This window comes from Campylobacter sp. CFSAN093226, from assembly GCF_012897595.1.
Lineage (GTDB): Bacteria > Campylobacterota > Campylobacteria > Campylobacterales > Campylobacteraceae > Campylobacter_D > Campylobacter_D jejuni.
Genome location: NZ_CP040608.1, coordinates 1,609,674 through 1,662,599, shown reverse-complemented (window position 1 = coordinate 1,662,599; position 52,926 = coordinate 1,609,674). Strand labels below are relative to the sequence as shown.

Sequence of the window (52,926 nt, the reverse complement as noted above, 5' to 3'; positions counted from 1 at the left end):
CAATTTCCTATCTACGCTACACCTTTGGCTTTAGGAATGATTTCAAACAAATTTGAAGAACATGGCTTAAAAGCAGAACGCAAATGGTTTCGCCCTGTAGAAAAACGCCGTGTTTATGAGATAGGCGAATTTGATATAGAGTGGATCCACATCACGCATTCTATCATTGATGCTTCAGCGCTTGCGATCAAAACAAAAGCAGGAACGATTATCCACACAGGTGATTTTAAAATTGATCAAACTCCAATCGATGGCTATCCAACAGACTTAGGACGTTTGGCACATTATGGAGAAGAAGGGGTTTTATGTCTTTTAAGCGATAGTACAAATTCGTACAAAGAAGGTTATACAAAAAGTGAAAGCTCCGTAGGGCCAACTTTTGATCAAATCTTTGCACGTACCAAAGGCAGGGTGATCATGAGTACTTTTAGTTCTAATATCCACCGCGTTTATCAAGCTATCACTTATGGTTTAAAATACGGTAGAAAAGTTTGTGTGATCGGTCGTTCTATGGAAAGAAATCTTTATACCACTATGGAATTAGGCTACATCAAACTTGATAGAAAAATTTTCATCGATGCTGATGAAGTAAGCAAATATAAAGACAATGAAGTGCTTATCGTAACTACAGGAAGTCAAGGCGAAACCATGAGTGCGCTTTATAGAATGGCAACTGATGAGCATAAATTTATAAAAATCAAACCTACAGATCAAGTGATTATTTCAGCTAAAGCCATACCAGGAAATGAAGCAAGTGTTTCTGCGGTGCTTGACTATCTTTTAAAAGCAGGAGCTAAAGTAGCGTATCAAGAATTTAGTGAAATTCATGTAAGCGGACACGCTAGTATAGAAGAGCAAAAGCTTATGCTAACCCTTACTAAGCCTAAATTTTTCCTACCAGTTCATGGAGAATACAATCACATCACCAAACACAAAGAAACAGCGATGAAGTGCGGTATCCCTGAAAGAAATATTTATCTTATGAGTGATGGCGATCAAGTAGAACTTTGCCAAAAATATGTCAAACGCATAAAAACCGTAAAAACAGGTAAAGTTTTTGTAGATAATCAAATCAACAAACAAATCGCCGATGATGTAGTTATAGATCGCCAAAAACTTGCAGATAGTGGTATAGTAGTTATTATCGCACAAATTGACAAAGCTACAAAAACACTGATCAACAAACCAAGAGTATTTAGCTATGGGCTAGTAGCTGACAAACACGATCATGCTTTTAGCAAAGATATGGCTGAAGTTTTAGGACAATTTTTCATCAATGTTAAAGATGAAGTACTCAATGATCCAAGATTTTTAGAAAATCAAATCCGCCAAGTTTTAAGAAAACACATCTTTAGAAAGATTAAAAAATACCCAACCATAGTTCCAACTATTTTTGTAATGTAAAAAAGGGCAAAAACGCCCTTTTTAAGGAAGATCAAATGAGAATTAATAAATTTATATCCCATAACACCCGCTATTCACGCCGTGAAGCCGATGAACTTATCAAACAAGGCTTAGTAAAAATAAACAACAAAATTGCCCTTTTAAGCGATGAAGTTAAATTTGATGATAAAGTTTTTGTTAAAGGTAAAAGAGTACAAAAAAGAACGCAATTTAGCGTGATAATCTACCATAAACAAAAAGGTGAAATTGTCAGTAAAAAAGACGATCGTGGAAGAAAAACTATATATGATACCTTGCCAAGACAATTTAGTACTTGGCTTAGCGTAGGTAGGCTGGATTATGCAAGTGAAGGCTTACTTTTGCTTACAGATTCTCCTGTGATTGCCGATGCTTTAATGCATAGCGATTTAGAAAGAGAATACTACCTTAAAGTTAAAGGCACGGTGAGCAAACAAGTCATCGAAGCCATGCAAAATGGACTTGAGATTAAAAATGAAAAAAAAGGCGCACATGCAAAAACTAAAATTACCTCTATGAGTTTTGCTCCTTTTATAGACTTTGAAATTTTTGGATCAAGTGGAGGCTATACTAAGCTTAGAGTGGTTATAAATGAAGGTAAAAATAGAGAGCTTAGACGCTTTTTTGGACATTTTGATCTTGAAGTCATGGATCTTAAGCGTGTTGCTTTTGGGGCTTTAGATCTTGGTATGTTGAAGGCGGGAAAACATCGTTATTTAGAAAATGGCGAATATGAAAAATTAAGAGATTTTTTAAAATTTAATGAAATAAGATATTGACCATTATATACAAAAATTTAAAAAATAATGATAATTTTTAAATTCTAAAAATTCTATTTTTATCCTTTTTAAAAGGAAAATAATAGAAAAATTTCATCAAATTCCTTGACTTTGAAAACAAGATTTTATATACTCTCATTTCAATTTTTATAAATTTGGTTAGTTTTTAACTAACGAGTTCTTTTTAAAGGAAATATTATGGAAAGAATTAGGCTTAAGCTAAAAGCTTATGACCATCGAGTACTAGACAGAACAGTTGCAGCAATCGTAGAAGCTGTTAAAAGAACAGGTGCGGATATTAGAGGTCCGATACCAATGCCTACTAAAATCAAACGCTATACAGTTTTAAAATCTCCACACATTAACAAAGATTCTCGTGAGCAGTTTGAAATAAGAATTCACGCGCGTATGCTAGATATAGTAGCAGCGACTCCAGATACAGTTGATTCTTTAACGAAGCTTGATTTAGCGCCAGAAGTAAGCGTTGAAGTAAGAGCTATGGGTAAGTAAGGATAAGATATGGAATATATTGTAGAAAAAATTGGAATGAGCAGAACAATTACTAATCCAAGTATCGCTGTAACTTTACTAAGAGTTGTAAATGCAAAAGTATGTGAAGTTGAAGGCGGAAAGGCTTTAGTAGCATATCCAAAAGGTAAAGCAAGTAATAAATGTGTCGCAGGACAACAAAAAAAATACAATCTTTCTGCAGAATACAATAGATTTGCGACTTTAGAAGTAGCAAATACTGAAGCAGGAGATTTAGATGAAACTCCATTAAATGAAGCAAAAATTTTAAAAGTAAGCTTTAACACTAAAGGTAGAGGTTATAGCGGTGTTATGAAAAGACATAACTTCGCAGGGGGTCCAGCAAGTCACGGTTCGAGATTTCATAGACGCCATGGATCTATTGGTAATAGAGAATGGCCAGGTCGTGTTCAACCAGGTATGAAAATGGCAGGACACTATGGAAATACTAAAGTGACCATTAAAAACGAAGTTGTATCTTATGATGCTGAAAATAAAATTTTAGTAGTTAAAGGTGCAGTACCAGGTTATAATGGTGCCATGGGTAAAATAAGGATTGCAAAATGAGTAAAGTAGTTGTTTTAAATGATAAATTAGAAAAAGCAGGTGAACTTGATTTACCTTCAAAATATGCGGAAGTAAATCCACACAATCTTTACTTGTATGTAAAATCTTACCTTGCAAGTTTAAGAGCAAATACAGCTCATACTAAAGGTAGAAGTGATGTAAGTGGTGGTGGTAAAAAACCTTGGAGACAAAAAGGTCGTGGCGGTGCTAGAGCGGGTTCAACAAGAACTAACGTTTGGGTAGGCGGTGCGGTTGCTTTTGGTCCAACAAATGAAAGAAACTACTTCCAAAAAGTAAATAAAAAACAAAAAAGATTGGCGCTTGAAAGAGCTTTAGCAGATAAAGCAGCTAAAGGTGTGTTATTTACTGCTGATTCTTTGGCTATTGAAAGTGGTAAAACAAAAGATGCAAACGCTGTGATTAAAAAACTTGGCGTCAAAGATGCTTTAATCGTTAAAGATTTACTAGATGAAAAAACACTTTTAGCTTACAGAAATTTAGCAAATTGCTATGTAGTTGATGTAACTGAAGTAAATGCTTATTTAGTATCTGTATTTAATGCTGTTATTATGGAAAAATCAGTGTTAGAATCTATTACAAAAGAGGGATAATTATGGCAGATATTACTGATATAAAGACTATACTTTACACAGAAAAAAGTTTGAATTTGCAAGAGCAAGGTGTCGTAGTTATTCAAACTTCGCCAAAAATGACTAAAACAGGCTTAAAAGCGGTTTTAAAAGAGTATTTTGGTGTAACTCCAAAAAGCATCAATTCCTTAAGAATGGATGGAAAAATTAAGCGTTTTAGAGGTCGTTTAGGTCAAAGAAACAATTACAAAAAATTCTATGTTAAGCTACCTGAAGGTGTTAGCTTAGAAAATACGGAGGCTTAAGATGGCAATTAAAACTTATAAACCATATACTCCAAGTAGAAGATATATCACAGGTTTAAGTTCTGAAGATATTACAGCTAAACCAAGTGTACGCTCACTACTTGTTAAACTTCCAGCACACGCGGGTCGTAACAGCTATGGAAGAATTACAAGTCGTCATAAAGAAGCGGGTGCTAAAAAACTTTACAGAATTATTGATTTTAAACGTCGTAAATTCGGTATAGAAGGCAAAGTAGAAGCAATCGAGTATGATCCATACAGAAATTGTAGAATTGCTTTGATTGCTTATAAAGATGGGGAAAAAAGATATATTCTTCAACCACGTGGATTAAGCGTTGGTGATATCGTTGCAGCTGCTGAAAGCGGACTTGATATTAAACCAGGTAATGCAATGAAACTTAAAAACATTCCTGTGGGTACTATTGTTCATAATGTTGAGTTAAAACCAGGTAAAGGCGGTCAAATGATTCGTTCTGCGGGTGCTTATGCACAACTTATGGGTAAAGAAGAAAAATATGTTATTTTAAGACTTGCAAGTGGCGAAATGAGACAAGTTTTAGCTGAATGTATGGCAAGTATCGGCGAAGTTGGAAATGAAGAATGGGCTAATGTAACTATCGGTAAAGCAGGTAGAAATCGCCATAGAGGTATCCGCCCGCAAACTCGTGGTTCTGCAATGAACCCAGTAGATCACCCGCACGGTGGGGGTGAAGGTAAGAAAAATTCAGGCCGTCATCCAGTAACTCCGTGGGGTAAACCAACCAAAGGTGCGAAAACTCGTCGTAAAAAGGCTAGCGATAAGCTAATAATTTCAAGAAGAAAAGGAAAGTAAGATGGCTAGATCACTAAAAAAAGGTCCTTTTGTTGATGATCATGTAATGAAAAAAGTCATCGCTGCTAAAAAGGCTAATGATAATAAACCAATTAAAACTTGGTCAAGAAGAAGCACAATTACTCCTGATATGATAGGACTTACATTTAATGTTCATAATGGCAAAAGCTTCATTCCGGTTTATATTACTGAAAATCACATCGGTTATAAACTTGGTGAATTTGCTCCAACACGCACATTTAAAGGGCATAAAGGCTCTGTGCAAAAGAAAATTGGTAAGTAAGGGATAAGATATGAGTAAAGCATTAATTAAATTCATAAGATTATCTCCAACTAAAGCAAGATTGATTGCTAGAGAAGTTCAGGGGATGAATGCAGAATTAGCTATGGCTAGTTTAAAATTTATGCCAAATAAAGGTGCAAAATACATTGCAAACGCAATTTCAAGCGCAGTAGCAAATGGTGGCTTTGAAGCAAACGAAGTGATTGTAAAAAGTTGTCGTGTTGACGCAGCTGCGGTATTAAAAAGATTTAGACCAAGAGCTAGAGGAAGTGCAAGTCGTATTAGAAAACCAACTTCACATATTTTAGTAGAAGTGGCAAAAGCGGAAGTGAAATCTGAAGAGAAAAAAACAGTAGCTAAAAAAACTACTACAACAAAAGCTCCAGCTAAAAAAACAACAAGCACTAAAAAAGCAACAGTGAAAAAGGAAAGCTAATGGGACAAAAAGTTAATCCAATTGGTCTAAGACTAGGAATCAATAGAAACTGGGAATCAAGATGGTTTCCAACTAAAGCAAATTTAGTAGAAAATATCGGTGAAGATTACAAAATCAGAGCTTTCTTAAAAAGAAAACTTTATTACGCAGGAATTAGCCAAATTTTAGTAGAAAGAACTGCTAAAAAACTTCGCGTTACTGTAGTTGCTGCAAGACCAGGTATCATCATCGGTAAAAAAGGTAGTGATGTTGATAATTTAAGAAAAGAATTGCAAGATTTAATCGGTAAAGATGTAAATATCAATATCAAAGAAGAAAGAAAAGCAGGAGCTTCAGCTCAACTTGCTGCTGAAAGTGTTGCAACTCAACTTGAAAAAAGAATTGCTTTTAGAAGAGCAATGAAAAAAGTAATCCAAGGTGCGCAAAAAGCAGGTGCTAAAGGAATTAAAGTTTCAGTTTCCGGTCGTTTAGGCGGTGCTGAAATGGCAAGAACAGAATGGTATCTTGAAGGACGCGTTCCACTTCATACTTTAAGAGCAAAAATCGATTATGGTTTTGCAGAAGCTAGAACTACTTATGGAAACATAGGAGTTAAAGTATGGATCTTTAAAGGTGAAGTATTGCACAAAGGTATGCAACCTGAAAAAACTGAAGAAAGTGCTCCAGCTAAAAAGCCAAGACGCACAAGAAGGGGTAAATAATCATGTTAATGCCAAAAAGAACTAAATATCGCAAAATGATGAAAGGGCGTAACAGAGGTTATGCTAATCGTGGAACAGAATTTACTTTTGGTGAATTTGCATTAAAAGCAACTGAAGCAGGACGCATTAACTCACGCCAAATCGAAGCAGCGCGTATCGCTTTAACTCGTTTTGTTAAAAGACAAGGAAAAACTTGGATTAGAGTTTTTCCAGATAAGCCTTTGACAAAAAAACCTTTAGAAACTCGTATGGGTAAAGGTAAAGGTGCTGTTGAGGAATGGGTAATGAATATCAAGCCAGGTCGTATCATTTATGAAATGGCAGGAGTAAGCGAAGAAATGGCAAGAGAAGCATTGACTTTAGCTATGCATAAACTTCCATTTAAAACTAAGTTTGTTACAAGAGAGAGCCAAAATGAAATATACTGAGATTAAAGATAAAACAGCAGCTGAGCTTGCAACAATGCTAAAAGAAAAAAAGGTGCTTTTATTCACTTTAAAACAAAAGCTAAAAACAATGCAACTTACTAATCCAAAAGAGATTAGCCAAGTAAAAAAAGACATTGCTAGAATAAATACAGCAATTAACGCTTTAAGATAAGGATAGAAAATGGCATTTAAAAGAGAAATTCAAGGCGTTGTTGTTAAAATCGCTGGTGAAAAAACCGCAAGTGTTTTGGTTGAAAGAAAAGTGGTTCATCCAAGATATAGAAAAATTGTTAAACGCTTTAAAAAATATCTAATTCATGATGAGAGAAATGAAGTTAAAGTGGGTGATACTGTTGTTGCAGTAGAATGCAGACCACTTTCAAAAAGAAAATCATTTCGCTTAAAATCTGTATTAGCTACAGGAGTTGAGTAATGATTCAAAGTTTTACAAGACTTGCAGTTGCTGATAATAGCGGTGCAAAAGAATTAATGTGTATCAAGGTTTTAGGGGGTAGCAAAAGAAGATACGCTACCGTAGGTGATGTAATCGTTGCATCTGTTAAAAAAGCTTTACCAAATGGAAAAGTTAAAAAAGGTCAAGTGGTAAAAGCGGTTATCGTTAGAACTAAAAAAGAAATTCATAGAGATAATGGTTCTTTGATTCGTTTTGATGAAAATGCTGCGGTTATTCTTGACAACAAAAGAGAGCCTATCGGAACTCGTATCTTTGGGCCAGTGGGCAGAGAAGTTAGATATGGTGGCTTTATGAAAATCGTTTCACTAGCACCGGAGGTATTATAATGGCGGTTAAATTAAAAATCAAAAAAGGTGATAGCGTTAAGGTTATCACAGGCGATGATAAAGGTAAAACAGGTAAAGTTTTAGCGGTATATCCAAAAACACTTAAAGTGGTAGTTGAAGGATGTAAAATCGCTAAAAAAGCTATTAAGCCGAGTGAGAAAAACCCAAATGGTGGTTTTATCAATAAAGAAATGCCAATGGATATTTCCAATGTGGCAAAAGTTCAGGAGTAAGCGATGATGAGATTAAAAGAAAAATATAATCAAAGCATTAAACCTGCATTGGTTAAAGAATTTGATATTAAAAATCCTATGCTTATCCCTGTGATCGAAAAAGTAGTTATCAGCGTAGGTGCTGGTGAGTTGGCTAAAGATCAAAAAGTATTGCAAAATGTTGCAGATACTATTTCTTTAATTGCAGGACAAAAGGCTGTGATTACTAAAGCTAAAAAATCAGTTGCAGGATTTAAAGTTCGCGAAGGTTTTCCTGTAGGTGTAATGGTAACTTTAAGAAAAGAAAATATGTATGCTTTTCTTGATAAATTAATTTCTATTGCTTTGCCAAGGGTGAAAGACTTTAGAGGTTTAAGTAGAGATGGTTTTGATGGACGCGGAAACTATAACTTCGGTCTTGATGAGCAGTTGATGTTCCCAGAAGTGGAGTATGATAAAATTTTAAGAACTCATGGTATGAACATTTCTATAGTTACAACAGCACAAAATGACAAACAGGCACAAAAGTTATTAGAACTTATCGGTGTGCCATTTACAAAAGGAAAGTAAGATGGCTAAAAAATCAATGATTGCAAAAGCGGCACGCAAGCCTAAATTTAAGGTTAGAGCTTATACAAGATGCCAAATTTGTGGGCGTCCGCATTCGGTTTATAGAGATTTTGGAATTTGCAGAGTTTGCTTAAGAAAAATGGGCAATGAAGGTTTGATTCCAGGTCTTAAGAAAGCAAGTTGGTAAGGATAAAATATGATAAATGATATTATTTCAGATTCACTCACTCGTATCAGAAATGCAGGAATGAGAAAGCTTGAAACAACCAAGCTTTTACATTCTAAAGTTGTAGAAGCTTTAGTTGGAATTTTTCAAGCTAAAGGCTATATTGAGAGTTTTAATGTTATTGAAGAAGATAAAAAGAAATTTATCAATGTAGTTTTAAAATACGATGAAAAAGGTAAGAGTGTTATCAATGAGCTTAAAAGAATTTCTAAGCCTGGTCGTCGTGTTTATAAAGGTAAAGATGAAATCAAGCGTTTTAAAAATGGTTATGGTACTATCGTAGTTAGCACAAGTCATGGTGTTTTAGCTAATGATGAAGCTTATAAAGCAGGTGTTGGCGGCGAAATTTTATGTACCATTTGGTAAAAAATCTGCTTTTTATGGCATTGGGTATCCATTCTTTTAAAAAAGTAGAAATATCCTAGACAAATAAAAAGGAAAAATATGTCTCGTATAGGTAAACAACCGATTGCTATTCCAGCAGGAGTAGAAGTAAAATTAGAAGGAAATTTGCTTAAATTTAAAAAAGGAAATTTGGCAAAAGAACTTGATACTAAAGCAAATGTAAATGTTGAGATTAAAGATAATAATATTCTTTTTTCTCCAAAAGGTGAAGACAGACAAAGTAGAGCTTATTGGGGAACTTACAGAGCTTTAGCTTACAATATCGTTGTAGGTTTAACTCAAGGTTTTTCAAAAACTCTTGAAATCAATGGAGTTGGTTATAAGGCAGCTTTAAAAGGTAAAGTTTTAGAACTAAGCCTTGGTTTTTCTCATCCTATTAATTATGATATTCCAGAAGGAATTGAAATTGTAGTGGATAAAAATACTATTGCAGTTAAAGGAAGTGATAAACAAGTTGTAGGTCAAGTTGCTGCTCAAATTCGTGAATTTAGACCGCCAGAGCCATATAAAGGAAAAGGCGTTAAGTATTCTGATGAACGCATTATCCGCAAAGCTGGTAAGACATCTAAGAAGTAAGGGTAGAATATGAGAGCAAATGTATTAAAAAGAAAACTAACTTTAAGAATCAAAAGAAAAAAAAGAATTAGAGCGAAAATTTCAGGTTGTGAAAATTTTCCAAGAATTTCTGTATTTAAATCAAACAGAACTCTATATATCCAAGCGATTGATGATGTAAAAGCTGTAACTTTAGCAGCAGTTGATGGACGCAAACTTGGCGTTAAAGCAAATAAAGAAGGTGCTAAAAAAATCGCTGCTGAATTTGCTAAAACTTTAAAAGTTAAAAAGATAGAACAAGCTGTTTTTGATAGAAATGGTTATGTATATCATGGTGTTATCGCAGCATTGGCTGAATCTTTAAGAGAAAATGGCATTAGGCTATAAGGGGTAAATCGATGGAAAAATATAATAGAGAAGAATTTGAAGAAGTAATCGTCGATATCGGCAGAGTTACTAAGGTTGTTAAAGGTGGTAGAAGATTTAGATTTACTGCTTTAGTTATCGTTGGAAACCGCAAAGGTTTAGTAGGTGTTGGTTATGGTAAGGCTAAGGAAGTTCCAGATGCCATCCGTAAAGCTGTTGACGATGCGTTTAAAAATATCGTTGAAGTTAAAACTAAAGGCTCAACTATCGCTCACGATGTAGAGGTGAAATACAACGCAAGTAGAATTTTACTTAAACCAGCTAGCGAAGGTACAGGAGTTATCGCAGGTGGTTCTACACGCCCTATCGTGGAACTTGCAGGTATTAAAGACATCTTAACCAAGTCTTTGGGTTCAAATAATTCAGCTAATGTGGTTCGTGCTACAATCAAAGCTTTAACAATGTTAAAAGGATAAGAAGATGAATTTAACAAAAGCAGCGGGTTCAACGCATAAAACTAAAAGAATTGGCCGTGGTCAAGGTTCTGGCATGGGTAAGACTGCTACTAAAGGGGGTAAAGGTCAAACTGCTAGAAAAGGTTATAATGAAAAAAGAGGTTTTGAAGGGGGTCAACAACCACTTCAAAGAAGACTACCAAAAGTAGGTTTTACTTCTAAAATTCAAAAACCTTATGTGATCAATGTTGAAAAAATCACAGCTGTAAAAGAGCTTAGTGAAATTACATTTGAGAGCATTAAAAGTGTTCACAAAATTTCAAAATCTGTGAATAAAATCAAATTAATTGGTGCAAGTGCAAAAGACTTAGTATCAAAAATCAAAGACGAGAATATTAGTGTCACCGGATCAAAATAATGAATAGAGCATTGACGAATAAGATTTTAATCACCTTAGCATTTTTATTTGCTTATAGGGTTCTGGCTTATGTGCCAGTTCCTGGCGTCAATGCTGATGTGATTGCGGAATTTTTTAATAACAATCAAAACAATGCTTTGGGTTTATTTAATGTTTTTAGTGGTGGAGCGGCTGAACGCTTTTCTATCATTTCTTTAGGTATTATGCCTTATATTACTGCTTCTATTATTATGGAGCTTCTTGCAGCAACTTTTCCAAATATTGGTAAGATGAAAAAAGAGCGTGATAGTATGCAAAAATATATGCAAATTATCCGTTATGCGACTATTGTGATTACTTTGGTTCAAAGTATAGGCGTTGCTATAGGTTTGCAAAGCTTGCACGGTCGTGGTGGTGCAGGGGCTATAATGGTGGAAGATTTAAATATGTTTATCGCACTTTGTGCTATTTCTATGCTTGCTGGAACTATGCTTTTAATGTGGCTTGGCGAACAAATCACACAAAGAGGTATAGGAAATGGTATTTCTTTAATCATTTTTGCAGGTATTGTTTCAGGTATTCCAAGAGCGATTTCAGGAACTGTAGGACAAATCAATTCAGGCGAGATGAATTTCTTAACCGCTTTTGCAATTTTTGCTTTGATTTTAATCACCATAGGGGTGATTATTTATATAGAACTTGGAGAAAGAAGAATTCCTATTTCTTATTCTCGTAAAGTTGTAATGCAAAATCAAAACAAACGCATTATGAATTATATTCCTATTAAACTCAATCTTAGTGGGGTTATTCCACCGATTTTTGCTAGTGCGATTTTGATGTTTCCAACAACAATTTTACAAACTAGTACAAATCCTTATCTACAAGCCATTAATGACTTTTTAAATCCAAATGGTTATTTGTTTCATGTTCTAACTTTCTTGTTTGTAATTTTCTTTGCTTATTTTTATGCTTCTATCGTATTTAACGCTAAAGACATAGCAGAAAATTTGAAAAAACAAGGCGGTTTTATCCCTGGAATTCGTCCAGGTGAAGGAACTTCAAGTTATCTTAACGAAGTGGCTTCTCGTTTAACTTTATCAGGTTCTATTTATTTAGGGCTTGTTGCAACCTTACCTTGGGTTTTGGTGAAATTTATGGGTGTGCCTTTTCATTTTGGCGGCACTTCTGTACTTATTGTAGTTCAAGTAGCACTTGATACGATGAGAAAAATTGAAGCTCAAATTTATATGAGTAAATACCAAACTTTAAGTGCGGTAGGTTTGTAATAAATAAAATTAGCAAGATTTTTCTTGCTAATTTATTCTAGGTTTTTGCTTTAAAAATAAAAACACAATGCACACTATAAAAATTACTATTGACCATATTAAAAAAGCATCTACAAGACCCATTTGTCTAACGATAGGTTGAGAGATAATAGGACTTAAAAATTGTCCTAAAAATATACAACTTGCTAAAATTCCATAAGCCCTAGAGCGAGCATTTTCAGGACAGATTGAAAAAAGATAAGCCGTATTATTTACAAGCATAATACCTCCACCCATTCCAAGCAAAGCTAAGGCGATTAAAACTGTGAAAAAGCTATCTACTAAAAAAAGCAGCAAAAAAGAACAAGATACGATAAAAAGAGTTAAAACATAAATAGTTTTAATACTTAAGAATTTTATAATATATCTATAGCTTAGAGAGAAAAAACCATAACATAGTGCAGATACAGACATCGAAATACCTATATATTTAGGATCCAATCCCAAATGTTCTTCTATATAGTAAGGAAGTTGAGTTGGCGAAATATAATAAACTACCATGATAAAAAAACCTATAAAATAGATAGGGAAAAATTGCCAATAATTTGTTTTTGTTTCTATTTTTGTATGATTATAGAATTTAAATTTTCTAGGTTCAAAAAGATAAATGATAGCCATTAAGGTAATTAAAATTCCAAGTCCATATACCAAAAAAGGATAACGCCAAGAATAACTTGAAACAAATCCCGCAATAGAAATAAAAACAGCACCCCCTATACTGCACAAAAAAATCCTTGAAGACTTAAAGCATTTTCTCTGCGATTAAAGCCACCACGACTATAATAATCCCCAAGCAAAGCCGAAGCGCCTGTCATTATAAAAGCAGTTGCCATACCAAAAATAGCTCTTGAAGTCAGTATAGCATAAATATCATTTAAGAAAAAGCCACTTATCCCAGAAAGAGTCCAAACCACCATAGCTGGAAGAATGAATTTTAATTTGCCAAATTTATCCATTAAAATACCAGCAAATGGAGATAAAATGACAACAAAAATAGCAGGGATGGTTAAAACTAAGCGAACAAGTATATCAAGATGAGCTAATGTGAAACTTGAAGCAAGAGTAGCGCCACTTTGGGTTAAAAGTTCTTCAAAATGTCTGTTGATAGCAGGCAGAGCAGATGAAATGACCACACTTCCTAGCATAGTCATAGCAGCCATAGAAAACACAGCTGCTTTAAATCCGGACTTTTCAGTAATTTGAATTATTTTTTTATCCATTTTTGTGTCATTTGGATGAAATTTATAAGTTTTGTCATTCATAATTTTTACCTTTTTTATTTTATTATACTCCAAAAATTATGGTTTGTATTTAAAATTACTTAAAATTATATTTTATTTATTTTGTTATGATAGTTTTGTTTTTAAAATATTTTAGCTTGATTAAAATATATTTTATAAGTAGAATTTTAAATATTTTTAGCTAAATTCAGCTTTTTATTTAACAAGGGTGCAAAATGAAGAAAAATTTAATCATAGTAGAATCTCCTGCAAAAGCTAAAACCATAGGAAATTTTTTGGGAAAAGATTATGAAGTTATCGCTTCTAAAGGACATATTAGAGATTTGCCTAAATCAAGCTTTGGGATTAAAATAGAAGATGATGAATTTATCCCTGAGTATAGAATCACAAGTGATCATAGCGCCTTAGTTAAAGAACTTAAAAGCAAAGCCAAAGATGCCAAAGAAGTCTATCTTGCAACGGATGAAGATAGAGAAGGAGAGGCTATAGCCTATCATATTGCAAAAGCTATAGGAAAAGATGAAAACACCTTACCACGCATTGTTTTTCATGAAATCACTAAAAGCGCTATAGAAAATGCTTTAAAAAATCCAAGAAAATTAAACATGCACTCTGTAAATGCTCAGCAAACCAGACGTCTTTTAGATCGCATTGTAGGGTATAAGCTCAGCCCTTTATTAGGACAAAAAATTCAAAGAGGACTTAGTGCTGGGCGTGTTCAAAGTGCGGCTTTAAAGATCATAGTCGATCGTGAAAAAGAAATTCGTGCCTTTGTACCCCTAGAATACTTTAGTATTGATATGATTTTTCAAAAAGATTTAGATGCAGAACTAGTTGAGTTTGATAAAGCCAAGATAGAAAAACTTACCATTACCAACAAAGATCGTGCTAAACTTATACTAGAAGCTTGTAAAAATGAAGTTTATAGTATAAGTGACATTGAAAGCAAAGAAAGAAAAATCGCTCCGCCGCCTCCTTTTATGACTTCAACTTTACAACAAAGTGCCAGCAATCGCCTTGGTTTTAACCCTAAAAAAACCATGATGATAGCTCAAAAGCTCTATGAAGGAGTAAATACCCATGAAGGCGTGATGGGGGTTATTACTTATATGAGAACCGATAGTTTAAATTTAGCCAAAGAAGCAGTAGAAAATGCAAGAAAATTCATACAAGCAAATTTTGGCAAGGACTATCTTCCAAGCAAAGCAAATGTATATACTACAAAGACTAAAGGCGCTCAAGAAGCTCATGAAGCTATACGCCCTACAAATTTAAGTTTTACTCCAGAAATTGCGGCTAAATTTTTAGACAAAGATGAGTTAAAACTTTACACACTTATTTACAATCGCTTTTTAGCCTGTCAGATGAGTCCTGCTATCTCTCAAACTCAAAATGTATTTGTAAAAAATGATAGAGTAGTTTTTAAAATAAGCGGTAGAAAAATCCTTTTTGATGGATATTATAAAGTTTATGGTGATATGGATAAGGATAAAATTTTGCCAAATTTTAAAATAGGCCAAAATTTAAAAGTGCAAAATTTAGAAATGAACTCACATTTTACCGAACCACCTTCAAGGTATTCAGAAGCAGGACTTGTAAAAAAACTTGAAAGTTTAGGCATAGGTCGCCCTTCTACTTATGCACCAACCATTTCTATACTTACAAGCCGTGATTATGTAACAATAGATAAAAAACAACTCATTCCTAGCGATGTTGCTTTTAATGTAACCGAAGTGCTTGAGAAAAATTTTAGCGATATAGTAGATAGTAAATTTACTTCAAACCTTGAAAATACCCTAGATGAAATCGCAGAAGATAAGGCAGATTGGCAAGAAACTTTAAAAGAATTTTACTATCCTTTTATGAGAAAAATCGAAGAAGGAAAAACAAAAATAGCTAGTCAAAAAACTGTCACAAAACTAGGCGAAAGTTGTCCTGATTGTGGCGGAGAGCTTGCTATTAGAAAAGGGCGTTTTGGAGAATTTGTAGCGTGTTTAAATTTCCCAAAATGCAAGTATTCAAGAAATTTAAAAAGTGAAAGCAAAAACGAAAGCGAAAATACAGCCGCAAAAGCTAAAGCTAATGGTACAGGCATTACTTGTCCAAGTTGTCAAAAAGGTGAAATCGTAGAACGCTTTTCAAAACGTGGTAAATTTTATGGCTGTAGTGCTTATCCAAAATGCAATTTTATAAGCAAATACAAACCAAGTGAAGAAAAATGCGAAGAGTGTGGCGAAACTTTAGTGATAAAAGAGCTTAAAAAAGGTACATTCTTAGAATGTTTAAAATGTAAAATCAAAAAAGAAATGAAGGATTAGAATGCAAATCATGCTTTGTGCTATTTCAAATATAGCGAGTGGAAATTGTTCAGAAGACTGTAAATACTGCACCCAAAGCGCTCATGTAAAAACAGATATTCAAAAATATCGTCGTAAAGAACTTTCACAAATCGTTTTAGAAGCAAAAATGGCAAAGAAAAATGAAGCCTTGGGTTTTTGTTTGGTTACAGCAGGACTTGGGCTTGATGATGAAAAGCTTGAGTATGTTTGCGAAGCTGCTAAGGCCGTGCAAAAAGAAGTGCCTAACTTGCTTTTAATTGCCTGTAATGGCATGGCAAGCGTGGAACAACTCAAAGAACTTAAAAAAGCAGGAATTTTTTCTTATAATCACAATCTTGAAAGTTCTAAGGAATTTTTTCCACAAATTTGCACCACGCATACTTGGGAAAGTAGATTTCAAACCAATTTAAACGCTAAAGAAGCAGGGCTTATGCTTTGTTGTGGTGGAATCTATGGTATGGGTGAGAGTGAAGAAGATAGGCTAAGTTTTAGAAAATCTTTGCAAGAATTACAACCTTTTTCAACGCCTATTAATTTTTTTATAGCAAATGAAAATTTAAAACTACAAGTTCCAAGACTTAGCGCTGATGAAGCCTTAAAAATTGTTCGTGATACCAAAGAGGCTTTACCGCAAAGCGTGGTAATGGTAGCAGGTGGGCGTGAAGTGGTATTACGAGAAAGACAATATGAAATTTTTCAAGCAGGTGCTGGGGCTATTGTTATAGGGGATTATTTAACCACTAAAGGTGAAGAACCAAGTCAAGATATAATAAAATTAAAAGAAATGGGATTTACTTTTGCATCAGAGTGTCATTGATACACAGGCTTTAATTGATTTAAAAATTCTTATTGTTATAGCTTTATGCTTACTTTTTTCTCCGCATATTGCAAAAATTTTACGCTTGCCTCTTTCAGCTACTGAAATTATTTTAGGGGCAATAATAGCGCATTTTGGTTTCATAGGAAAAAGTGAAAATTTTGCACTTTTGGCAAATGTAGGTTTTTATTATCTAATGTTTATAGCGGGTATGGAGGTAAATTTAAGAGCCTTCTTTAATATGGATAAAGAAATTGCTAAAAAAAGTTTTTTTTATATTTTTTTACTTTACGCTTTATCTTCTTTTATAGTATGGATTTTTGGACTTTCTTTAGTATTTGTTATCATTATACCTGTGATGAGTGTAGGGCTTTTATCTTTACTTTTTAAGGATTTTGGAAAAGAGTGTTATTGGCTAAATATTGCTATGATAGTGGCTACTTTAGCTGAGGTGATTTCTATTGTGCTTTTGACTATAGCGGGAGCTTTTTTGCGCGAAGGAACAGGTATTATTGATGTAGCGCAAAGTATTTTATATCTTAATATCTTTTTGGGGCTTTGTTTGCTTGGATTTAAAATGCTTGGTGTGCTTTTTTGGTGGTATCCTCAGCTTAAAGTTGTGCTTATGCCATGGGAAGATAAAAATGAAAAAGATATAAGATTTTGTATGGCCATTTTTATACTGATCATTGTTGCTATGGTTATTACAAAACTTGAAATCGTTCTTGGTTCTTTTATAGCAGGTTCATTTATAGCTACTTTTTTTGATCATAAAAAAGATCTTGAGCACAAGCTTTCTACTTTTGGACACGGGTTTTTGATCCCTATTTTTTTTATCCATATAGGTTCAACCTTTGATCTTAAAATGATTTTAGATTATAAAATCGTTTTACAAGCATTTTTACTTATGTTTGTTATGGTGGGTTTAAGAATTTTATGTGCAAGTGTTTTTTTAAAAAGAATTGGTTTTAAAAATATGATTTTATTTGGTCTTAGTCATTCTATGCCTTTAACCTTGCTTATAGCAACAGCTACTCTGGGTTATTCGGGCAAGGTTATTGATGAGAAGCTTTATTCAGCGCTTATTTTAACAGCGTTATTTGAGGCTATTATTGTTATGAGTATGATTAAATTTCTTTCTAATTCTAAAAAATGAAAGTTACTTTTTTACTCAAAAAAGCAAACAAAATCTTAAAAATTTAATAATAAAAAAACTCATAATCGTCCTTTTTTGTTAGAATTAATAAAAGTAACAATAAAAGGAGCGAAAATGTCAAATTCCGTTACTATAACCGATAATAGAAATGGAAAAAGCTATGAATTTCCTATATATGACGGTACAACTGGGCCAAGCGTTGTAGATATGTCAAGTTTTTATAAACAAACAGGAATGTTTTCTTATGATGAGGGCTTGACTTCTACAGCTACTTGTAAATCAAAAATCACTTATATTGATGGAGAAAATGGAATTTTAATGCACCGTGGCTATCCTATAGAGTGGCTTGCTGAAAACAAACTTTATTTAGATGTGGTTCATCTTTTACTTTATAAAGAATTACCTGATGCTACGCGTCTTGAAGCGTTTCGTTATGAAATGAAAAAACGTTCTTTTATCCATGAAGGTATGCACCGTCTTTTTGATTCTTTCCCTGATAATGCTCATCCTATGGCAGTTTTACAAGGTGCTGTTTCATCGCTTAGTGCTTTTTATCCTGATCATTTAAACATGAATGTAAAAGAAGAATATATGGAAATGGCAGCTAGAATAGTAGCTAAAATCCCTACTATAGTGGCCACCGCTTATAGATATAAACACGGCTTTCCTATGGCTTATCCAAATTTAGATCGTGGTTTTACAGAAAATTTCTTATATATGTTAAGAACCTATCCTTACGATCATGTAGAGCTTAGACCTATAGAAGTAAAAGCACTTGATACAGTTTTTATGCTTCATGCAGATCATGAGCAAAATGCTTCAACTTCAACAGTTCGTGCTGTGGGTTCAACTCATGTTCATCCTTATGCCTGTATAGCAGCAGGTATTGGTGCGCTTTGGGGTCATGCACATGGTGGAGCTAATGAAGGTGTTATTAGAATGCTTGAGCAAATAGGTAGTGTTGATAGGGTAGATGAATTCATCAAAAGAGCTAAGGATAAAAACGATCCTTTCCGCTTGATGGGCTTTGGGCATAGGGTTTATAAAAATTTTGATCCTAGAGCAAAAGTACTTAAAAAACTTCGTGATCAACTTATTGATGAGTTGGGTATTGATACCAATCTTATTAAAGTAGCAACGCGTATAGAAGAGATTGCTTTAAGTGATGATTATTTTGTTCAAAGAGGGCTATATCCGAATGTTGATTTTCATAGTGGACTTATTTTAAAAGCCTTAGGTATTCCAAATGAAATGTTTGCTACTTTATTTGTTATAGGGCGCACCCCAGGATGGATAGCTCAGTGGATAGAACAAAAAGAGCAAGAAAGTCTTAAAATAGTCCGTCCAAGACAACTTTATTTGGGTGAAACTAGTAAAATATAATTAAAATTTTTGTGGAAATTAAAAATTCCACAAAATCTTCTTGTATAATTTTAAAAAATCTTATAGAAAGTTTATAATCATGCTTAATCTTGATAAATTTTTAGAAATTGCTATAAATGCTAGCAATCAAGCTTCTAAAGCTATTTTAGAAGAGAGAAAAAATTTCAAAACTTGGGAAAAAGAAGATAAAAGCCCGCTTACATCAGCAGATCTTGCTTCTAATAAAATTCTAAATGATATTTTGGGTTCTACGGATATTAAAATTCTATCAGAAGAAAAATTACTTAGCAAAGAAGAGTGTGAAGAATTAAAAACTTTTTGGCTTATCGATCCTCTTGATGGAACAAGTGGTTTTTTAAAAGGCAGTGATGAATTTTGCGTTATGATAAGTTTGGTTCATGACAATCGCCCTGTTTTATCACTCATACAAAATCCATCAAAAGGTGATATATTCTATGCTCATGCAAAAACCAAGGTTTATAAAAACGATAAACCTTTGCAAATTGACCAGCAAGAATACGAGAAAAATAAATATAAAGCCTTATTGAGTGTTAATCATCTTAGCAAAGAAGATGAAGACTTTGCAAAAGAGCATCAATTAGAAGCTATTAATATAGGCTCTGGATTGAAATTTTGTGCTATTTTAGAGGCTAGGGCAGGAGTTTATAAAAGATTTGAAAAGCTTAATATTTGGGATATTGTAGCAGGAGATTTTTTGATTAATCAAAATGGAGGATTTATGGGAGATTTTTCTAAAAAATACATTTTATATAGCCCTTTAAATTATAAATCCAGTCCTTTTATTTGTGTTTCATCTAGGAATTTTTTACAAGATTTTTTATAAAATAAAGAGTATAATTTTATATTTAAATAGTTTATAAGGATGAAGATGAGGTATTGTTTCATTTTGTTTTTAAGTTTAGTTTTAAGTTCTAATCTTTTAGCGAATAATTTTTCTCAGAAAAAAGTTATTAAAATTGAAAAAAGCGCAGATAGTTTTGAAGTAATAGATCTAAATCAAAATGTTGCAAATCCAAATCTAAATCAACAAAAAGCATTGTTTGATAGTTCTACCTTGATTGAAAAAAAATCGCAAATCACCAAAGATAAAGATATTGATTTTGCCATTGTATTAACTTCTAGGAAAAATTTTGGTTATTTTTTAGATGGTTTTAGGGTGAGTGATAAGGAATTTTCTACATTATTTGCTAAAAATTTGATTCAAAGTTTAAAGCTTAATTGGGTTAATTCTGCTGCAAATGGTATTTATCAAAGTCCTAAAACTTTGTCATATTTTAGCCCTAAGGATGCAAAACTTATAAATGTAAGTCCTTTTTTAACACAAGAAAAAGATAAGGCTAAAATGTATGCCAAATTTACAGATTATGTTGTGGTGGTAAATTTGCAAGATTTTTATGTAAATATTACAAATTATTTTATCATAACTAGTAAAGAGGGTGTGGCTAATGTTAATTTTAAAATCATTTCTACAAGCAATGGAAAAATTCTTGTAGCAAAAAATGCAAAATTAAATTTGACATTAAAAAATCAAGATGCAAAGCAAAATTATCAAGATATTATAAACCAAATGCCAAAAATGCTAGCTGATGTTATCAAAAACCAAATTTTCCACCTAAAGCTCTTAAACTAAGCTTTAGTTTAAAATATCTTTAATCAGTTTTTGCAAATTTCTTTTTGTTTCTTCTTGTTCTTTTATGATAAAACATTTTGCTTTTGGCCAAAAATAACTTTTAGGATTTTCAAATTTTCCCCAACGCCAATCAAACCTAGGATGTAAAAGAACTATAGTAGGAATATCCATAGCTAAACTTAAATGCGCTATAGCACTATCAATACTAAGCATACAGTCAATATCATATAAATAATTTAGAGTATCATTCCAATTTTTTATAAGCTTGCTTCTATCTTCTATTACCTTAGGCAATTCTTCTTTTAATTGCATTTGAAAAGAAATGATCTCATAATCTAAGTCTTTTAATACATCAAATAAAAATTCAAATTTTACATTTCTTAATAAATCAGAATTTTCAGCATTAGGAGTAGCATAAAAAATACCAAGTTTTTTTCTTTGATTATGCGGTTTTTTCTGTGGCAATATAGGTGTTTTTAATCGTAAAATCTCATCAAGCTTAATATCAATAAAAAAAGGCAAAGAACAAATAGGAATAGCATAATCAAAATTTGTAGGTAGATTTTTTAAAACCTTTACATTTTTAAAAATATCATCATTTTGATTTAAAAATTTGATTTGATTTTTAAACATTTCATACATGGCACTTTGAGGAGCAAATAAAACCTTTGAAGCGATTTTGCAAAGTTTTTCTAAGCATCTTGCATACATTATAGTATCGCCAAAGCCTTGCTCGCAAAATACTAAAACTTCTTTATTTTTAAAAGCATCAACGCCAAATTTATTAAAAGCTTTTAGGCTTTCATTATAATGATAAGTAGAAAAAGTTTCATTATGAGCATAAAATAATCTGCTTTCATAATATTTCTTGCCCTCTTCAAAATTATCATCCACTCCCATACGCATCAAAAGATAAGCCAAATCAAATTGATAGGTTGCATGAGAATCCAAGCTAAGACATTTTTTATAAGCATGATAAGCTTCTTGATAGTTTGAGTTAAATTCTAATACCTTAGCATAGTTTTGCCAAAACTGTGCATGGTGTTGATTGGCTTCTTGTAGTGATTGAAAAAGTTCTAAAGAATCAGATATTCTAAAAAGCTTAAAAAGCAAGTATGCTTTTTGGGGTAAAATTTGATGAGTTAAAAAATCTTCTATTTTAGAAATGGTAAGATTTTCTTTGGTTTTACTATGAAGCCTATCTTCGAGTTTGACTAAATTAAGATTGGTTTGTTCAGCAATGATTCCTTTTTGTAGTTTATCAATCAAATCTTGCATAAAATGACACAAGTGCTCATGTGCATTTAATGCCTTAGTAAAATCATGTTTAAAATAAATTTCTGCATAATTTTTCCATAGATTAAGATTATACATATCTTTAGAAAGCAATTCTTTGAAAATTTGTTCAGATTCTTCTAGTTTATTACTCAGTTTATAAATAAAAGCCAATTCTAACTTAAGTTCATCCTCTAAATCATCTTTGCGAGTTAAAAGTGTTTGTAATAAATTCAAGGCTTCATCAAGTCTTAAATTTTCAATATAGCTTTTAGCAAGCATAAGACCATTAAAACTTGTAGGATTTAAAGAAAAAAGCTCTTGAGCATAATATAAAGCTTTTTGAAAAAGAGAAAGTTTATAAGAAGAAAGCGTAGCAAATTCTAAAGCAAATTTTGGACTTTCTTTTAAAAATTGCTCACTCAAGTTCAAACATTTTTCATAATTAGCATTAAAATAATAATAATGAATTTTATCAAACATATTTTTCCTTGATGGTTACATTAAATCCAATATTATCTTATAAGTTGCATAAAAAGATAATTATATTTTTATAAAATTAAATAATAAAACAAAAATAAATACAATAAAAACATCCATCCTAATAATTTTAAAATTATCAGGATGAAATTTTTAACAAGTAGGAGAGTAAACTAATTAAACTAAGTATTATCTTTTATAAGATTACCAAAGATAATTAAACTGAGCAAATCCTGTATGGGTATTGCCATCTTTATCAAACATTCCATTATAGCTTAAACTAAAATAGAAAGCTTCATTAACAGGAACGATAAAAGAAGTGCTTACAAATTTTTGTACTCTTGGTAAATCAAACTCATCACTTACTTTTATATTACCAAATCTAGCCTCAGCTTCTACTTTAGGATTGATATTAAACTTAGCTCCAAGTTCTACTGAAGTTTTTAAATTAGGCAACCAATCTCTAAACCAAGTAAGACTTGTTTTAGTAGAGAAAAGATTTAAATAGTTTGCATAGGTTCTTTCTCCACCTTTAACTGTTGCTTGTCCTATGGTGTCTTTCATAGAAAAAGCTTCAGTATAACCTCCTTCATAAGCAAGACCTATTTCAGGAGAGAATATATCTTTATTAGAAATAAAATTCATACCTAAGGCTGTATTGACTCCATAAGCATAAGAATTAGGTTCAGCTTTAGCTTCATTATTTCCTATTTTTTTAGTTAAATCATTTTTAATCAAAGCAGCTTTACCTTGAGCTTTGATATAAACTTCTTGACCTTTTTCTGTAGTAAATAAGGTATTAAAGTATTTTAAACCTGCATAATAGGTTCTATTATTAATATCAAAATAAGTTGAACCCATTTTTCTATCTTCATAACCTGCATACACACCATATATTCCACTGTCTTTTAAAGTAGAATAACCTATAATGGTTCCTTTAGCGTGTCCTTTACTTTCTTCATTTAAAGAAAGTTCAACATTCTGTGAAGAAGTATAAGGAAGGATGAATAATCCACCATTACTCTTTTTTATCAAATCCCTATTTTGCTTTAATATATTAATCAAATGCCTATAATAAAATGTTTTAAAGCTTGTTCTATATCGTTCTTTTATATTCCAAAATGTGCTATAATGTTCTTAAAAAAGTGGGTCACTTTTCCAAAAATGGGTTACAAAATGGGCTACTTTTTACACCAAAATAGACACTAAAAAAGAGAGAAAAATTAATGGCAAAAATTAACAAACTTACCGATAGTTTTTTAAAAAGCATTAAATGCGAAAGTGATAAAAAATTTATAAAATTTGCTGATCCGAGTTTAAAAGGCTTATATGTTTTTATTTATCCTAGTGGTAAAAAATTATTTAAAATAAGACAAGCAAATGATACTTATATAAAAATAGGAGAGTATCCGTTACTTTCCTTAGCAGAGCTTAGAGAAATCGCTTTAAATGCTTTTAAGCTAAAAGCAAAAGGACAAAACATAAAAAACGCTAAAAGACTTAAATTTGGCGATATATATGATGAAGTTTTAGAAAAATGTAAGGCTGATGGATTAAGTCTAAAAGAAATACAAAGAGGATTAAAATACAAAAATGGCGTTTTTAAGAATTTCAAAGATGTAGATATAGAAAGCATCAAGCGTTCACATGTCATCGAAACACTTAAAACCATAGAGCATCAAATCCCTACACTTATAAAAGCTAAAGGCTGGATTAACAAAATCTTTAAATATGCTTTGCAACTTGAAATCGTAGAAAATAACCCTGTGACAAGTATTGATAATTCCATAGTTTTTAAAAAAGCTTCAAAAGTAATTCATCAGCCAACTCTACTAGAAAACGATAAAATTAAAGAATATATATTAGCCTTAAAAAATTCAGATCTTAAAAAAACACATAAAAATCTAATGCTTTTTAATCTTTTGACTGCACAACGCCCCGGTAATGTTATAAAAGCAACTTGGGATGAAATTGATTTAAAAAATGCTATATGGACTATTAAAGCTGAAAAAATGAAAATGAGAAAAGAACATATTATCACTTTAAATTCTCAAGCGCTTAAAATTTTAAAAGAACAAAAGAAAATGAAAGTCAATGATTATATATTTGCTGGAAGTTCAAAAAATGGGTGTAATAGCGAGAATATCACCTGTAATATCAATAAACGACTAGGATATAAAGGTATTCAAAGTGCACATGGCTTTCGTGCTATGTTTAGAAGTTTAGCCAACGAACATCAATTAGATCATGGTGTGAGTATGGATATAGCCGAGCAGTGTTTAGCACACGAGCAAAAAAACGCCATTTTAAAAGCTTATAATCGTAGTGAAAATATAGAATTAAAAAGAAAGTTAATGCAGTGGTGGGGAGATTATATCGAAAAACTTGCAGGGGATTTTTAAATCACCTTGCAAGTTTGCAACCATTTATCAATTTCGGCTTTTTCATATTTAAAAGTAGAACCTATTTTAATCCCTTTAGGAAAATTAAATTTATTTTGATTTACTCGCATTCTCATTTTGCGAATTTTTAGCGGAGTAAATCCCAGATACTCCGCTACTTCTTTTGTTGATAATAATTTTTCTATCTTACCAAATTTTGCCATTTCATACTCCTTTCTCTAAATCAAAGCCTAATTTTGCAATAATTGCTTTTTGCTCTTCATAGCTTAAAAAATTGCTGATTAAAATCAAAACATCACCAAAACAAAAGCGATTATAGCTCGTGCTTTGTTCTAGCACTTTAATTTCTAATGTATCACTTAAACTCTCAAGCGAAGCTGTTATTTTCCAATTTTTATTAATAGCTTTTAACATCTCATCGTTTGCATTTTGATTAAAAGCATTGTCGTTTCTTAAAAGCAACATTTCTTTTATCGTTTGCTTTAACATTTCTTGCGTATTTTCTAGCTCTTTTTCTAATGCTATTTTAGCTTTTATGTATTCTTTGAATTCTTTCATTTTTTATCCTTTCTAACTTAAGCAAATAAGCTTCTTTCTATGTGTTTAAACATAATTTCATTAGCACTTTTAAAAAAGTCTTTTTTAATCTCAAAGCCATAAGCTTTGCGGTTTAAATTTGTAGCTGCTAAAAGAGTGCTACCACTTCCAGCACATGGATCTATAACAACATCACCTGCATCTGTAAAAATAGTGATTAATCTTTCTAGTAATTTAACAGGCTTTTGTGTGGGATGTACTTTAGGAATACCTTCATCTTTTTGCCAATCCATGCAGTTATAAATCATCTTTCCATCATTGTTAAATTTTGGAAGTTTTTCACGATATAAGATTAAAGCATATTCACAATTTCCAACTATTTTCATATTTGCTTTTAAAACTTGAGATGAGCTTTGTTTTCTAAAAACCAAATTTATATAATGATTAAAGCCATATTTTTTAGCTACTTCAATTAACATTGTTTGTTGTTCAAAAGAGCAAAAAACAATCATGCAAGGACTTTTACCGCATTCTTTAGGTTCTTTTATAAGCATTTTTGAGCAAAAGTGCATAAATTCGCTAACTCTAAAATCATTATCTGTATCAAAAAACGCCTTGTTTGCTTTTTTGCTTTCTCCATTTTTATTATCCCCATTTATATACCATTCAGGAGATGAAGCATAAGCATTGTTGCCTAAATTATAAGGAATATCAGCTATTACAAGCTGTGCTTTTGGTATATTATATCTTTTAAAATTTTGAAAGTGGTCGTTATAAAGCTGTGGGTGAAACATCATCACTTCCTTTTTGATTAAATAAATTAGGCTCTTTTAAAAAGGCTATTTTTTCCATTATTTCATTAAATTCGCTCTGATAGTCTTTGATATTCTGATTTAATATGCTTCTTTCATCTTTAACTCTTTGTATAGATCTATGAATTGCTAAAGCTCTTTTGGTTAAAACTTCTATCTCTTGGTTTAACTCACCTTGATTTAATTCCTTTAACTGCTCTAATTGCTGATTAGTATTTTTTTTCATTTTTTATCCTTTTAATTATATTTTCAAGTTTTAAAAGTCCGCGTTCTAAAACTTCTTGTTCTTCTTTACTTCTTGCTTTTAGCTCATTTATTCCTTTTGCTGCAATAGAATAAAACACCAAATCAATTCGTTTGTAAAACTCTAATTTCTTTTTGTATTCTTCTCTTAGTCTTTGTAAAATGTTTTCTTTTTCTTTTTCAAATAAAGCTAAAACAAAAGAATCTGAAAAATAAAAACAAAGTCTTCTTTCTTTATTTTCCCCTACAATCTTTGCATCTTTAAAAAAGTATTTAAGATCATTATTTAAAACAAGTTTTGCTAAATCATAAGCTTCTAATTCTCTTGTAATATTCATTTAACACCTCATTGTATAAGTTTTGCTAAGCTCCCTTGTGATCTTTTCTACTTCAAAAGTAGCTTTTAATTTATTATCACATTCAGGGCAAAAGCCATCTAAACTCACGCTTTTTACATCGCCTATAATTTCATCAAGACCTTTAAAAAATTTAGAATTTGGCACAAATTCTAAGTTGCATTTTGAACATTTTATTGTCCCTTTAAAAATAAAATTTACTTTCATATTCTCTCCTAACTTGCCAAAGCGTAAGGCTTAAATGTCTTAGCCCAACGTGGATTGTTTAAATACTTTGTTTGCTCAAGTATCACTCTCATATTAAAATGCCAAATTCCTATCATTCTTAAATAATCTTGCATAAGATCCAATGCATCATTGATATCATTTTCTATTCTATCTAAGAACTTATCCTTTATCTTCAATGTAAGCTCTAATCTTTTCCATCGCACAAATTCCCTTTTAATGTTTTCTTTGTGATAGTGCTTTTGTTTTTCGTATTTATCATAAAGTAAAATGCGTTCTAATTTATAGTATTTACTTTGAGGATTGTTGATATACATACTTGTTTTATAAGTATGAAAATCGCCAAAGATTTTAAGTTTGCTAAACCTTTCTTGGTGTTTAAATTCTCTTGGTTTAGATACTGCTAGATCATCATCAAAATCACAAGCAATATCCACACTATAAGCTTTAAACCTTTTTATCATTTTGCTTAAAATTTTCCACACTTCAGCTTCTATTTGTTTACTAGGCTGATAAAGCCCATTAAATTGCACCTCTATGTAGTAATCTTTTGCTTTTTTATTCTTTTTAGAAAGCTCAAAGCAAGCCTTAGAATTATCTAATATAATGATAGTATTTGAAAGGCTTTTATTTCTAGGTTTTATATTGATATAACGCATTTTAAAAGGATAAAATTTATCATTGGTTTTTATGCCTTTGAATTTGTCTTTTGCAAATTCATCAATGCTTTTATTTCTTGTTGTGCTTCGCATTTTTTCAAAAAGCCCCCATCTTTTAAGGTATTTGTAAAAGGTTTTTTTGTTGATAACGAAACGGAAGCTGTCGTATCCTGTGCTATGATTTGTTTGCATAAAATATCCTTTTCAAAACCTTTTTTCATTAAAAAGCCATTGCTACTTATCTTTACAAGTGCATAGCCACGCATTGCTAAACTTTCTATTACCTTTGCTCTTTGTGCTTTTTTAAATGCATCATTATCTTTTTGTATGGGTTTAAAACTCATTTTTTTCCTTTTTTAGACATTAAATGAGTGTTTAGGGTTTATTAAAATGTCCTAAACACTGTTAAACTGGTGATTTATTTAATAGTTGAAATTTTTTCTTCGTTTTTCTAATTTAAATACTAATATATCACAAGCTTTTTTACTTAGCTCATCATTAGTGCATAAAATTTTAGTTTTAAGTTCTCGCATTAAACTTTCCACCCAAAGAAAAAGCTCATCATCTCTAAAAACAAAAAGCTGATTTTTGGCAAATTCTGCTTTTAGTTTCTCGTATTTTTCCCCTTGTATATTTTTAAGCTTAAAAACCTTTTCTTTAGTCTTTTTGTGCTTTTGTTTTTCGATTAAAAGCTGATATTTTAAAGCTTTTATTTCGTTTTCTAGGTATGGTTTGTTACTCATTTTTAAGCTCCTTAAGTTCTTTTTCAAGCCTATAAACTTTTGCCGATAAAACACATAATAAAGTCGCTAATACTAAAACTATAATTTCTAAAATCATTTTTAACTCCTTTTTTGATATAATAGAAAAGGTAAAAGATGATAAGGGCTTTCGCCCTTTGCCTTAATGCTTTCTTGCGTTGATAATGGCTGTTATCAAGCAGATTAAAGCAGTGATTAACTCGAGCACATCACTAGCGTTCATCTTTTACTCCTTTCTTTTATTTCAAAAGTAATTTATCTTTACTTTTGATAACACAATTATAACATAATAATTACTAATTGTCAAGGTTATAATAATTTATTTTTATTTTTTGTAGATAAAGAAGTAATTTAAATTTACTTTGTGGATTAATTTTCGTTAATCCACGCTTTAAAGTCTTTTTTGATAGCTTCTGCTTTTTCTAATTTTGCTTCTAGTTCAAAAATTTTTTTAAGCATATTAATAGCGTGTGCCATTTGAAAACTTATTTTTTCAGTAGAAATGGCATTTTTTACTGCACCTTCACCAAAACCTATTAACTCGGCTAACTCTTTATAAGTTAAGCCTTGCTCTTTACAAAATTGTTTTAATTCTTCACTTGTCATTTTTCCCTTTCTTTTATTCTAAAGATATTTTATCTTTTATGTTAAAAATTCTATATAAAATGATTTTATTTTTATCGTTTTTATAATACTCTAAATCTACTAAAAAATTAAATCCATAAGGATTTTTCAAAACTTCTTCGGCTATTTTCTCATCACTAAAACTAACATCAACCGCATAAGGACTTAAAGCATCGCACTTTGCCTTATGTTTTGTTTTATTGTCTATTTTATTTGTAGTTTTATACATCGTTATCAAAGCATTTTCATGTATCTTTTGATATTCAATTTCCTTTTTTTCGCAAATGTAATTAGCATTTTCATAAATAAGCTCAGCTTCATCACTATTTATTCTCAAAAGTTCTTCACCTTTATGATTGATAAAAAAAGTATTTTGATTTATAGTAACGGGTGCAAATATATTTTTTAAATTATTGGCATTATACTTAGTAAAATGCGGATTTTCTTCTATTTCTTCTATACTTTTTGATTTGATATTTTTAAAAGATATGATAAGTTCTATAAATTCATTTAATGCTTGAATAGGTGCAATAATAGGCAAAACTTCTCCTGCTATTTCAAAAACCAAAGAATATATATCACTACCAGTTTCAACTTTTTCTAAAAAAATTTTACTTTGTGTTATACCGTGCTCTTTTGATATAAAACTATCCATTAATTTTTGAAAACTTAACAAAGAATTAGCCATTATCCCAAGTTCTATGTTTTCTTCATGGATAATTTTTATTTTAAAATTAACAATATTTTCTTTCTCTTCTGTCATTAATTCTCCTTTTAAATTAAAAAATCTTATTAGCCAAAGAAAAAACAAAACCTACGCTTTGCTTTATAGCTTCTTTATCAGCTAAATCTATGCTATCTTTTAGCTTTTCGCCTAAAGTCTTATTGCTTTGCATTATATTACCTCTTTTCTTTTTCCTCACAAACAAAATAAACTTTTACATTCTTATTTTTATTGATTAAAAGAATTTGTTCGTGTAAATTTTCAAAAGGACTTTCTAAATTGTCATAAAATTTCAATCCACACACAGGACAATTTTTAATACTATTGTGAGTATCTATAATGATTTGCGTTTCACAATTTTTGCACTCTAGTTTAAACTTTTTTATCTTGGCGATTTCTTGTTCCATCACATTCCTTTTTACAAACAAAATAAAATTCTGCATTTTTATTTTTGCTAACACTTTTGAACAATTCAGTTAAAATTTCAAAGAGATTATATCCTAAATTTTCATCTATAAACTTTATTCCACATTGCGGACAAGTTTTAATAACATTACCTATTTTTGTAATGATTTTTGTATCGCAATTTTTACATTTTATTTTTAATTCTGTAATTTTTTTTAAATTCTTATCCATATTTAAACCTTATTTTATTAGTTCAAAAAGCAAAACCACCTATGCCACTAAATAAATCAAGATGGTTTATTTTCATTTAATAATTCCGCATTTTCGTGGATATTGCCCACAATTTCTAGTTCTTCTAAACAAAATTCACTTAGTAAATCTTCATCCCATTCTTCACCATCATCACCACATTCAACTAAATAGAAAGCTCCTTCTTTAAAAACAACTTTATATTTAAAAGCTTCATCTTCAGAACAACCTTCAAAAGAATATAAAATATCTCCTTCATAAATCTTATTTCCTTTTTTATCGTAAAATCCTGTAAATAGTTCTATTTCAACTCTATCGCTTGGCATTTGAATTTCATCTTTAAAAGTTTCATTGTCTCCATATTCGCTTAAATCTATATCAACTTGCTTTCAAAATCGCTTTTAAAATGGCTATTTGCCCTTTACCTGTTATTTTTGTCGTGCTTACAAGTCTATCGCCATTAATGGTGCTAACAGTCGTTTCACTTACCTTAAAAAGTCCTTGTTCGATGTATTTTTGATAAGGTTTATTATCACTCATTAAAAATCCTTTTTCACGCAAGATCTTAAAAAGTCTTTTCTCGCCAATTTCAAGATTATTTTTTTCGTGTAAGATTTTTGCGTAATCTCTTATCAAAATAGCATCATTTGTGTTTTGAATGCGATTTGCAAAATGAATTAAAGGTGCATTTTGTTCGGCTTCGTTTTTTAGGCTTTGATTTTCTACTTGAAGTTTTTCATTTTTTTCTAAAAGCTCTAATTGCATTTGCAAACTTTCTTTTAATGAAAGCGGTTTATAACTTTGTTTTTTAAGCTCATTTTCTAAGTATTCTAATCTATCGATTATCTTTGCTCTTAGTTCTACGCTATACCCACTCACTAAAATCAATACTTCTCTTTTTGGTAAGCGATAATACTTGTAAGATTGCTTATTTTGTGTGTTTTGGTAGGTGTCTCCAAATTTGGATATACCCCCTTCAACCACTTTTTCTAAGTAAGTTTCTATATCTCTTATAACATGAAAATGCTCCTTGCCTGTAAGCTCTGCTATTTCCAAAGAAGTTAAGCTTATTTCTTTATTTTCATCTTTTTTAAAAAGTTCTAAATTCATTTATTCTCCTTAAAATTTTTTAGTGTTTAAATGAAGACTTAAGAGCCATCTTAAAAGATGGCTTAATTTAAGAAGAAATAAATAAATTTGAGGACTTTAAAAGAATTCTCATTAGTCCTCATTTAAACACTAACCAAAACATAGGACCTGCATTCAAAGTCTAAAAGACTTTTGGTATTTTGGTAAATTAACAAAGCTTTAAAAAAGCCCACTTTCCACACCGTCGCCTGTGAGTGCAATGAATATAAGAACACACTAGCCATAAAAGGCTAGTGAAGCAATCTAAAAAATATCAAACCTTTAAAGTTCGCAATTGTAGGCGTTTATCCACTTAACGCAACTTTTGCAAAAACCCTTTAAGCACACTTTTTGCTATCACTTTAAAAAATGCGATTTTAAAGTGCTTAGATAAATGTGCTTAATGAGGCTTTTAAGCCGCCTCTATCTCTTCTAATAAAACTTTAATTTCTCTCATATATTTTTCATAGGCTTGCTTACGGATTTCGTTCTTTTTATACTCGCTTTTTAGCTTTTCTATGCGTTTTATTAGTCTTTCATCCTCTCTTAAACCCAGTTTTAAAAGGGCTATTTCAACCTTTGCATTTGTAAGATTATTTGAAAGCCAACTATTTAAGACATTGTGAGCTAAATTTAGTTTTAACCCTGCTTCTGTTATGCTACTAACACCTAATTTTTGCTTTATCGCTTGTTTCATTTTGAAACCTTTATGCTGATAATCGTTTTTTCAAAAAGTCCATCACTCACAGCTTCTATGCTTATCTCATCATTTGTATGTAAAAAATTAAGTCCTTTTTCAAAAACCTCATCACTAAAATTAAAACACTTTCTAAGCTCTTCCTTTTCTTCAGTTTTTCTAAAACTTAAAACATCTAAAATTGATCTTGCTTCTATCATTTTTTACCCCTAAAAACTTTATAAGTTAAAACTTGGCATACTTTATGCTTTGGTTAAATAATTATTTTATTTTGTAAAATTAATTATGTGTAGAATTATATATTAATTTTAAATATATGTCAATATATATTTTTAATTTTTATATTAATTATAAATATATTAAGTTTTTAATATAATTATAAAAATACTATGCAAGGAATTAAAATGTCAGAAAATAAAGAAAATATTTCATTTGAGAACTATGAAAAGAATTTAAAGCTACAACTTGAAAGTAAAAGAAAAGATTTAGATATTCAATTGACAAGTATAATCCCTGGACAATTTCAAACTATAAAATTATACATGTGGCTTTGCACTTTTATAATAGCAGGTGACATCACTATACTTAATAACTATATAAAAACAACCCATACAGATCTATTTACTATTATTCTTTTTAGTGTTTCAATTATATTTCTAGGATATTGCGCTTTCTTTTCCTTGCTTGCCTTAAAAATAAATAATACAATAGCTTTTCCACAAGATCAATACGGTGAGATGTCTAAATTAAATTCAGATAATTTAGAACATACAAATGGAATTAATGCCATGATATCTTCTATATTAGATGCTTTCGATAAAAATAACAAAATTATTAATAATATGAGTAAAGATATTGGTAAAATTTATGTTTTTCTTGTTATTGGAGCTAGTATATCTTTTTTTGCTATAATAACAAGTGGTGCACAAATCGTAAAAGGAGAAATAATTATGTCGGACAATAAAGAAAAAGTAATAAAACCAACTCCACAAACTGGAACTACTACACCCATAATCCCAAAAACTAGAGGAGATAAACCCGAGCAAGAAAAAAAATAATTTTTAAGGCGTAATACGCCTTAATCAAACAAAATATAATACCCGAAAAAGAAAAATACAAATATGAGCCAATACTCCATTTTCAAATCCTTAAAATAACATAATACAATTTTAATTTAAAACTTGGCATACTTATTGCTTAGTTAAATAATTATTTTGTTTTTAAAAATTAATTATGTATAGAATTATATATTAATTTTAAATATATGTCAATATATTTTCAAGGTTATATTTATGGAAAATTATTATGAATTAGTAGAAGAATTAAAAACTTTTTTTAATGTAAAAAGTTTAGAAGAAGTAGCAGAGAGATTAGGATATAAAAAAAATAATGCAAATAATTGGCGGAACAATAAACAACTTTCAGCTCAAGCATTGAAAAAATACTATGAGTTAAAAAAGGCTAATAATTCAGTCTCTATTCATCACCACAAAGATACTATAACCATTCGTTATTTTCCAGACATTTGTGCAAGTGCAGGTTTTGGCAATGCAAATGAAAATGAAAATTTTCAGCTTATAAACATAGATAAAGCTTTTCTAACTGATGTTTTAGGAGTGCCTTATAAAACACAATATGATATGATTAAAATTTATGGTGAAAGCATGGAACCTTTTATACAAAATGGCTCTTTTATCATCATAGATACTACTAAAAATTCACTAGAAAAGATAAGAAATGCTGATGTAGTAATTTTTCGCGATAATGATAACGAGCTTTTTTGCAAACGTATTTTAAAAAATGCTTTCGATGATGATATAGTTATTAGCAGTGATAATTTTAATTTTGGAGATAAAAAAATAAAAAAAAGTGCTTTAAAAAATTATGTATTTATAGGTGTAGTGGTTTGCTCTTGTAATGCAAAGATATTTTTAAATCAAATTGAAAGGGTATGAAACAAATGAAAAAACTTATAATCTTATCTTTATTATCCACTCTAGCTTTTGCTGATTATACACAATACAAACCAAGCGAAGATTTTGCCAAGTATTTTACTAAACAAAACTGCTCACAAGTTTTGGATAAATTTTATTATATTAATTGTTATGATTATTCTTTAAAAGGCACTAAAGCCGTAGCTTATAGATTAGAAGCGGATAATTTAAAAGGCGAACAAATCAAAAAACGCCCACGCTTTGAAGATGATACAAATATTCCTAAAAAATACCGCACCACATGGAGTGATTATAAAAACAGCGGTTACGACAGGGGACACACTCTTTCTAATGCTTCAATGAGAAAAACAACTCAAGCTCAAAGAAGCACTTTTTTAATGAGCAACATTACTCCACAAAATCCACAAATCAATCAAAGAGTTTGGAATAAAATTGAAAAAAGAGAAAGACAAGTAGCTTTAAAGCTTGGAAGTTTAGAAGTTTTAAATTTGGTTAATTATGACAATAATCCACAAAGAATAAAAAACAATATTGCTATTCCAAGCTCTTACACTAAGATTTTAAAAGGTGATAATTTTAAAGAATGTTACCAAGTGCCTAATCACGATGTAGAAAATGAGAATTTAAGAATATATAAAGTAAAATGTGACAATTTTTAATTAAAAAGGAGTAAAAATGGAAATTGCAGGACTTGTGTATTTTATCTTTGCTGTTGTATGTGCTTTTGAACTTTCTTATGATGCTAAACAAAGAAATATGAGCAGCTTATGGTGGGGTATAGTTGGGTTTTTCTTTGGCATTTTTGGATGTATTTTGTATTTAGCGGTTAAAAAACCTTATAGACGAGAACAAAAAATATCTAAAATGAGAGATTTAGAATTTTTAAGAGGATTGAAAGAAAAAAGGTGTATCAGTGAAGCCGAGTATGAAAAATACAAAGCAGAAGTTCTAGAATAGATGTAAATGAGGATCATTCCTCATTTAACTCCTTAATCTTTCTAATCTGTATCTCACACTGTTTGTATTTGTAAAAAAGCATAGAATAAGCATTTAAAATATCTAGTTCATTTTTTGCTATTGGCTTTTCAAGAGGACTTAATGTTAGTAGTTCTTGCGGAATTTTTACTTTTTGAATTTCTATTTTGGTTACTACTTGTTGAGTTTGCATCCCACAACCTATCAACGACATCGTTAAAAAGCTTGGTAATATTATTTTCATTGCTTTTATAAATGTATTCTTTAACATATTGCACCCTTTCTTGTACTTGATTTTTTTGATTGTTTGCTTCATTTAAAGCCTTTAATTCTGTTTTATGAATTTGATTTAATTCTTTTAATTTTTCTTGATTATTTTCATTTATTTTTAAAGCCAAAGCTAAATCACTTTGACTTTTTTCTAATTTTGCTTGAGTGCTATCAAGTCTTAGATAAAAATACCCTGTTAAGATTGCCATTAAAGCTAAGGCTATATAAAGCTTTGCATTTCCAAATAAAAGATTTATCATATTTGTTTTAGAAGTTTAAGTAAGGTTTTTATATAATACCCCTAAGGGTTAGCCGTAGGTCTGACCCCCTATGGCTAAATTCCACCCGCGAAAGGTGGTGATATAAATGTCATACCAGAAGTTTATAATTATAATTATACTACTTTGTGTAATTATAGTCAAGGCTTATTAGCCTTGCCCCGCAAAAGCGGGGTGTAAACTTTAACCTACTTAAACTTTTATCTCCTTTCATGCTAATTCATTTGTTATTTCTAATTTAATGTCTTCAAGATTTTTACCATGCATTAAGTCGTAAAATTCTTTGCAAGCCTGCCTGCTTTGACCGACACTTTCATTATTATTATCCTTGGTAAGCCCAAGCAAGATACAACCTTGTGTGTCTTTATCAGTGTTTCCCCAGTGTATTAAAATTGCACGACTTGATGGCACATCATCATTATAAACATTTATCATTGTATCATCATCTTTTTTTGTAATACTTCTTAAAGTATTTTCAAATCGTGAAGGACTATGTCTTTTTAAATTATAATTTCCTTCAGGTATTCTTAAATCTTTGCCACTTTCTAAACCTTCTTTGTCTTCTTCCAAAGAAAAACATTCAAAAAGAATTTTATCATCATCATCTAAAACCTTAAATTTACCAATAACGCAAGTTTTTCCTGTGTATCTTCTATTAATTGTTATTTTCATTATAATTCCTTTCTTTTTATTTTTTGTATTTTATTTTTAGATTTAAACTCATTTTTCTTCTTCAAATTCAAATAAAAAAGCATTATCACCATAGGTAGTTTTATCAATTTCTTTTTTTATTCCTATAAAGCTTCTCTCGACTATAATTTCATTTTGAACTCTAAGGGCTTTTTGCATTTTTATATTTGAAAGATTGACATTTCCATAATATCCAGCTTGCCTATAAAAAAGACTCATAGGAATTTCATTTGTAAAAAGCTCTATACTTACACTATTTTTTATATTAGAAGCCCAAAGACAGCATTCATTTGCATTGCCATCATATTTTTTTAAAGCATTGGTAATATTATGCCAAGCAGGATCATTATAAATTCCGCTCGTTTTGATATTTCCTTCTATTTGATTTTTACTTGGTTTTGAAAGAACGCTAACTTCAGTATAATTTTTAGATTTTAAACCCATTCCATCTTTAGTGATTAAAAAACTGCCTTCATTAAGTCCTTTTATAATTTGCGTAGTGCTTGCTAAAGAATTTTCAAAACCAAAACGCAAATCACTTAAACATCCGCCATATTGACCACTATTTAAATTTGTATCAAAACTAATAATAATCAACTCTTGTGCTGTAATATTTTCATTTCCAAGCAAATTAATCCAACTTGTGTATTTATCATCACTTGCCACACAAAGCCAAAGTTGTTTTACATTTTCATTATAAGTTATAATTAAATCATTAACATTAGCTTTTGTTTTTGGAGTGGGAATAGAATTAGATACTTTTATTCCATTAATGCCTAAATTTAATTTCATATCTTCGAGCATCTCTTCTATAATAGGTTTAATTTCTTCTTTTGTTGGTGTTTGAGCCTTTAAACTTTCTAAAAATTCATCTTGACTTTTTCCCGTGTTTTCTTCATTTTCAAGCCAAAGTTCATAAGCACTTTTACCATCAGCTCCTTTAGCTCCATCTTGCCCTTTTAAATTTTTAAGCTGTTCTTCTGTAAAATCTTCATAAGTAAAAGGATCTCCTTTATCACCTTTTAAACTTTCTTGATTTTCTAAAACAACTTTTAATACAACTTCTTTTAAACTCTCTTCATTGATATTTGCATTGATGTCAAGCTCTTCTAGCAAGGCTTCTAGTTTTTCTTTTAATTCACTTTGTTTTATAAAGTTAAAACTTGTTAAAACTTCATTTATAGCATTTTTAATACTTTCATCGCTTGGTTTTACTCCATTTTTAAAAAGTTCTTTTAAAATTTCTAAAGCTTCACTAAAATCTTTATTGATTTCTTCTGTTTTTATGGCAATTTCTCTTAAATCCACGCTCATCTTATCCCCTTTATTAAACATTTGATTTCATGAAATAAATTACAAGAGCAATAAAAAACAAAAATCTTAAATTTATTTATTCCTAAAGCTTGCATTGCTTCTTTTAAAACAAGATCAGCAAGTTTGTAATCTTTTCTTGATTTTGCTTTTTCACATAAAAAATCATGCACTACACAAGCACTAAAATACTCACTTTTAAAAGGTGGAAACAAAGACCAAAAAAGGCGTGGGATACTCGCTCCATCAGTTTTAAAACCTTGTGGTACAATGCCTTTGTAATTTGGTAAAATAAACTCATAATCTTGTATCACTTCAAACCTGTCCTTATCGTATGGCTTTACACAAACCCTTTTTAATTCTGTTTTAGTCATTGTTTTCCTTTTTTTTAAAAATACTTCTTAATTCATCATTTCTTATTTGAGTAAGCTTAACAAGCCTTTCATCCATTCTCATAAGATCTGTTTCTATAGCTTCTAGCTTGTCATTGGTTTTTGAGCAATGTGTTTCTATAAATTTAACCAAACTATCGCTACTTGCTCTGGATACTGCAATTTGTTCTCTAATAAGAACATTAGTATTTTTGGTTTCACTTATAAGTTCTTTTGTTCTTTCCCCAGCTTCTTTATGTAAAGTTTTATATAAATGCCATGCAATCCCAGCTAAGACAAAAACCATCAATCCTAATAATGCAGATCCACTTAAAGAACCGAGTATAGCACCTTCTTTTATTATATTTTCAGTACTCATTTTTCACTCTCCCATGCAATTAAATTTAATTCTTCTAAAGATGTGGCATTTTTCACTTTATTTCTTAGTTCATCATTTTTAAAAATAATACTTTCAGTATATTTAGCGATACCAACCCCAAATTCTAAAAATTCTTCTTTGTTAAATGTAATGATTTTATTATCTTTATCAATCCAAGCAATATTTTCCAAAGGAGTATTATTGAGATTTGCTAACATTATCTCGCTAACTTTTCCGCTAATATTAATTTTTGCTTCCGTGTCAATTTGAAATATAGTATTTTTAAAAGGCATAAACAAAAGCTTTTCTTCTTTTATAGCTTTTAGTTCTTCTAATTTTAATTCTTTTAACTCTTCTAATGCTTTTTCTTTAATCTCATAAGAAATAATATAAAGATTATTTTCTTCATCATAAGTTTGAATTTGGCGAAGTTCTTCAATTTTTTCATTAAAACTTGGAATTTCTTCTTCTTTAACTTTAGCAAAACCAAGCTCTTTTAAAAGCTTATCATCGCAAGCACTTAAAAAATAAGTATCTTGTGCATCAATTTCACCTTCTTCGTTTTGTATTTTTACATCTTTTAAAAAAATATCATCATATTTTAAACTTTTATTTTTTAAATCATAAAACATATTTACCCTTTCTTAATTCCAGTATAATGTTAAATTTGCTCTTGGGTTTAATCTATCCCCATCATTTAAGTTCCAACCAGCACTTGCATTTGCACTACCGCTTTGCCAAGAACTTAGCATTATTTGCAAGTTGTTTATATTTCCAAAATTGAATTTTTTCTCTACTTTGATTTTTGCATTGGCAGTGTAATATTTACTTAAAGCATGCAATTCTACACTAGAGTTAAAATTGTTCCATGTGATATGCAAAGTATTTGCAGAAGTTTTATTAGACATATTTCCAGTCGTCCAAACTTCGCCTAACATAACCACTTCTTTATTATTAATATTTGATGGCAATACCACTGCTTGTTTATAAATCATGTCTAGCTTTAACATATAATTATAATTTGCAACCGAGCCTCCTAAAGATGGAGGTAAATTTAGTGCTATGCCATTATTAGAAAGAAGGAGGCAGTTCATTTTAAGTCCTTACTAATCTTACATTATTCGAAGCTATGCAAAAATAAGCAAAAGTTTCAGTGCCACTAAATCCACTTTGAGCTATTCTAAATTTAAAAGGGGCATTAAAAGCTACTACATTTTGACAATTATTTATGGTTATTGTTCCGCTTTTTCCTACTCCTCCAAAATTAGCTATTCCTATGCTTGTTCCTGCATTTGCTGTTAAAATAAAATGTTGAGCTTGTCTTAAATCTAGATTTATACTGCCAGTTGTGCCAAGATTTTTAATTCCACCACCATAATCTACATACCATTTTCTAGTTAAGTGATTATCATTTGTTGGATCGGCCCGAGAAGTTAATGCCTGATTAAAAGTATTTGTGCCATTAAATATATTATCTCCATTTAAAGTCTTATTTCCATTTAAAGTCTCATCACCTTTTAATCCTACTTTTTCTTTAAGGGCATCACTAAGCATTTTTTGACTAACCAAACTTTTATCTTTTTGTATTTGTTCTAATTCATTTTGTTTATGATTTAAATCTTCTTGCATCTTTGTGATTTCTTGCTCTAATTGCGTCTTTTTCTCATTGAGGTTATCTACATTTTGTGGTGGGTCTTTTGCTAATGCTTCTTCGATTTGCTTTTTAATATTTTCTAATTCTTCCTGTTTATTGCTTAAATTTTGTTCCAGATCCTTTATTTCATTTTTGCTTGTTTCTTCTTTTTCATCTTCTTTTTTCAAATCCCCTATAAGTGAAAGTATAAAGTTTATATTTTCTTTTTCTTCATTAAACCAAATAAAAGCATCAAGCCCTAGATCAGACTTTAAAATCCAAGCTGTATCGTTAGTCACTCTTGCATAGATTAAATACTCATTTCCTTTTTTCCAAATTTCGCCAAGTTTTGCCTCACTTGGTTCTTCTTCGCTTTCATAAGTAGGTGTATATTCGCTTGGGTTTTCAGGGCTAGTCCAAGAATTGCCACTTGTGGTTTTAATATAAACAAGATATTCATCCCCTTTTTTCCAAATATCGCCAAGCGTTGCATTTTGTGGAGCTTCTTCTTGATTAAATGCAGGTTCTAAATTCTCAGGCAAGGATGGGTTTATCCAAGCTTCATTCTTCAACACTTTTTCACAAAGATAAAATTCGCCTACTTGTAAATTAACATCATCCATAGGCTTAAACCAAATATCATTAATTTTTCTTTCTTTAGGTCTTTCTTTTTGTAAGAAAGTGATTTGTGGATTTTTAATAAATTTAAAGATTTTAGCCTCATCAGTTTTAAACCAAGTTTCATTCACATTGGGCATTGTAGGTTCTTCATCACTTACATAATCAAAAGGATAAACCACTTTTTTATAAAGTTCTTTTAGCATATTAAGTTTTTCATCGCTTAAGTTTTCATAGTTTTGTAAAGCTTCTTTTACTTTTTCATCAAAAGCATTTAAATTTTCTAAAATGTGCTCATCAATCCTATCTTTTGAAGCATAAAGCCACTCTCTTATGGCTGTAACATCCTTAGTAGCTTGACTTAGCGTAGCATAAAGCTCTGTGCTTCTTATTTTTGAGTTATCAAGCATTGTTTTCTCCTTTTAAAGTTAAATTAATTTCGTTTTGTGAAGAGAGTATGTTTGTGATATTTTCTAAAGCTTTTTGGGCAAGGTTTATATCTCTTCTTTGTTCTTCTAAACTCAAATTCACATCATCTAAATTTAGGGCTTCTTCTTTTCTTAGTTTAATAAAACCTCTTTCCATAATAAAGCGTTCTAAGCTTAAGCTATGAGTTAGAGATTGAGAAATAGCGATATAATCAGCTCCAACGCCATTGTCATTTAATCTTTCTATCATCTCATAGCCTTTGTTTTCAACTATGGTTAGGCATTCATCGGTAAATTCTTTTAATCTTTCTTTAGCTTTTTGCTCTAAAACATTTTGAAAATCTTTGCAAAAATTTTCTATTTTTAAGATATTTATATTTGTTTTACTGTCAATTTGCTCTAAAGCCAAATTAGTATAAGAGATCATATTAGAGTTTAGCTCTATCAAGGAAGCACTTAATATATTTATATCTTTAATAAAATCATTAAGTTCTTTTGAAAAAGGAACAAGCGCATTAACAAAGTTATTAGCATCCTTGTCAAAATCAACAGGATTAGCCATATCAGGTGCTTTAGGTAAAGTATTAATGAAAGATATTTTATTCATTGAAATTTCCTTGCTTTTATTTTTAAAAATTTCTTGTTTTGGCTTTCATCTTCCAAGCTTACAATCTCATATTTTTCATCTCTAAAAACTAGAAAATAAGAAAAATCAAGCTCTAAAAATCTAAGCTCAAATTCATGCGTAGCGACTAAAGATAAGCCACTATTTAACTCTTTAACATCCGCACTTAGATTTTTACAACTTGCATAAACTTCTTTAAAAAGTAAATCTTGCGTAAAATCGCTTTCTAAAAACTCATTTTTGCTTTGTTCTTTTTTGTAAATTTTAACTCTATGCTTAAATCCATTTGCTTTCATTGCCATTGCCTTTTAAAAATAAGCTATTTTGTAGCGAGTGATTAAAGCACTTGAAATTTTAGGCATACTCACACCATCAAAAGCCATTAAAACATAATTTTTAAGCCACAATTTTATGTCTTGTGGCAATTCTTCAAAACCTAAATTTACAATCATATTCCCACAACCTATTGCATAAAGCACACCACCATTTGTTTTAAACTCGGCTTTAAAATTTGCATTTTTTAAAGCATTAAAAGGAGCTAAAATCACCCTTTCATTAAAAAATTCAACTTCATAATCATTTAAAGCTAAAATGCGATTGGTTCTTGTTTCAAATTCATTCATTCCAGCTTTTAAAAATTGTTTTAAATTTGCATCAAAAACATCGCTATCAATTCTTAAAAAGTCTCTTAATTCTTGAATATCTATGAGTTCTTTTTTGCTATCTTTTAATGCCTTTAATCTCATTTTTTACCTTTTTTATCTTCTTTTTCGTTTTGTTTTTGTGGTTTTTCTTGCATTTCTTGATCTTCTTGTGGCTTTTTATCTGTATTTGATTTTTCATCAGTATTTTGTTTTTGTTCTTCTTGTTCCACGATTTCCACAATGCCTTTTTCTAAGAGCCTTAAGGCTTCACTATCTTCAAGTAAAACCTCATCACCTTTTTTATAAAAAATATTACCGCTTAAACAACACTTGAAAACTACTTTTTTCATCTTCCATCCTTTAAGCAGGGCATACAATTTTACAAACTGCCGAATTATCCATAAGCTTTGCATCAAGTCTTAAACGCACTTTAATACCTATTAAATCATTTTGAGAGTAAAGCTCATTAAGTCTTGTAAAACTCATACTTGATCTATCCCAAATTTCATAAAAACTAAAATCTCCAAAAAATGCAGGGACTTTGCTTGCACCAAAACCATCAACACCAGAACAATAAACTACCTTTTTACCTAAAATTGTGTCATAGCCATTAGCACTTAAAGCAGGTAGCCACAATGGGCGATTATCATTATCTGTAAGTTTATAAATAGCTTTCATAAACTCATCTCCTACAAGCCAAGTGGCATTTTTACGATAAGCACTGTCTAAACTGAAAAAAGCATCTATGATATCATTGCTTGTAATACCTTGATTTGAAGCAAGTGTAAACGCTTTTTTAGCATTTTTAAGTCCTGTTGGTTTTTTATTTCCATCTCCATTAATAAAACTTAATTCTTCTGTTTTTGAAATCTTTTCAGCGGCTTTTCGCACTATAAAACTTTCAAGATTTGCAATGTTGTCACTCAAGAGTTCTTCGCTGATTTTAATAATACCGCCAAGCTTATGTGCACCTATACTTAAAGAACTAAATTTAGCACTAACTTCAGTAAAGCTTTCCTGTTCGCCAAGCCAAGAAAATTCCCCCATCTCATCAAAAACAGGTATAATTTGATTGCTAGAGCTTTTTTGCACTGTAGCAATCTTTCTAATAACACTAAGATCATTTAATTTTTCTCTTATTTTACTTTGCAAAGTTGTAGGGACTAAAATCCCACCTTGCTCTGCTGTGCTTTCATTTAAAACATTTCTTTTTAAAATATTGTCAATACTTCCATTTCTTAAATAATTCACAAAAGAACGCATATGATTTTCTTCATTTAAATCTTCATCCTCTCCTTTAGGATTTTGTCCTAAAACAGGGCTTACAACCTCATTTAAATATTTTTCTCTTTCTAGCTCTGCTTCAGCTCTTGAGAGTTCTTTTCTTTTACTTTCAAAATCTTGCATTAAAGCTTCGTATTTTGTGTTTTCTTCAGCACTAAAGCTTCTTTGCTCGTTTTTAGCCTTATTTGATAAAGCCACCATTTGTTCGTGTAAATTTCCTATTTCTTGTCTTAATTTTTGCATTGTTTTTTCTCCTTGTTTAAATTGATATTTCTAAAAGTTTAAGTTCTCGCTCTCTAGCTTCACTTAAGGCTTTGATTTTCTTTTTTTCTTCATCTTCTTCAAAGCGTTTTTTAGCGTTTTTATCCGCACCTTTCCAAACAGCGCTGAGTTCAAAAATTTCAAACTCTGTAACTAGAACCCTTTTAGGCGAACTTTTTTTATCTACAACTTGCTTTAAAACTCTATAACCAATTGACACATCGCTTAAAATTCCATCTTGATATTTTTTAAAGATATCTAAGCTTTTTTCGTCTTTGGCAAAGATACAATCACAAACTAACTCATTATTTTCAATTCTTATATTTTCAATTCTTGCAATAGCATTATCTACGCTTGGTTTATGATCTTTAAAAAGAGTTTTAAGATTTTCAAATCTCGCACCTTTTACATCAAGCTCTTCTATATAGTCCCCAAGCTCCCAATCAAAACGCAAACAAGCATTAGAATTTGAAACCATGACAAAGCTTAAAGACATATTTTCTTCGCTAACGCTTCTAAGTCTTGCGGTATCTGCTCTTATGTTTTTAAAACTCATTTTAAAATCCTTTTTTGAAGTTTTATAAGGATTTTAGAAAATTTTTAAGGCGTTAAAGTGCGTGTTAGAAGATATTTTTTATTTTTTAAATCAAACCTTGAATATTTAGTTTATATTGCATATAATCTTGATCCTCTAAAGGTGCAGAATAATCTTTTAAAATTCCAAAAGTAGTTAATTTTTTAAAGCCCAATTCGCTTTCATCTCCTATAAATAAGGCTTTAGTATTATAAAGTCCTGCTATTAAATCATCATAATAATCAAAGTCTTTTTTTTCTACAGCAACTATAAATTCTAAGTATTTTGCTTTCTTACCAGTTACTACATTTGTTACTCCCCATTCATTTGTTGAAGTTTTTGAGTAATTTATATAAGTGCTATTTGCAGGATAGATTGTAACACCTGCAAATTCTTTTTTTCCTATTAAAATATGTCCTACATTACACCCTATTTTAGCAGGCTCAAAACTTATTAAAATTTCTGAGTTAATAGGATAAGGTAAAAACACAAAATCTTCTTTATTGACTTTAAATTTGCTAAAAAAATATTCCCACCAAGTGCGAGATTTTTTATAATACATTGATTTTTCATAAATGATTTTGCCATCTAATGTTTCTATCTTTATTTTTGAAACATCTAAATTTAAAAATGCTAAAGTATCAAATACCCCATCTACTTTCAATTTTACACTCCAAGCTTTATCACATTTTGTTTGAGTATTTAATTCATCATCAAAAAAAGCATTTTCATTGATGGGTGCAAATTTAACCCATTTATCAAAATACACATCAGGTTCTTCATGCGTATCTTCATCACTTGCGCTTACCCAAACAAAACCTTTAAATTGCACTTTTTCATTATTTTTATAACTTACTTCCTTATCCCATAAAGGCGTTTCATCTTTTTTAGCTAAATTTTGTAAAACTTCAAATTCTAAAGGTTTAATTATAGTCATCTTCTTTCCTTATTAAATATTTTCTGCAATTTCTCTAGTTTGTTTAGTTAAAATACTTAAATCCATATTTGCTCTTTTTACACTTTTATCTACATTGTCAATTTTTGAAGCGATTAAGTCTAGTTTTTCTTCAAAAGAATTAAAACCTTTATTAATAGCTTTTTCAAAAGCGATGCCTATTTTTTCAAAAACTCCACTTGCATCGATTTTTAAACCTTTGCCATTTTTTAAAGGAATTACAGCCTCAGGATAACCATTCTCTCCAATTAAAGCATTTGTAGGGCGTGTAACTATCCCGCCATCTGCAAAAGCTTTCATTTTTTTGTAAGGATTTTTAATCTCATTATTTAAATCTTTATCTATATTTGCCTGATTATTTTGATATTGCAAAAGTGCATATTCTAAATTTTTAAGCGTTGTTTCTGTAAGAGAGGCGCCATCTTTTATAGATTTAATCGTTTCTTGTAAATATTTAGCCATAGGGCTTTCTTCGCCTAAATACTCGATCATTTTTGCAATTTCTGCTTCACTTTGCGCAATGAGAGTTTTTTTATACTCTTTTAACTCTTCTAAAGTCATATTAGAAGTGTCTTTTAAAGTTTGATCTAACTTTTCTTGTAATTTTTTATTTTCTTCTGTAATGGCTTCTATTTTATCTTGTATTGAATTTAAATCTGCCTCACCACCTAAATCTTTCATTTCATTTGCCATTTTAAGCATTTGTAATTGATACTCTGCAAAGCTTGAAGCTTGATTTTTGATCTCGTTTGCTTTTTGCGTTGCAGCGTTTTGCAAGGCACTAAAGCTTGAACTTGTAAGATTGCCATTTTTAAAATCATTTTTAGCTTGTTTTAAAATTTTATCGTAGTTTAACGCCACGCTCTCGCTTGTAGCTATGCTTTGATTGATTAAATTAGTGCTAAAAGAACCCAAAGAACTTAAAATACCAAGTTCGCTATTTAATTTACTTAAAAGTTTATTATTTTCATTTAACCTTACTTGATCTGCTTCTTTGCTTTCATCTTTGTTCTCATACGCATTAATAAGCTTTTCTACCTCAGCGAGTTTGTTTAAATGTTCGCTTGAAAAGATTAAACCGCCTTGTTTGTCGCTTATTTGTTTAAATTGTGTAATGATATCTACAAGCTGTTTTCTAAGTTCAGTATTACCCGTGCTTAAAAATTCATTTAAACCCTCATAACCTAAACTTAAAAGCTTATCATTAGCACTAAAAATATCCTTTAACATTTCTTTTTCGCTATCATTTAAATCATCTTTTAAACCGCTCATTAAGGTTGCGTAAGAATTCATTAGATGATTAACTTCAAAAATACTACTTGAAATACCATTAGCACTTAAAAAGCTTTGATTGATTTGCATAAGTTCTTGTGTTTTTTGTATGATAGAATTTAAAAGATTTTTAACTTGTTCTTGTGCTTGCGTATAAGCTTGTGTTAATTGTTGCCAAATTTCTAAATTCTCAGGGCTAAAATCTTGCCTTAAGCTCTCATTGAAAGCTTTATTAAGTGCTTCGGCACTAAGTTGTCCTAAATCTTTAAAGCTTTCTTCACTTAATCCAAAAAGACTAAATCCACCTGTGGAATTTCTCATCGCAGTTTTTAAAGCATACATGGTATCATCATAAGCTAGTTTTGCTTGTTTTGTTGGATCATTTTTATAAATTTGATTTAAAATGCTAGTTTGCATTTGCATAAAAGTACCAAATTGATTAGAAAGTTGCTGGGCATAGCTTATATTATTTGCTTTTGCCTTTTCTTGTATTGCTACAATTTGTGCATCGATTTCGCTTTTATCATCGATATTTAAAAAGCTTTTTAAAAGTGCAGTAGGCAAAGCCGTATCAAATAAAGAATTATTAGCGTATTTTCCAGCTACTAATTCAAACTTATCTAAATTGGCATTTAATTTTACAAGTGTTGCGTATTGGTTTTCTAAAACACGATTGATTTCTTTGATTTTTTTATCACTTAAATTATTATACTCTGTCCAGCTTTTTTTACTAAACCATCCTTTCTTTTGATAGTCTACATAACCTTGCAAATTAGAATTTGTAAAAAAATCACTAAAATTTATATTTTCCCAAAGTTGTAAGCCGCTTCCTGTTACTTTGGTTTTTCCAAAAATACCGCCAATGACTGATCCTAAAAGCCCACCTACTATAGTTCCAATGCCAGGCATTATAATACTACCTAATGCACCACCTATCGCACCACCTGTTCCTGCGTGAGTATCAGCCTTAAAAAGCCAATCACCTAAGCTTCCTATGCCATAACCTAGAAGTCCGCCCATTGCTGCATTAGCTAAAGTGCCACCTATATAGCCCAAGCCCCCACCAAAACCAAGAGATAAAGCATTACTTGCACCACTTAATCCCATACCCGCCAAAGAAGCACCGTTTGTAAAGCTTGCACCAAGTCCTAAAAAATTTGCCAAATAAGCTGAACCATTAGCTAAAAGATTACTGCCAAAAGTGCCTATTGAATTGATATAACCTTGTAAATTATCAAATAAAGAATTAAAGCCATTGCCTATACTATCTATAATATTTGTGCTTGAATTTTCAATAGTAGTGCTAATATCAGAACTTGAACTTAAAAAATCACTAAAACCATCCGCATTTAAAGCATCACTAAAACTTATTTCACTTCCTGCATTTTGACTACTGCCAAACCAATTCATAACTTTATCATAAGTGGCGCCCGCTTTATCTATCCATTCGCCACTCATAATGCCATCTAATTTACTTGCACCCTCTATAATATTACTCACATTATTAAAAGCATTATTTCCTTTTTCTATGGTGCCTGTTTTATCCATGACTACCTCAACACCATTAACCACACCTTGATATTTGCCATCACTATTTAAATTTAAACCTTGATTTTTAGCAAATTCAACAACTGAGCTAAAAGCATTTGTTTGCGAGTGTGAATTCACATTACCAAAAGCAAAATTAGGCATTAAACCGCTCAATACTCCAGCTCCTGCCTTAGATAAAAAGCCACTAAGTGATGAAATATAAGGACTTAAAAAATCTTGTAAAATGGTTTTTCCTAAATCTTTAAACAAATCTTTTAAGGTTTTTATTTTCCCATTTATAACATCAAAAAAGCTACTTTCTATCGTTTTTTGCATATTTGCTATCATTTGATTATAGTTTTTTTCTACTTCGCTCATGGCTTTTTTACTGTCTTTGCCCATTTGAAAATAAGCGTCTTTATTGGCTTTTATCATCTTTTTAAAATCTTCTTCTTTGATGAGATTTTCACTTAATAATTTGCTGTATTTGTCTCTTAGCTCAATTTCTTTTAATGCCCAAGCTTCCTGCTTATTTTCTATACTTTCATAAAATTCAATCATTAAATTTTTAGTATCTTCAAAGTCTTTATTTGCACTTTCTAGATCAAGATTAATTTTAAGGCTTTCTTCTGCTTGTTTTAATTTGTTTTTATCAATGCCTAACTTTTTCCATACTTTTAATTTTTCATTAATTTGGCTTAATTTTTTATCGTATTCACTCATGCCTATTTGTGAAATTTCTTTTAAGGCTTCATTTTGTTCTTTGATGCGTTCTGCCAGTTTTTGATTGGCGATTTCTTTTTCTTTTTTTAATCTTTGCTCTTCTTGTTTATTTATATATTCTTCATAATGCGTTCTTTGAGCTACTAAAGCGTTATATTGCTCTAATTTTGCTAAGTCTTTATTCCAATTTGCATTATTCGTGATTTGTTGTATGGTTTCGCTGATAAGCTCATATTGTTTTCTTAAATTTTCGGCTTGTTCTTCTGTGCTTTGCGGTATCCTTAAAGCTTTCAAACTTTCCATGGCTTTGCTAACACTAGCAGGGAGATTATCAATAGCTTCTAGTTTAAATTCTTGCTCCTTTGCTTTTTTGGCGGCTTCTTCGGCTAGTTTTAAATTTGCCTGTATTTGTTCGTAAGCTTTTCTAGCTTCTTTATTCATTTTTAGCTGTTTTCCGGTAACACTTTCAAACATATAATCAGTGCCTTTTAAAACACTTTCTACACCTTCTTTTATATACCAAAAATCTAATTTTGATGTGATTTGAGCTCCCAAAACACTTCCATTTGCTTCTAAGGCATCCATTTGACTTTTAAGATTTTTAACATACTCATCTAATTCTTTTGAACTTTTGTTTTCTAGCTTTCTTTTTGATGTTTTTTCTAAAGCTTTGTCAAAATTATCCCAATTCGTATAAAGCTTTTCTATAAAAGTCATCAAAGCTATAAGCCCAGCAGTTGGAGCTAAAGCCTTTGTAAAATTTAAAGCACAATTTGCTAAATTACTCATAGTGCCTTTTATGGTGCTTAACAAAGGATTTCTTTTTAAGATACTTTCATTAATTAAAGTTTCATTTTTCTTAATCTCTTCTTCTAAATTTCTTATATTTTTAAGGGCTTCTTGTTGGAGTAGCATTTTTTCAGCACTTATCATTGTTTTTTGGCTTGTAGAATAAAAAGGAGCTAAATTGCTAACCTCTTTTGCTTTTTGTGGCATAAGGCTTTGCAATCTTTCTAAATCTTTGATAGCATCTTTAAAGCTTTGTGCTTGAAATTTTAAATTCCTTTGATTTATAACAAGTTCTTTCATTTCTTTTTGTTTTATTATTAAATCATCATAATCTTTTTTAACATTCTTAATACCATTACTAAGACTTGTAAAAAAAGATGAATTCTTAAAAGAATTAAAACTTTTAAAAGCTACATAAGCAAGTCCTGCACCAATAGCCAAATCTTTAAAAGAAGTAGCAAATTCGGTAATAGCTTTAATGCCCGCTTTAATTTCTTTTTCATTATCTTTAATATAAGTGTTTATATCTATAAGCGAGCTTTTAAGAGTATCAAAAATAGGTTTTGAAATTTCAGCTTGTAACATTTGCATATTAGCTTCAAATTTTTGCATTTGCTTTTCATAGGTTTGCGTTGTGTAGTCTGTATATTTTGTTAACTCTTTGGTTTTTTCTATAAATAAATCAAAAAGCTTACCATTTTTCTTTGCTTCGCTCATAGCATCATTTGTAATACCTAAACTTTCAGCAAATCTTCTTAAATCTCCACTTGCGCTAAATGCCCCAGCTCCTAAACTATCCATAGTAATTGAAAGTTGATTAGCACTCATGGAAGTATTTGAGGTTGCTATCATAATACTTTCAAAAGCTTTTTTAGCTTCATCAAAGCTCATATTATTTAAAGCTGTGGAGGCAAAAGATTGAAACATACTTGATAAATCCTGCAAAGAATAGCCTGTTTTAGTATGCAAATCATTAAAATCTTTAAAGGTTTTTTCACTGCTTTTTGTAGCGGCTTTCCATTTTTCAAGTTGTGATATGGCTTTTCCTGTGGTATCAATATTTGAATGCGTGGTGGCTGTTATAAAAGCAAGTTGAGTTTTTGCAGTCTCAAAACTTTTACTTGCTTCTATAAAAGAGCTACCAAAATTTTTTATATCAAGTGCTAAAGTTTTATAACCCTGATAAGCTTGTGTTAAATGGGCGTTCATGTCAATTACGCTTTTTGAAAGTCCTAAAAAGCTTTTTTCTATATCTTTTATGTATTTATTTGTTGTTTGTGTAGCATTTCCTAATTGATTAAAACTTTTATTTAAACCTCCAATACTCGCTACACCGCTATTTGTATCTACGCTAACGCCGATTTTAACATTTTTAGCCATTTATGTTCCTTTTAGTTTTTTTGAGTAGAATTTAAGATAAAAAATGGAGTTTTTAAATTATGTTTTTTCCATATATAGAGCTTAATTTTTTTGCTTTTGTTTTTATTTGTTTTGTCTTTTTTCTGATGTGGAGCAAAAGCCAAAAAATATTTAAAAATGAAAAATTTCTTAATGATTATAAAAGTTGCGAAAAAGAGCTTATCGCCTTTAAAGAAGCTCATGAAAATTTCATAAAAACAAAGCAAGGTAAAAGTGTGCTTATGAGTGCTTTTGCTTTGGAATTTGCTATCAAAAATAATGCTTTTGGCGATGATTATACGAAAGAATTTAAGCAAATTTTGCAAAATTATCCAAACGAAAAAGAATTCAATATAGAAATAAATCATCATCTATCCTAAAAGACTTAAAAAGTCATCTTGTAATTTTTTAATATCGATTTTTTGATTTTCGTTAGTATTTTGCTTAGTATGTTTTAAATGAGAGCATAATAAAAAGTCTTCATTAGTCGATTTTACACCCATAAAAGAAGCTAACATATTAAGTAAAATACTCATTTGCATTTCGTTTCTATCACTTGCTAAAGGCTCGGTGCTTAAGAAATACATCCACTCGTTAAACTCACTTTGTGTTATACTTTGTTCTAACTCGCCTATGGTTTTTCCTAATGCAAGGGCAAGGCGATAAATTAATCGCCCTTGCTCTCTTGCTTTGGGACTTCATTTGTAAATTTTAAAATTTCGTCTGCGACTTTTGCGATAATGTTTAAACCCTCTTGATTGAGATTATCAAAGGTTTTTTCATCGATTTTTGGAGCTACTAAACACTTTAAGATGATTTCTTTTCTAAAATTTGAATTCTTCTTAATAAAATCGATGCTGATTTTATCATCTTTATTTTCTTGTATTTCTATGCCATTTTTTTCCATAATCTCTAATTGTTCGAGCATAGAAAGTTGGCGAATTGTGAATTTTTCATCAATACCTTCGATTAAAATTTCTTTTTCTCTTAAAGAATGTTGTTTTAAAAAGTCATTGAATTTCATTTTTTACCTCCTTTTCTTAAAGCATCGCTAAATTTTCCATTTAAAAAAGTTTGCATTGTGGCTTCACTTGCTATGCCTGAGCTTTGATCTATGGTGTATTTTTTGCGAATATCTTCATTTGCAGGATAAAGAAGTGTTAAGGCGTTTGGATAAAAATATAATGTTTTTCCTTTTAATTCCTCATAAGTCTGCCCTTGTTCTGGTTCGGTTTTGCTTTCATGAATAATATTTTCATCATTTTCTTTTTCCCAAACTTTATCAGCTTCTTTTGTGGTTATAAATTCATTGTTTTCGTTAAAAGTTTGTGTACTAGGATTTGGTACAACACCTCGCACCTCATCAAAAACATAAACCATTCTTTCATCGTTTAATTCTGGTTTTTCAAGTGTGCTTTCTTTTGGGTAAAAATAAATAATTTTACCTTTTTTATCACTCATCACATCGCCCACATTTAAAGCTTTTGTACTGTGTTCTATATTTTGACTTTCTTCAAATCTAAAAGGTGTGATGTCTTTAGCTTCGCCTATTTTTTCTGCTGTGATATTTGCACTGAATTTATTATTTGCTTCGCTTTGAAGCTCAAAGCCTGTTA

Annotated in this window: 73 protein-coding genes and 2 pseudogenes (2 of these 75 running past the window's edge); 35 read left to right on the top strand and 40 right to left on the bottom strand. The window is 30.5% G+C overall.

The genetic code is table 11. The features are described 5' to 3' along the window. The 23 genes from FBF02_RS08635 to secY form a co-directional block, all read left to right on the top strand. Positions 1-1,404, top strand: the 3' portion of a protein-coding gene (locus FBF02_RS08635; protein WP_002864793.1) for a ribonuclease J. Its footprint begins 591 nt before the window's first position; the window shows 1,404 of its 1,995 coding nt (coding positions 592-1,995); its start codon lies off the left edge, out of view; it ends in the stop codon at positions 1,402-1,404. Between the two features lie 35 nt (positions 1,405-1,439). Beyond that, positions 1,440-2,201 carry a pseudouridine synthase gene (locus FBF02_RS08630; RefSeq protein WP_002853086.1) on the top strand — a complete coding sequence of 254 codons (762 nt, stop codon included), beginning with the start codon at positions 1,440-1,442 and terminating at the stop codon, positions 2,199-2,201. Positions 2,202-2,399: 198 nt separating this feature from the next. Continuing rightward, positions 2,400-2,711, top strand: a complete 312-nt coding sequence (gene rpsJ / locus FBF02_RS08625; protein ID WP_002779353.1) for a 30S ribosomal protein S10 — start codon at positions 2,400-2,402, stop codon at positions 2,709-2,711. Positions 2,712-2,720: 9 nt separating this feature from the next. After that, on the top strand, positions 2,721-3,296 hold the full coding sequence (gene rplC, locus FBF02_RS08620; protein ID WP_002864792.1) for a 50S ribosomal protein L3: 576 nt from the start codon (positions 2,721-2,723) through the stop codon (positions 3,294-3,296). Further along, entirely contained in the window at positions 3,293-3,907 is a 615-nt protein-coding gene (gene rplD / locus FBF02_RS08615; RefSeq protein WP_002851146.1) for a 50S ribosomal protein L4, read from the top strand. Before rplC ends, rplD begins: the two co-directional genes overlap by 4 nt. Before the next feature lie 2 nt (positions 3,908-3,909). Next, positions 3,910-4,191, top strand: a complete 282-nt coding sequence (locus FBF02_RS08610) for a 50S ribosomal protein L23 (protein ID WP_002851441.1) — start codon at positions 3,910-3,912, stop codon at positions 4,189-4,191. Position 4,192: 1 nt separating this feature from the next. Continuing rightward, positions 4,193-5,023, top strand: a complete 831-nt coding sequence (gene rplB / locus FBF02_RS08605; protein ID WP_002825501.1) for a 50S ribosomal protein L2 — start codon at positions 4,193-4,195, stop codon at positions 5,021-5,023. A gap of 1 nt (position 5,024) precedes the next feature. Then, entirely contained in the window at positions 5,025-5,306 is a 282-nt protein-coding gene (rpsS, locus tag FBF02_RS08600) for a 30S ribosomal protein S19 (RefSeq protein WP_002851509.1), read from the top strand. A gap of 10 nt (positions 5,307-5,316) precedes the next feature. Continuing rightward, positions 5,317-5,742, top strand: a complete 426-nt coding sequence (rplV, locus tag FBF02_RS08595; RefSeq protein ID WP_002851214.1) for a 50S ribosomal protein L22 — start codon at positions 5,317-5,319, stop codon at positions 5,740-5,742. Beyond that, entirely contained in the window at positions 5,742-6,443 is a 702-nt protein-coding gene (gene rpsC / locus FBF02_RS08590) for a 30S ribosomal protein S3 (protein ID WP_002851138.1), read from the top strand. Before rplV ends, rpsC begins: the two co-directional genes overlap by 1 nt. A gap of 2 nt (positions 6,444-6,445) precedes the next feature. After that, positions 6,446-6,871 carry a 50S ribosomal protein L16 gene (rplP, locus tag FBF02_RS08585; protein WP_002779441.1) on the top strand — a complete coding sequence of 142 codons (426 nt, stop codon included), beginning with the start codon at positions 6,446-6,448 and terminating at the stop codon, positions 6,869-6,871. Next, positions 6,858-7,043, top strand: a complete 186-nt coding sequence (gene rpmC, locus FBF02_RS08580) for a 50S ribosomal protein L29 (protein ID WP_002851566.1) — start codon at positions 6,858-6,860, stop codon at positions 7,041-7,043. Before rplP ends, rpmC begins: the two co-directional genes overlap by 14 nt. 9 nt (positions 7,044-7,052) lie before the next feature. After that, positions 7,053-7,304, top strand: coding sequence for a 30S ribosomal protein S17 (rpsQ, locus tag FBF02_RS08575; RefSeq protein WP_002851549.1), 252 nt, complete (start codon positions 7,053-7,055; stop codon positions 7,302-7,304). Next, positions 7,304-7,672, top strand: coding sequence for a 50S ribosomal protein L14 (gene rplN / locus FBF02_RS08570; RefSeq protein WP_002779438.1), 369 nt, complete (start codon positions 7,304-7,306; stop codon positions 7,670-7,672). The genes rpsQ and rplN overlap by 1 nt, the downstream gene beginning before the upstream one ends. Beyond that, on the top strand, positions 7,672-7,905 hold the full coding sequence (rplX, locus tag FBF02_RS08565; RefSeq protein WP_002779437.1) for a 50S ribosomal protein L24: 234 nt from the start codon (positions 7,672-7,674) through the stop codon (positions 7,903-7,905). Before rplN ends, rplX begins: the two co-directional genes overlap by 1 nt. Positions 7,906-7,908: 3 nt before the next feature. After that, positions 7,909-8,454 (top strand): 50S ribosomal protein L5, encoded by a 546-nt coding sequence (rplE, locus tag FBF02_RS08560; RefSeq protein ID WP_002851453.1) that lies wholly within the window; start codon positions 7,909-7,911, stop codon positions 8,452-8,454. A 1-nt stretch (position 8,455) separates the two neighbouring features. Continuing rightward, entirely contained in the window at positions 8,456-8,641 is a 186-nt protein-coding gene (locus FBF02_RS08555) for a type Z 30S ribosomal protein S14 (RefSeq protein ID WP_002851478.1), read from the top strand. 9 nt (positions 8,642-8,650) lie between these two features. Then, on the top strand, positions 8,651-9,046 hold the full coding sequence (gene rpsH, locus FBF02_RS08550; protein ID WP_002851353.1) for a 30S ribosomal protein S8: 396 nt from the start codon (positions 8,651-8,653) through the stop codon (positions 9,044-9,046). Between the two features lie 78 nt (positions 9,047-9,124). Further along, positions 9,125-9,661: a 50S ribosomal protein L6 gene (gene rplF / locus FBF02_RS08545; protein ID WP_002851302.1), complete on the top strand. Its 537-nt coding sequence runs from the start codon at positions 9,125-9,127 to the stop codon at positions 9,659-9,661. A gap of 9 nt (positions 9,662-9,670) precedes the next feature. Further along, on the top strand, positions 9,671-10,027 hold the full coding sequence (rplR, locus tag FBF02_RS08540) for a 50S ribosomal protein L18 (protein WP_002851411.1): 357 nt from the start codon (positions 9,671-9,673) through the stop codon (positions 10,025-10,027). Positions 10,028-10,038: 11 nt separating this feature from the next. Next, entirely contained in the window at positions 10,039-10,482 is a 444-nt protein-coding gene (gene rpsE, locus FBF02_RS08535) for a 30S ribosomal protein S5 (RefSeq protein WP_002779428.1), read from the top strand. A 4-nt stretch (positions 10,483-10,486) separates the two neighbouring features. Then, positions 10,487-10,879 (top strand): 50S ribosomal protein L15, encoded by a 393-nt coding sequence (gene rplO / locus FBF02_RS08530; RefSeq protein ID WP_002851292.1) that lies wholly within the window; start codon positions 10,487-10,489, stop codon positions 10,877-10,879. Next, positions 10,879-12,144 (top strand): preprotein translocase subunit SecY, encoded by a 1,266-nt coding sequence (gene secY, locus FBF02_RS08525; protein ID WP_002864789.1) that lies wholly within the window; start codon positions 10,879-10,881, stop codon positions 12,142-12,144. The genes rplO and secY overlap by 1 nt, the downstream gene beginning before the upstream one ends. Positions 12,145-12,171: 27 nt before the next feature. On the opposite strand, the pseudogene FBF02_RS08520 reads toward secY, so the two are convergent. Then, positions 12,172-13,445 (bottom strand): annotated as a pseudogene (locus FBF02_RS08520) (MFS transporter). A 194-nt stretch (positions 13,446-13,639) separates the two neighbouring features. On the opposite strand from FBF02_RS08520, the gene topA reads away from it, so the two are divergent. The 6 genes from topA (at position 13,640) to FBF02_RS08490 (ending at position 20,770) form a co-directional block, all read left to right on the top strand. Beyond that, positions 13,640-15,742: a type I DNA topoisomerase gene (gene topA / locus FBF02_RS08515; protein ID WP_002851268.1), complete on the top strand. Its 2,103-nt coding sequence runs from the start codon at positions 13,640-13,642 to the stop codon at positions 15,740-15,742. Position 15,743: 1 nt separating this feature from the next. Then, the gene (locus FBF02_RS08510) at positions 15,744-16,580 is read left to right on the top strand and encodes a biotin synthase (RefSeq protein WP_002851400.1); all 837 of its coding nucleotides are present in this window, start codon (positions 15,744-15,746) and stop codon (positions 16,578-16,580) included. Continuing rightward, a complete protein-coding gene (locus FBF02_RS08505) occupies positions 16,561-17,736 on the top strand; it encodes a cation:proton antiporter (RefSeq protein ID WP_002855678.1) in 1,176 nt (391 codons plus the stop codon). Before FBF02_RS08510 ends, FBF02_RS08505 begins: the two co-directional genes overlap by 20 nt. A gap of 114 nt (positions 17,737-17,850) precedes the next feature. Next, positions 17,851-19,119 (top strand): citrate synthase, encoded by a 1,269-nt coding sequence (locus FBF02_RS08500; protein WP_002858460.1) that lies wholly within the window; start codon positions 17,851-17,853, stop codon positions 19,117-19,119. Positions 19,120-19,198: 79 nt separating this feature from the next. Beyond that, positions 19,199-19,963: a 3'(2'),5'-bisphosphate nucleotidase CysQ gene (locus tag FBF02_RS08495; protein ID WP_002851337.1), complete on the top strand. Its 765-nt coding sequence runs from the start codon at positions 19,199-19,201 to the stop codon at positions 19,961-19,963. Between the two features lie 39 nt (positions 19,964-20,002). Then, positions 20,003-20,770 carry a hypothetical protein gene (locus FBF02_RS08490; protein WP_002859695.1) on the top strand — a complete coding sequence of 256 codons (768 nt, stop codon included), beginning with the start codon at positions 20,003-20,005 and terminating at the stop codon, positions 20,768-20,770. A gap of 3 nt (positions 20,771-20,773) precedes the next feature. Here the strand turns inward: FBF02_RS08490 and FBF02_RS08485 are convergent, their stop codons facing one another. Together FBF02_RS08485 and FBF02_RS08480 are read right to left on the bottom strand one after the other, a co-directional pair. Continuing rightward, the gene (locus FBF02_RS08485; RefSeq protein ID WP_002851245.1) at positions 20,774-22,528 is read right to left on the bottom strand and encodes a hypothetical protein; all 1,755 of its coding nucleotides are present in this window, start codon (positions 22,526-22,528) and stop codon (positions 20,774-20,776) included. A 201-nt stretch (positions 22,529-22,729) separates the two neighbouring features. Continuing rightward, a pseudogene (locus FBF02_RS08480) lies at positions 22,730-23,536 on the bottom strand (autotransporter outer membrane beta-barrel domain-containing protein); the annotation flags it as partial. Positions 23,537-23,751: 215 nt separating this feature from the next. On the opposite strand from FBF02_RS08480, the gene FBF02_RS08475 reads away from it, so the two are divergent. Next, on the top strand, positions 23,752-24,927 hold the full coding sequence (locus FBF02_RS08475; protein WP_002787311.1) for a site-specific integrase: 1,176 nt from the start codon (positions 23,752-23,754) through the stop codon (positions 24,925-24,927). On the opposite strand, the gene FBF02_RS08470 is transcribed toward FBF02_RS08475, so the two are convergent. From FBF02_RS08470 to FBF02_RS08390, 17 genes are all read right to left on the bottom strand, one after another. Further along, positions 24,924-25,130 (bottom strand): helix-turn-helix domain-containing protein, encoded by a 207-nt coding sequence (locus FBF02_RS08470; protein ID WP_002787309.1) that lies wholly within the window; start codon positions 25,128-25,130, stop codon positions 24,924-24,926. The two genes, FBF02_RS08475 and FBF02_RS08470, sit on opposite strands and share 4 nt — an antisense overlap. 1 nt (position 25,131) lies before the next feature. After that, positions 25,132-25,485, bottom strand: a complete 354-nt coding sequence (locus FBF02_RS08465; protein WP_002787307.1) for a hypothetical protein — start codon at positions 25,483-25,485, stop codon at positions 25,132-25,134. 17 nt (positions 25,486-25,502) lie between these two features. Continuing rightward, the gene (locus FBF02_RS08460; RefSeq protein WP_002787306.1) at positions 25,503-26,258 is read right to left on the bottom strand and encodes a site-specific DNA-methyltransferase; all 756 of its coding nucleotides are present in this window, start codon (positions 26,256-26,258) and stop codon (positions 25,503-25,505) included. Beyond that, positions 26,236-26,502, bottom strand: a complete 267-nt coding sequence (locus tag FBF02_RS08455; RefSeq protein ID WP_002787304.1) for a hypothetical protein — start codon at positions 26,500-26,502, stop codon at positions 26,236-26,238. The genes FBF02_RS08460 and FBF02_RS08455 overlap by 23 nt, the downstream gene beginning before the upstream one ends. Next, a complete protein-coding gene (locus FBF02_RS08450; RefSeq protein ID WP_002858334.1) occupies positions 26,486-26,857 on the bottom strand; it encodes a hypothetical protein in 372 nt (123 codons plus the stop codon). Before FBF02_RS08450 ends, FBF02_RS08455 begins: the two co-directional genes overlap by 17 nt. Further along, positions 26,858-27,082 (bottom strand): hypothetical protein, encoded by a 225-nt coding sequence (locus FBF02_RS08445; protein ID WP_011049924.1) that lies wholly within the window; start codon positions 27,080-27,082, stop codon positions 26,858-26,860. It lies immediately after the preceding gene. An 8-nt stretch (positions 27,083-27,090) separates the two neighbouring features. After that, the gene (locus FBF02_RS08440) at positions 27,091-27,852 is read right to left on the bottom strand and encodes a hypothetical protein (RefSeq protein ID WP_002869676.1); all 762 of its coding nucleotides are present in this window, start codon (positions 27,850-27,852) and stop codon (positions 27,091-27,093) included. Beyond that, positions 27,789-28,103 (bottom strand): hypothetical protein, encoded by a 315-nt coding sequence (locus FBF02_RS08435; RefSeq protein WP_002787295.1) that lies wholly within the window; start codon positions 28,101-28,103, stop codon positions 27,789-27,791. Before FBF02_RS08435 ends, FBF02_RS08440 begins: the two co-directional genes overlap by 64 nt. A 78-nt stretch (positions 28,104-28,181) precedes the next feature. Then, entirely contained in the window at positions 28,182-28,502 is a 321-nt protein-coding gene (locus FBF02_RS08430; protein WP_002787293.1) for a hypothetical protein, read from the bottom strand. A 387-nt stretch (positions 28,503-28,889) separates the two neighbouring features. Continuing rightward, on the bottom strand, positions 28,890-29,126 hold the full coding sequence (locus FBF02_RS08425) for a hypothetical protein (RefSeq protein WP_002787289.1): 237 nt from the start codon (positions 29,124-29,126) through the stop codon (positions 28,890-28,892). Positions 29,127-29,139: 13 nt separating this feature from the next. Next, complete coding sequence (locus FBF02_RS08420; protein ID WP_002787287.1) at positions 29,140-29,907, bottom strand: hypothetical protein; 768 nt, start codon at positions 29,905-29,907, stop codon at positions 29,140-29,142. A gap of 137 nt (positions 29,908-30,044) precedes the next feature. Next, entirely contained in the window at positions 30,045-30,275 is a 231-nt protein-coding gene (locus tag FBF02_RS08415; RefSeq protein ID WP_002787283.1) for a hypothetical protein, read from the bottom strand. After that, positions 30,241-30,504, bottom strand: a complete 264-nt coding sequence (locus tag FBF02_RS08410; protein WP_002787281.1) for a hypothetical protein — start codon at positions 30,502-30,504, stop codon at positions 30,241-30,243. Before FBF02_RS08410 ends, FBF02_RS08415 begins: the two co-directional genes overlap by 35 nt. 56 nt (positions 30,505-30,560) lie before the next feature. Further along, positions 30,561-30,848 (bottom strand): YopX family protein, encoded by a 288-nt coding sequence (locus FBF02_RS08405; RefSeq protein ID WP_002787279.1) that lies wholly within the window; start codon positions 30,846-30,848, stop codon positions 30,561-30,563. Positions 30,849-30,900: 52 nt separating this feature from the next. Further along, positions 30,901-31,632, bottom strand: a complete 732-nt coding sequence (locus FBF02_RS08400; RefSeq protein ID WP_011049928.1) for a phage regulatory protein/antirepressor Ant — start codon at positions 31,630-31,632, stop codon at positions 30,901-30,903. Positions 31,633-32,062: 430 nt separating this feature from the next. Beyond that, a complete protein-coding gene (locus FBF02_RS08395) occupies positions 32,063-32,347 on the bottom strand; it encodes a hypothetical protein (protein WP_002912332.1) in 285 nt (94 codons plus the stop codon). After that, positions 32,344-32,547 carry a hypothetical protein gene (locus tag FBF02_RS08390; RefSeq protein ID WP_002870299.1) on the bottom strand — a complete coding sequence of 68 codons (204 nt, stop codon included), beginning with the start codon at positions 32,545-32,547 and terminating at the stop codon, positions 32,344-32,346. The genes FBF02_RS08395 and FBF02_RS08390 overlap by 4 nt, the downstream gene beginning before the upstream one ends. 204 nt (positions 32,548-32,751) lie before the next feature. On the opposite strand from FBF02_RS08390, the gene FBF02_RS08385 reads away from it, so the two are divergent. The 4 genes from FBF02_RS08385 to FBF02_RS08370 all read left to right on the top strand — a co-directional run bounded on the left by FBF02_RS08385 (position 32,752) and on the right by FBF02_RS08370 (position 35,259). Further along, a complete protein-coding gene (locus tag FBF02_RS08385; protein WP_002870336.1) occupies positions 32,752-33,405 on the top strand; it encodes a hypothetical protein in 654 nt (217 codons plus the stop codon). Between the two features lie 234 nt (positions 33,406-33,639). Further along, positions 33,640-34,302 (top strand): S24/S26 family peptidase, encoded by a 663-nt coding sequence (locus tag FBF02_RS08380; RefSeq protein WP_002870274.1) that lies wholly within the window; start codon positions 33,640-33,642, stop codon positions 34,300-34,302. Between the two features lie 5 nt (positions 34,303-34,307). Then, positions 34,308-34,961 carry a DNA/RNA non-specific endonuclease gene (locus FBF02_RS08375; RefSeq protein WP_011049930.1) on the top strand — a complete coding sequence of 218 codons (654 nt, stop codon included), beginning with the start codon at positions 34,308-34,310 and terminating at the stop codon, positions 34,959-34,961. A gap of 16 nt (positions 34,962-34,977) precedes the next feature. Next, the gene (locus tag FBF02_RS08370; protein ID WP_002870263.1) at positions 34,978-35,259 is read left to right on the top strand and encodes a PLDc N-terminal domain-containing protein; all 282 of its coding nucleotides are present in this window, start codon (positions 34,978-34,980) and stop codon (positions 35,257-35,259) included. A 13-nt stretch (positions 35,260-35,272) separates the two neighbouring features. On the opposite strand, the gene FBF02_RS08365 is transcribed toward FBF02_RS08370, so the two are convergent. The 17 genes from FBF02_RS08365 to FBF02_RS08285 all read right to left on the bottom strand — a co-directional run bounded on the left by FBF02_RS08365 (position 35,273) and on the right by FBF02_RS08285 (position 51,292). Beyond that, positions 35,273-35,470 carry a hypothetical protein gene (locus FBF02_RS08365; RefSeq protein WP_002913413.1) on the bottom strand — a complete coding sequence of 66 codons (198 nt, stop codon included), beginning with the start codon at positions 35,468-35,470 and terminating at the stop codon, positions 35,273-35,275. Beyond that, positions 35,388-35,807, bottom strand: a complete 420-nt coding sequence (locus FBF02_RS08360) for a hypothetical protein (protein ID WP_002870261.1) — start codon at positions 35,805-35,807, stop codon at positions 35,388-35,390. The genes FBF02_RS08365 and FBF02_RS08360 overlap by 83 nt, the downstream gene beginning before the upstream one ends. Positions 35,808-36,035: 228 nt before the next feature. Further along, complete coding sequence (locus FBF02_RS08355; RefSeq protein WP_002870260.1) at positions 36,036-36,497, bottom strand: DUF5675 family protein; 462 nt, start codon at positions 36,495-36,497, stop codon at positions 36,036-36,038. Between the two features lie 48 nt (positions 36,498-36,545). Further along, a complete protein-coding gene (locus tag FBF02_RS08350) occupies positions 36,546-37,829 on the bottom strand; it encodes a hypothetical protein (protein WP_002788854.1) in 1,284 nt (427 codons plus the stop codon). Beyond that, entirely contained in the window at positions 37,826-38,200 is a 375-nt protein-coding gene (locus FBF02_RS08345) for a DUF1353 domain-containing protein (RefSeq protein WP_019108750.1), read from the bottom strand. Before FBF02_RS08345 ends, FBF02_RS08350 begins: the two co-directional genes overlap by 4 nt. Then, entirely contained in the window at positions 38,193-38,576 is a 384-nt protein-coding gene (locus FBF02_RS08340) for a hypothetical protein (protein WP_002869963.1), read from the bottom strand. The genes FBF02_RS08345 and FBF02_RS08340 overlap by 8 nt, the downstream gene beginning before the upstream one ends. Further along, complete coding sequence (locus FBF02_RS08335) at positions 38,573-39,208, bottom strand: DUF4376 domain-containing protein (protein ID WP_002789149.1); 636 nt, start codon at positions 39,206-39,208, stop codon at positions 38,573-38,575. Before FBF02_RS08335 ends, FBF02_RS08340 begins: the two co-directional genes overlap by 4 nt. Before the next feature lie 12 nt (positions 39,209-39,220). Next, positions 39,221-39,670, bottom strand: coding sequence for a hypothetical protein (locus tag FBF02_RS08330; RefSeq protein WP_002798141.1), 450 nt, complete (start codon positions 39,668-39,670; stop codon positions 39,221-39,223). Between the two features lies 1 nt (position 39,671). Further along, a complete protein-coding gene (locus FBF02_RS08325; RefSeq protein WP_011049933.1) occupies positions 39,672-41,237 on the bottom strand; it encodes a hypothetical protein in 1,566 nt (521 codons plus the stop codon). Further along, a complete protein-coding gene (locus tag FBF02_RS08320; protein ID WP_002869967.1) occupies positions 41,230-41,862 on the bottom strand; it encodes a hypothetical protein in 633 nt (210 codons plus the stop codon). The genes FBF02_RS08325 and FBF02_RS08320 overlap by 8 nt, the downstream gene beginning before the upstream one ends. Then, a complete protein-coding gene (locus tag FBF02_RS08315) occupies positions 41,859-42,176 on the bottom strand; it encodes a head-tail adaptor protein (RefSeq protein WP_002788295.1) in 318 nt (105 codons plus the stop codon). Before FBF02_RS08315 ends, FBF02_RS08320 begins: the two co-directional genes overlap by 4 nt. Before the next feature lie 12 nt (positions 42,177-42,188). Continuing rightward, positions 42,189-42,626 (bottom strand): phage gp6-like head-tail connector protein, encoded by a 438-nt coding sequence (locus FBF02_RS08310; protein ID WP_002788293.1) that lies wholly within the window; start codon positions 42,624-42,626, stop codon positions 42,189-42,191. Further along, complete coding sequence (locus tag FBF02_RS08305; RefSeq protein WP_002788291.1) at positions 42,623-42,874, bottom strand: hypothetical protein; 252 nt, start codon at positions 42,872-42,874, stop codon at positions 42,623-42,625. The genes FBF02_RS08310 and FBF02_RS08305 overlap by 4 nt, the downstream gene beginning before the upstream one ends. A 10-nt stretch (positions 42,875-42,884) precedes the next feature. Then, positions 42,885-44,051 (bottom strand): phage major capsid protein, encoded by a 1,167-nt coding sequence (locus FBF02_RS08300; protein ID WP_002788288.1) that lies wholly within the window; start codon positions 44,049-44,051, stop codon positions 42,885-42,887. A gap of 16 nt (positions 44,052-44,067) precedes the next feature. Beyond that, positions 44,068-44,625, bottom strand: coding sequence for an HK97 family phage prohead protease (locus FBF02_RS08295; RefSeq protein WP_002788287.1), 558 nt, complete (start codon positions 44,623-44,625; stop codon positions 44,068-44,070). 85 nt (positions 44,626-44,710) lie between these two features. After that, positions 44,711-45,580 (bottom strand): hypothetical protein, encoded by an 870-nt coding sequence (locus FBF02_RS08290; protein ID WP_002788286.1) that lies wholly within the window; start codon positions 45,578-45,580, stop codon positions 44,711-44,713. Between the two features lie 12 nt (positions 45,581-45,592). Continuing rightward, complete coding sequence (locus FBF02_RS08285; protein ID WP_168940582.1) at positions 45,593-51,292, bottom strand: hypothetical protein; 5,700 nt, start codon at positions 51,290-51,292, stop codon at positions 45,593-45,595. Positions 51,293-51,351: 59 nt separating this feature from the next. Here FBF02_RS08285 and FBF02_RS08280 point away from each other — a divergent pair, with 59 nt between their 5' ends. Continuing rightward, a complete protein-coding gene (locus FBF02_RS08280; RefSeq protein ID WP_002788283.1) occupies positions 51,352-51,690 on the top strand; it encodes a hypothetical protein in 339 nt (112 codons plus the stop codon). On the opposite strand, the gene FBF02_RS08275 is transcribed toward FBF02_RS08280, so the two are convergent. From FBF02_RS08275 to FBF02_RS08265, 3 genes are all read right to left on the bottom strand, one after another. Next, the gene (locus tag FBF02_RS08275; protein ID WP_002788282.1) at positions 51,682-51,897 is read right to left on the bottom strand and encodes a hypothetical protein; all 216 of its coding nucleotides are present in this window, start codon (positions 51,895-51,897) and stop codon (positions 51,682-51,684) included. The two genes, FBF02_RS08280 and FBF02_RS08275, sit on opposite strands and share 9 nt — an antisense overlap. Positions 51,898-51,977: 80 nt before the next feature. After that, positions 51,978-52,334 (bottom strand): hypothetical protein, encoded by a 357-nt coding sequence (locus FBF02_RS08270; protein ID WP_002788281.1) that lies wholly within the window; start codon positions 52,332-52,334, stop codon positions 51,978-51,980. Further along, positions 52,331-52,926, bottom strand: the 3' portion of a protein-coding gene (locus FBF02_RS08265; protein ID WP_002788279.1) for a hypothetical protein. It continues 385 nt past the right edge of the window; 596 of the gene's 981 nt are visible here — the last part of the coding sequence; the start codon falls outside the window, past its right edge — the gene reads right to left on this strand; the stop codon is at positions 52,331-52,333. The genes FBF02_RS08270 and FBF02_RS08265 overlap by 4 nt, the downstream gene beginning before the upstream one ends.

Excerpts from the sequence above, each read along its gene's own strand:
- FBF02_RS08630 (WP_002853086.1), top strand. The coding sequence starts at position 1,440 with ATGAGAATTAATAAATTTATATCCCATAACACCCGCTATTCACGCCGT.
- rpsJ (WP_002779353.1), top strand. The coding sequence starts at position 2,400 with ATGGAAAGAATTAGGCTTAAGCTAAAAGCTTATGACCATCGAGTACTA.
- rplC (WP_002864792.1), top strand. The coding sequence starts at position 2,721 with ATGGAATATATTGTAGAAAAAATTGGAATGAGCAGAACAATTACTAAT.
- rplD (WP_002851146.1), top strand. The coding sequence starts at position 3,293 with ATGAGTAAAGTAGTTGTTTTAAATGATAAATTAGAAAAAGCAGGTGAA.
- FBF02_RS08610 (WP_002851441.1), top strand. The coding sequence starts at position 3,910 with ATGGCAGATATTACTGATATAAAGACTATACTTTACACAGAAAAAAGT.
- rplB (WP_002825501.1), top strand. The coding sequence starts at position 4,193 with ATGGCAATTAAAACTTATAAACCATATACTCCAAGTAGAAGATATATC.
- rpsS (WP_002851509.1), top strand. The coding sequence starts at position 5,025 with ATGGCTAGATCACTAAAAAAAGGTCCTTTTGTTGATGATCATGTAATG.
- rplV (WP_002851214.1), top strand. The coding sequence starts at position 5,317 with ATGAGTAAAGCATTAATTAAATTCATAAGATTATCTCCAACTAAAGCA.
- rpsC (WP_002851138.1), top strand. The coding sequence starts at position 5,742 with ATGGGACAAAAAGTTAATCCAATTGGTCTAAGACTAGGAATCAATAGA.
- rplP (WP_002779441.1), top strand. The coding sequence starts at position 6,446 with ATGTTAATGCCAAAAAGAACTAAATATCGCAAAATGATGAAAGGGCGT.
- rpmC (WP_002851566.1), top strand. The coding sequence starts at position 6,858 with ATGAAATATACTGAGATTAAAGATAAAACAGCAGCTGAGCTTGCAACA.
- rpsQ (WP_002851549.1), top strand. The coding sequence starts at position 7,053 with ATGGCATTTAAAAGAGAAATTCAAGGCGTTGTTGTTAAAATCGCTGGT.
- rplN (WP_002779438.1), top strand. The coding sequence starts at position 7,304 with ATGATTCAAAGTTTTACAAGACTTGCAGTTGCTGATAATAGCGGTGCA.
- rplX (WP_002779437.1), top strand. The coding sequence starts at position 7,672 with ATGGCGGTTAAATTAAAAATCAAAAAAGGTGATAGCGTTAAGGTTATC.
- rplE (WP_002851453.1), top strand. The coding sequence starts at position 7,909 with ATGATGAGATTAAAAGAAAAATATAATCAAAGCATTAAACCTGCATTG.
- FBF02_RS08555 (WP_002851478.1), top strand. The coding sequence starts at position 8,456 with ATGGCTAAAAAATCAATGATTGCAAAAGCGGCACGCAAGCCTAAATTT.
- rpsH (WP_002851353.1), top strand. The coding sequence starts at position 8,651 with ATGATAAATGATATTATTTCAGATTCACTCACTCGTATCAGAAATGCA.
- rplF (WP_002851302.1), top strand. The coding sequence starts at position 9,125 with ATGTCTCGTATAGGTAAACAACCGATTGCTATTCCAGCAGGAGTAGAA.
- rplR (WP_002851411.1), top strand. The coding sequence starts at position 9,671 with ATGAGAGCAAATGTATTAAAAAGAAAACTAACTTTAAGAATCAAAAGA.
- rpsE (WP_002779428.1), top strand. The coding sequence starts at position 10,039 with ATGGAAAAATATAATAGAGAAGAATTTGAAGAAGTAATCGTCGATATC.
- rplO (WP_002851292.1), top strand. The coding sequence starts at position 10,487 with ATGAATTTAACAAAAGCAGCGGGTTCAACGCATAAAACTAAAAGAATT.
- secY (WP_002864789.1), top strand. The coding sequence starts at position 10,879 with ATGAATAGAGCATTGACGAATAAGATTTTAATCACCTTAGCATTTTTA.
- topA (WP_002851268.1), top strand. The coding sequence starts at position 13,640 with ATGAAGAAAAATTTAATCATAGTAGAATCTCCTGCAAAAGCTAAAACC.
- FBF02_RS08510 (WP_002851400.1), top strand. The coding sequence starts at position 15,744 with ATGCAAATCATGCTTTGTGCTATTTCAAATATAGCGAGTGGAAATTGT.
- FBF02_RS08500 (WP_002858460.1), top strand. The coding sequence starts at position 17,851 with ATGTCAAATTCCGTTACTATAACCGATAATAGAAATGGAAAAAGCTAT.
- FBF02_RS08495 (WP_002851337.1), top strand. The coding sequence starts at position 19,199 with ATGCTTAATCTTGATAAATTTTTAGAAATTGCTATAAATGCTAGCAAT.
- FBF02_RS08490 (WP_002859695.1), top strand. The coding sequence starts at position 20,003 with ATGAAGATGAGGTATTGTTTCATTTTGTTTTTAAGTTTAGTTTTAAGT.
- FBF02_RS08485 (WP_002851245.1), bottom strand. The coding sequence starts at position 22,528 with ATGTTTGATAAAATTCATTATTATTATTTTAATGCTAATTATGAAAAA.
- FBF02_RS08475 (WP_002787311.1), top strand. The coding sequence starts at position 23,752 with ATGGCAAAAATTAACAAACTTACCGATAGTTTTTTAAAAAGCATTAAA.
- FBF02_RS08470 (WP_002787309.1), bottom strand. The coding sequence starts at position 25,130 with ATGGCAAAATTTGGTAAGATAGAAAAATTATTATCAACAAAAGAAGTA.
- FBF02_RS08465 (WP_002787307.1), bottom strand. The coding sequence starts at position 25,485 with ATGAAAGAATTCAAAGAATACATAAAAGCTAAAATAGCATTAGAAAAA.
- FBF02_RS08460 (WP_002787306.1), bottom strand. The coding sequence starts at position 26,258 with ATGTTTCACCCACAGCTTTATAACGACCACTTTCAAAATTTTAAAAGA.
- FBF02_RS08455 (WP_002787304.1), bottom strand. The coding sequence starts at position 26,502 with ATGAAAAAAAATACTAATCAGCAATTAGAGCAGTTAAAGGAATTAAAT.
- FBF02_RS08450 (WP_002858334.1), bottom strand. The coding sequence starts at position 26,857 with ATGAATATTACAAGAGAATTAGAAGCTTATGATTTAGCAAAACTTGTT.
- FBF02_RS08445 (WP_011049924.1), bottom strand. The coding sequence starts at position 27,082 with ATGAAAGTAAATTTTATTTTTAAAGGGACAATAAAATGTTCAAAATGC.
- FBF02_RS08440 (WP_002869676.1), bottom strand. The coding sequence starts at position 27,852 with ATGCGAAGCACAACAAGAAATAAAAGCATTGATGAATTTGCAAAAGAC.
- FBF02_RS08435 (WP_002787295.1), bottom strand. The coding sequence starts at position 28,103 with ATGAGTTTTAAACCCATACAAAAAGATAATGATGCATTTAAAAAAGCA.
- FBF02_RS08430 (WP_002787293.1), bottom strand. The coding sequence starts at position 28,502 with ATGAGTAACAAACCATACCTAGAAAACGAAATAAAAGCTTTAAAATAT.
- FBF02_RS08425 (WP_002787289.1), bottom strand. The coding sequence starts at position 29,126 with ATGACAAGTGAAGAATTAAAACAATTTTGTAAAGAGCAAGGCTTAACT.
- FBF02_RS08420 (WP_002787287.1), bottom strand. The coding sequence starts at position 29,907 with ATGACAGAAGAGAAAGAAAATATTGTTAATTTTAAAATAAAAATTATC.
- FBF02_RS08415 (WP_002787283.1), bottom strand. The coding sequence starts at position 30,275 with ATGGAACAAGAAATCGCCAAGATAAAAAAGTTTAAACTAGAGTGCAAA.
- FBF02_RS08410 (WP_002787281.1), bottom strand. The coding sequence starts at position 30,504 with ATGGATAAGAATTTAAAAAAAATTACAGAATTAAAAATAAAATGTAAA.
- FBF02_RS08405 (WP_002787279.1), bottom strand. The coding sequence starts at position 30,848 with ATGCCAAGCGATAGAGTTGAAATAGAACTATTTACAGGATTTTACGAT.
- FBF02_RS08400 (WP_011049928.1), bottom strand. The coding sequence starts at position 31,632 with ATGAATTTAGAACTTTTTAAAAAAGATGAAAATAAAGAAATAAGCTTA.
- FBF02_RS08395 (WP_002912332.1), bottom strand. The coding sequence starts at position 32,347 with ATGAAACAAGCGATAAAGCAAAAATTAGGTGTTAGTAGCATAACAGAA.
- FBF02_RS08390 (WP_002870299.1), bottom strand. The coding sequence starts at position 32,547 with ATGATAGAAGCAAGATCAATTTTAGATGTTTTAAGTTTTAGAAAAACT.
- FBF02_RS08385 (WP_002870336.1), top strand. The coding sequence starts at position 32,752 with ATGTCAGAAAATAAAGAAAATATTTCATTTGAGAACTATGAAAAGAAT.
- FBF02_RS08380 (WP_002870274.1), top strand. The coding sequence starts at position 33,640 with ATGGAAAATTATTATGAATTAGTAGAAGAATTAAAAACTTTTTTTAAT.
- FBF02_RS08375 (WP_011049930.1), top strand. The coding sequence starts at position 34,308 with ATGAAAAAACTTATAATCTTATCTTTATTATCCACTCTAGCTTTTGCT.
- FBF02_RS08370 (WP_002870263.1), top strand. The coding sequence starts at position 34,978 with ATGGAAATTGCAGGACTTGTGTATTTTATCTTTGCTGTTGTATGTGCT.
- FBF02_RS08365 (WP_002913413.1), bottom strand. The coding sequence starts at position 35,470 with ATGCAAACTCAACAAGTAGTAACCAAAATAGAAATTCAAAAAGTAAAA.
- FBF02_RS08360 (WP_002870261.1), bottom strand. The coding sequence starts at position 35,807 with ATGATAAATCTTTTATTTGGAAATGCAAAGCTTTATATAGCCTTAGCT.
- FBF02_RS08355 (WP_002870260.1), bottom strand. The coding sequence starts at position 36,497 with ATGAAAATAACAATTAATAGAAGATACACAGGAAAAACTTGCGTTATT.
- FBF02_RS08350 (WP_002788854.1), bottom strand. The coding sequence starts at position 37,829 with ATGAGCGTGGATTTAAGAGAAATTGCCATAAAAACAGAAGAAATCAAT.
- FBF02_RS08345 (WP_019108750.1), bottom strand. The coding sequence starts at position 38,200 with ATGACTAAAACAGAATTAAAAAGGGTTTGTGTAAAGCCATACGATAAG.
- FBF02_RS08340 (WP_002869963.1), bottom strand. The coding sequence starts at position 38,576 with ATGAGTACTGAAAATATAATAAAAGAAGGTGCTATACTCGGTTCTTTA.
- FBF02_RS08335 (WP_002789149.1), bottom strand. The coding sequence starts at position 39,208 with ATGTTTTATGATTTAAAAAATAAAAGTTTAAAATATGATGATATTTTT.
- FBF02_RS08330 (WP_002798141.1), bottom strand. The coding sequence starts at position 39,670 with ATGAACTGCCTCCTTCTTTCTAATAATGGCATAGCACTAAATTTACCT.
- FBF02_RS08325 (WP_011049933.1), bottom strand. The coding sequence starts at position 41,237 with ATGCTTGATAACTCAAAAATAAGAAGCACAGAGCTTTATGCTACGCTA.
- FBF02_RS08320 (WP_002869967.1), bottom strand. The coding sequence starts at position 41,862 with ATGAATAAAATATCTTTCATTAATACTTTACCTAAAGCACCTGATATG.
- FBF02_RS08315 (WP_002788295.1), bottom strand. The coding sequence starts at position 42,176 with ATGAAAGCAAATGGATTTAAGCATAGAGTTAAAATTTACAAAAAAGAA.
- FBF02_RS08310 (WP_002788293.1), bottom strand. The coding sequence starts at position 42,626 with ATGAGATTAAAGGCATTAAAAGATAGCAAAAAAGAACTCATAGATATT.
- FBF02_RS08305 (WP_002788291.1), bottom strand. The coding sequence starts at position 42,874 with ATGAAAAAAGTAGTTTTCAAGTGTTGTTTAAGCGGTAATATTTTTTAT.
- FBF02_RS08300 (WP_002788288.1), bottom strand. The coding sequence starts at position 44,051 with ATGCAAAAATTAAGACAAGAAATAGGAAATTTACACGAACAAATGGTG.
- FBF02_RS08295 (WP_002788287.1), bottom strand. The coding sequence starts at position 44,625 with ATGAGTTTTAAAAACATAAGAGCAGATACCGCAAGACTTAGAAGCGTT.
- FBF02_RS08290 (WP_002788286.1), bottom strand. The coding sequence starts at position 45,580 with ATGACTATAATTAAACCTTTAGAATTTGAAGTTTTACAAAATTTAGCT.
- FBF02_RS08285 (WP_168940582.1), bottom strand. The coding sequence starts at position 51,292 with ATGGCTAAAAATGTTAAAATCGGCGTTAGCGTAGATACAAATAGCGGT.
- FBF02_RS08280 (WP_002788283.1), top strand. The coding sequence starts at position 51,352 with ATGTTTTTTCCATATATAGAGCTTAATTTTTTTGCTTTTGTTTTTATT.
- FBF02_RS08275 (WP_002788282.1), bottom strand. The coding sequence starts at position 51,897 with ATGTATTTCTTAAGCACCGAGCCTTTAGCAAGTGATAGAAACGAAATG.
- FBF02_RS08270 (WP_002788281.1), bottom strand. The coding sequence starts at position 52,334 with ATGAAATTCAATGACTTTTTAAAACAACATTCTTTAAGAGAAAAAGAA.